A 45,879-nucleotide genomic window follows, 5' to 3' on the forward strand; every position below is an offset into this window, starting at 1 on the left:
TCAATCAGTGCCTTAGAGGCCAGCATCAAGCTGTTTAATCGTTTTAGGTGAAGTTCTGGGCAGTATTGGTGTAAAGAATGTTGTAGGATATTGGCTTCGCGCATCTTGTTGTCCAAGTGTAGTTTTTGGCGAAACCATTTGATCATGCAACAAGATGCGCTTCCACCCTAATTTGATGATTTATTTGTAAATCATCAGGGGATTCTTCAGGCTTTTGCTTCAGCACTTCGTTTTCTGCTTTGAGTCTTGAATTAAACCACATAAAAACCTCTAAACTTTTATTGATATTGTTATGGCCACTGAATTAATAACGTCTAAGGTGCAATCCCTGCGGTATTAGGGTAAGTAGGAAAGTGTGGTAAGAAAATATTAACGTATATCAATGCCATAATCTTACTTTTTTATTGAATAACAATGAATTTATGAACTTGAGCAAATAAATTGCCCAAGTCGATTTTGGATAACAAGTGAATATCTCGTACTGTATTTCTACAAATTGCGATTCAACCTTAATTGAGCTTGCTAGTTTGAGTGTTAACACTTTTCATCAGCATCGCAGCAAAAGCGTTGTAACTCTTTTAAGCCACAGGTAAATCTAAAATCATTGTAGCAATACTAAAGTAAACGAGCACACCAATGATATCGGCGATTGAGGTGATAAGTGGTGCGCTGGCTGAAGCCGGATCCATTTTTAACTTGCTGAGTAAAAAGGGCAGTGACATGCCAATCAGGCTGCCAATGATCACTACGATCTGCATGGTTAATGCAACGACCAAGGCGATTTCTGGACCACCGCGCCAAAACCCAAGTAGCGATACTGCCAAGGCCATGCTGGCACCGAGTAATCCTGCTACCCCTAATTCACGCCCCAGCAATGAGAGCCAATCCTTGAGTATCACTTCGCCAGTGGCTAAGGCTCGCACCATTAAGGTGGCTGATTGCGAACCCGCATTACCGCCGCTATCGATGAGCAGTGGAAGAAAGAACACCAAAGAAACATAACTGGCAATGGTATCTTCAAAAAAGGCGATGCCAGCGCCTGAGAAAATATTACCAAACACCAAAATGACCAACCAAACGACTCGTTTACGATAGAGCAAGCCTATGCTGGCGGTTTTTAAATTGTGATCAATATTGCCGATGGCCGCAGTTTTAGTAAATTCAACATCAACCTGTGAACTGGCAATGTCCATCGCATCGTCATAGGTGACAATACCGACTAACTGTCCCTTGCCATTGATGATGGGGAGAGCCAATAAATCGTAATGGGCGATCATCTGCACCGCTTCTTGGCATTGAGCGTTGGCATCTAAGGCGATGGGGTTGTGTTTCATAAAGTCGACCACTCGCTCTTCTGGCTGCGCTAAAAGTAATTGTCTAAGTGATACCGTTCCAATTAAACGGCCTAACATATCGACCACATAGGCTTGATAAATCGTCTCTTTATCGGCGGTTTCCGTGCGCAGCATTTCAATCGCCTGGGCGGCGGTATGACGGCTATTGAGCAGAGTGTAATCCGATGTCATCGCCGCACCGACCTTGGTTTTATCGTAGGCGGCTAAAGTGCGCATATCCTCTCGTTTTGCCTGTGCTAACACGGGCAATAGTCGTTTTTGTTGTTCAGGTTCGAGCAGGTTATAAAGATCGGCGCGCTCGTCCGCTGCCATAGTGAGCAACAGCGATGACAGCGTGGTTTTATCTAACTGCTGCACTAATTCTGTTTGTAATTCATCACGTAAATAACGAAATAAATCCGCCGCAATTTTGGCGGGCGCAAGTTGCAAAAACCGTAATTGCTGTGGCTGAGTAAAGCTACCAACTACAGCGGCAATATCTGCGGGGTGACGCTCTTTCGCTAAAGCCGTAATGCCTGCTGTATCGCGCTGCTCTAAAATATTTTGGATAGCTACGACGATTTGCTTAGTATTTTTTTGGTTGTTGTTCATGTTCATAGTTCATTCTCCCAACGATCTATTAATTAAAGAAAAAGGTAAAGTCAGCGCCCAGCTGTTGTGTGTTTCCTTTTAGGCTGTTGCCTAGGCTTAGTTGAAGTTGTAACTGTCTTTTAAGTAAATATTGATATGCGAGTTTGTAGGCTCGTTCATGGGACTCATGGCGATAAAATTCGGCTATCCATTGCTGCTCAGTGTCGTATTCGAAGGCGATAGCAACTCCTGCAATAAGCTGGGGCGATTGAGCGCCATACTGATCTATACCTAGGTTGCTATAGAGGCGTAAATTCTGAGCTGCCAAGTCATATCCCAAAATCCCCACAATTTGCGTTGTTAGAGGGTGGCTGCCTTGATGATTTTTTTGCAAATTAACAGCCAGCGCACTTTGCCAAGGGGCATAGTCTGCATTTAATGGCAATCTGAATCCCAGCTCGGTTTGCTGCTCATTGATAGCATTATTACTTTGTTGTTCAATGCCTAAGTGCCATTCCCACTGGCCTGAGTTGCAGGTGCCACTGCCATTTATCTGTTTTGCGCTATGATCGGATCTCGGCTGTTGCCAACCTAGCTGTAACTCGCAGTGTTCGGCGATGCTGGGATCATCCACATCGAGTTGAGAGGCATGTGTTGCGACGCTAATGCATAGTCCCAAAAATGCCCAAGACTGAAAAGCAAAGGTGAATGGCTTGTTTGTGTACGCCATGGTTTAACTCCCTGAGTGTGGGGAGCCAACTGGGGCAAAATAGGCGTGAAGATGTATTCAATAGGCAGCACTTATCCTCCGGCTCAATGCCGGAAAAACCAATAGGCGAGCGCTAACGCTAGCATGACTGGCTAATATTAAGGTCTGAAATTGAATGTACGGGTGTGGGGTGAGATGTGTCACGCTACTACCCTGCTTAGCAGGTAGCAGCAAAATATTGCGGGCTAGTGCTAGGCGTTAAATCCTGTCTTTTGGACAGGGCATCTACTGTCGCTTATGTGTGTGCCCACAGTGGGTCTCCTAATGGTAAAATCGGCTAGATTCTAAACCGCTGACAATGAAAGTCAACCCAATAGGCAATTACCTATGTTTATGTTTCAATTTTGCTTTTATTCTTGAGTTGATTTTTGTTTTAGGTTTTTGCTGTGTTGCATTTTGGTGTGCAGTAGGTTGCCTTGGGGGCTGGCTGTATTTTTATAAGGTTTGATATTTATTAATTGCTGTTGTTCTGCGCCAGTTAATGGATGTATTTAATGATAAAATCGATTTATCGCAATCAGTTAAGAACCGAGTTTAATTAGCACAACGGTTTGGCTAAAGAGGAATCACCTGTGACATTTGCTTCCCAACAGCAGTCCATTTCGGCTGAAAACTGCCATTCGAATATTCGTATTGCGACTATCAATCTATTTAATTTTATTGAACCACCTTTAGCCTTTTACGATTTTGAAAATATCTATAGCCATGGCCAGTGGCAAAAGAAGTGTCAGTGGTTTGGCGAGCTTTTAAACCAATATCATCCGGATATTGTCGGGTTTCAGGAGGTGTTTAGCCCTGAGCCATTAAAACAACTTGCGGCGCAGCAAGGGTTAACACATTTTGCCATAGTTGATAGCGCCACTTTGGTCAGTGATTACATTTATCAAAGCCCTGTGGTTGCGCTAGCGTCGCGCTTTCCAATCCTTGAGGTGCATGCGATTGAACCCGATGCACATTTAGTGGCAGCGATGGGGTTATCGAGCCAATTTACCTTTAGTCGTAAAGTACTGCGGGCGACGGTGGATATACCGCAAATTGGCGCTTGTGATTGCTATGTGGTGCATTTTAAATCTAAGCGCCCGGGACTTGCGTTAGAGCCACATCCCTTAGGCTTAACCTTAAGTGCGCCACCTACGCTTGCGTTGCACTCTGAGACTAAGTTATTAACTGAGCAAGCCCTAGGTCGCTGGGCATCGACCATGCAGCGGGGCGCAGAGGCGGCATTGTTGTTCCATACTATTCTCGCGCGGCGGCAAAGCATAAGATATCCGGTGATCCTGATGGGTGATTTTAACGATAGTTTGTCCATGGGGGCGTTGGATGCATTAACGCTCCAAGGCGAGCATCTCCACAGCAACGATATCAAGGCCGCGGGACTTGGGCATTTGTCTGATACTGCACGTTCGGCTGTGTTTGCCCAATATCGACTGCAAGATGCTTACGAGTTATTTATTGCGGCGAATATGCCCGATAACCTAGTCCATTCTCGGGAGCATCGAGCTGCAACCCATTACTACGGTCCTAAAGGTTCGGTACTCGATTATATTTTGCTTTCCAATGAGTTTGATGCCAGTGATAGTCGCAGTTTGGCTCAGGTGGTGGATTATCAAACCTGCGATAGACACTTAGTCAGGCCCGAATATGAGCGCGATGCTTACAGTACCGACCATGCACCGGTATGGGTGGAATTGGCGCTGCGGCGTTAGCAAGTAAAATAACTGTCGAGGATGCCATCAAGAACAACATCTCATCTTGAATCGTTAACACGCCCTCGGCCCAGGGTTTTACCCGCGAAACTGGAGTATGATCGCAGACCATGGGAATGGAGAGCTGATGTTTTGGACAGATGGCTCGCACTTGAACCCTATTAGGTATATTATCCGCTTCCATTTTTAGAGGGCGGCGCCTAGTGTTCGAGCGGTACTATTGATTACGGTGGTACAACACACAGGCGGTACAATTATCAAAGGCGGTACTATGGCTATCAGAATCAAACTTAAACCCGGTCGCGAAAAGTCCCTTGAGCGTCGTCATCCTTGGGTCTTTTCCAACGGGATCCACAACGTTAAAGGTAAGCCTGAACCGGGGCAGACCGTCGATGTGGTTGCCCACGATGGTCATTGGTTGGGCCGTGGTGCTTGGTCTCCTGAGTCTCAAATCCAAGTACGAATTTGGACTTTTGATCGCGAAGAAGAAATTGACCGTGAGTTTTTTAAGCGTCGTATTCTGCGTGCACAAGCGGGACGCGATGATTTGATCCGTGAACAAGGCTTAACGGGTTACCGTTTAATTGCCGCTGAGTCCGACGGCTTACCCGGTATCACTATTGATAAATATGCCAATGTATTGGTGTGCCAATTACTGAGCATGGGCGCCGATGTATGGCGTGACACTATTGTCGATGTGCTCGCCGAGCTGTACCCCGATTGCGCGATTTATGAGCGCTCAGACGTCGATTCCCGTAAGAAAGAAGGCTTAGCCTCTACCATGGGTTTACTCCATGGCACGCTGCCTGAAATGCCCGTCATTATTGAAGAAAACGGTATCAAAATCGCCGTTGATGTGACTAAGGGTCATAAAACCGGTTTCTACCTCGACCAGCGCGATAACCGCGCCATCGCCGCCCGTTTTGTGAAAGGCAAATCGGTACTGAACTGTTTTTGCTACACCGGCACCTTTGGCCTCTATGCTGCTAAGGCGGGCGCGGCCAGCATTGAGAACGTCGATGTCTCATCACTTGCCCTCGATACTGCGCGTTTGAATATGCGAGTCAATGGGTTAAATGATGACAATGTGCATTACAACGAAGCCGACGTGTTTAAGCTGTTACGTCAGTATCGCGATGAGGGTAAAACCTTCGATGTAATCGTACTCGACCCGCCAAAGTTTGCCGACAATAAGTCGCAGCTCAACGGTGCCTGTCGTGGCTATAAAGATATCAATATGATTGCGCTGCAATTATTAAATCCGGGCGGGGTGCTGTTGACCTTCTCTTGCTCGGGATTAATGCCTGCGGATCTGTTCCAAAAAATCGTTGCCGATGCGGCACTGGATGCTAAACGTGAGATCCAATTTATCGAGCGTTTAAGCCAGGCGAGCGATCACCCGATTGGCAGCGCCTTCCCCGAAGGATTTTACCTCAAGGGCTTAGTGGCTCGAGTGTGGTAATCGTTTGATTGTGTAAACGTTATAAAAAAATGCCGGTGCAGTTGCAGCGGCATTTTTATTTCTCGCATGGGAGTCTTGGTCTTTCGACTCAATCAGCCCTTAAGCGGTAAAGGTTTTCACGCCTTCAGGGGTGCCAACCAGTAACACATCGGCGCCGCGTTTTGCGAATAGACCGTTGGTCACTACGCCGACGATAGCGTTGATCTTATCTTCTAATTCCTTAGGATTGATGATCTTAAGGTTGTAAACGTCGAGGATCACGTTGCCGTTATCCGTGACAACGCCTTCACGGTACACTGGGTCGCCGCCGAGTTTGACGAGTTCACGGGCCACGTAAGAGCGCGCCATTGGGATCACTTCAACGGGCAGCGGGAATTCACCCAAAATATCCACTTGTTTAGTGTTATCCACGATACAGATAAACTTTTCAGCCACAGCCGCAACGATTTTCTCGCGGGTTAATGCCGCGCCGCCGCCTTTGATCATGTCCATATGGCCGTTAATTTCATCGGCACCATCAACATACACGGATAATTTATCGACGCTGTTTAAGTCATAAACTGGGATGCCAAGGGCTTTCATCTTTTGGGTAGAGGCTTCTGAGCTTGATACCGCACCTTCAATATCGGCCTTCATGGTCGCCAAAGCATCGATAAAGTGGTTAACGGTTGAGCCTGTGCCCACACCTACAATGCTGTCCTTCTCAACGTATTTGAGTGCAGCCCAGCCTGCGGCTTTTTTCATTTCATCTTGAGTCATGTTGACATCCTGTAATGGCAAATGAGTAAAAAATTCTGGGCTTAGTATACTCTTTTCCGCCAAATAGTGTGGTGCTATTGCACTATGGCTGTGATCTTGCTTACAGCCCGCACTGATTTAATCTGTGTATAAAGGGAAGTGCTTTAAGATAAAGTACATCTGGATAGAGACAATGCTCTATGCGGGCTTAATCTAACTAAGTTACTATTGCCAAAGCAGAATCGGCAAAATAAAACATTGGTTTAAGGGAGTGTGTATGGCAGGGGCAAGTTTATTAACCTTACTCGACGATATTGCATCCATTTTGGATGATGTGGCAGTGATGAGTAAGGTCGCGGCCAAGAAAACCGCTGGGGTGTTAGGGGACGATTTGGCCTTAAACGCCCAGCAAGTCACGGGCGTGAGTGCCGACCGCGAATTACCTGTGGTCTGGGCGGTCGCCTTAGGCTCGTTTCGCAATAAATTGATTTTAGTGCCCGCAGCCATGTTGATCAGCGCCTTTATTCCTTGGGCGGTGACCCCCTTATTGATGTTCGGCGGCTTGTTTTTATGTTTTGAAGGCTTTGAGAAATTACACCACAGCTATAGCCATCGAAAAGACAAACACGCGGAGCAGACCGAATCTGACATACCGGAGATAAGCGATCTTGCGGCCTATGAAAAGGAAAAAGTGAAGGGTGCTATCCGCACCGACTTTGTGTTGTCGGCAGAAATTATCGCCATCACTTTAGGCATAGTCGCGGATAAGTCGCTCTCAACGCAATTTTTTACCCTCGCCATTATTGGTATCGTGATGACCATAGGCGTTTATGGTTTGGTGGCAGCGATTGTCAAAATGGACGATGCGGGTCTGTATCTGAGCCAGCGTCAGGGCGAGTCGGGCTTCACTCGCTTTAATCGTAAGTTGGGGTTTGGCTTACTGAGCGCGGCGCCCGTGTTGATGAAGAGCTTAACCATTATTGGTACTGCCGCCATGTTTATGGTGGGCGGCGGCATTCTAACCCATGGATTACATTGGGTCGGCGAGCAAATCCACCATGCCGAGCAATTCGTGGAAACCTTTGCCCTAGTCGGCCCAGTGCTTGGGTTACTGACGCCAAGCATTCTTAACGCGCTCTTTGGCATCGCGGCGGGCGCGGTGGCGGTATTGGTGATGACTGGATTTCAAAAGCTGCGTAGCTGATCCGTTGTCATCCTTTCATAGCTGGCGATTATAGCGTCAGCTAATCCGAGCTGTGCGAGTGCGAAGGTGCTCGCCGCGATTATTTCAGCGCTCAAGGACGAATTATGCAATTAATGCGTTATTGCCTTTCCCCCAATAAGTTGGCTTGGCTGCGTGAGGAATTAGGCGAACATGCCGACAAACTGCTGGCGGCGATGGATGCGGCGGGCAGCAACTATCTGGCGGAGTTAACCGAGCTCCAAGCGGGGGATTTATCGGCAGGCGATTCGCAACTCAAGTTTGCATGGTTTCAACAAAAGCTTGCCTTAACCACGCGCTTAACGGATGCCGAGCTGGCTAATCTTTCGCCACTGTCGCTGGTGGATATGCGGGACGACATGCGGGTGGAAATGCGAGTAGAATTAGTCATGCTCGATAAGCTTACCGCCGCCTTACAACAACTTAGCAGTGAATCCGTGCTGGGGTTTGATACCGAAACGCGGGCAAGCTTTGAGCCGGGTGTTCAACATCCCTTGAGCTTAGTGCAATTGGCGACCTCCGATACCTGTTATTTATTTCAACAGGCGGTATTGGGTGAGAGGCTCGCTGAGCTTAAACCTTTGCTCGAAAATGAGCAGATCCTCAAAGTGGGGATTGGATTAAGGGGCGATGGCCAAGCACTGAAACGAGATTGGGATATTCATGTCTCCCCTCGACTCGATTTGAATTGGGCGATGGCGCAGCTCGGGGCTGGGAAGGAGATGGGCACGCGGCAATTGGTGGCGGCATTACTGCATAAACGCATCGATAAACCTAAAAAAATTACCCTCTCGAATTGGCAACAGGTGCCTTTATCCCAAGCGCAAATTCAGTACGCCGCCCTCGATGCATTGGCGGCAAACCTCTGTTTTTGGCAGTTAATCGACAAGCTGCAAGGTTTTTATGGCAAAACGACTGTCGGTAATAAACCCTTATTGCCGCCGAGTTTAGCCACACGACTCGCGAGCTATTTTCATCCAGCTTAAGACTTGAGATAAGGTCGCGAAGATAAGGATTAGGGGGGCAAGAGATGTTGGATGCGATTTGTGTACTCACAACCGAGGCTGCGGCAGAGCAGGCTTCGTCACCATTACGACTCAATCCTCATGCTCAGGCCGGTGTCACCTACAGTGTGTTCAAGTTTCAGCAGTTACCCGAGGCTGAGATTGAGCGTTTGCGCCAGCATTTATATTGCCCCGCCTGCTACGGCAAAGCCTATTTTCGTAAAGCATCTAAGGATGGTAGGGCCGCCTGTTTTGGCTCCCGTTACCATGAGCTCGATTGCATCGAATTTAATCCGTCGGCGCAAAAGTCCCGTGAAGAACAAGATGCCCTCGAAGTGCAGCAACAACTGCTCGACGCAGATGCCTTGGTTATCGATTTCTCACTTAATCCCAGTAATAAGAGACCATCTAACTCAGCGCACAAAATCAAGGCTCCCCAAGAGCAAGAGGTTGGAGCCAAAAGTGACATTGAAAATGATACTGAGCAATTAGCGTCAGTACAGGAGCCCAAAGCTGACTATCAGGTAGCGGCCGATAAGCCAGAAATAGCCATCACGGCAAAGCGTACACCGAGCCAAGGGCTAGAAAAGTTACTCCATAGCCTGCTGCGAGGCTCCGATCTGGCGACTTCGGATCTTTGGGTTTATACCGATGATGAGCGTAAGTACCGCTGGCGGGCGAAGAATTTGTTTGTGAATTTTGCCGATGCGGATCCGACGGATAATAAACCCCATATGTACTGGGGCACTATCTCCCATAGCGACCCGACGTTATCTTGGCTCAATCCTGCCGACAGTAAAGACATAGGCATTCCTATTGAGGCCGTCAAAATCAAACTGTTTAAGCGCTTTAATATCGAAGATAAGCGGGATTTAGAGGGCGCAGGGCTTATCCTGTTTGGTAAGTGTTTTTGGAATAAGGATAAGACCCGCAAGATTATCCAGCTTTGGGACAATGATTTGCGGCGAATTTTTATCTCAACCCTTGATGATTAACTTTCAGCGATGGGATTAATTAGTGAGTGCTTGGTACGCACAGCGCTTAAATTTATCCTTTAAGGCGTTTTCACGACTCTTTTGTGAGTTTCTGGGGCATAGACAGAGCATCAGGTTTCACCGTTTACGCTGTTGCCAGCGGGTTTTGAACATTCTGCAATGAGCTTACATGACGACTTTTTCAGCTTTATGCCAATTAAATCAACAGTAGATGCAAAACTTGTTTGAAAATTCCTCAGTTAATTAAGTTTGTCATAAAAAGTCCTTTACCTTTGAGAGTGCTTTTAGCATAATGCCCCACGTCAACAGGGGTGTAGTTCCAATTGGTAGAACAGCGGTCTCCAAAACCGATGGTTGCGGGTTCGAGTCCTGCCACCCCTGCCAAATAAAACAACGGCTTGCATAGAAATATGCGAGCCGTTTTATTTTAGCCGTCATAAAATTTCGTAGTGCATTTGCTTACATTTGTTAAGTAAAGGTATTTGCAACTTTCGTAGTGTCTAACATACAATCGCAATCCATTTGGTTTGAGGATGTATGGTTTGAGCTCTGTGATGCAAACAAGGCGCAGATTAGCACTATGGCTTGCAGCCATCTTAGTGTTGCTGTCTGTTGCGTTTGCGGTGCACAGTGTTTCCCACCTCAATGATGATACCAAAGCCCATTGCGCGCTGTGTTTGCATCAGCACCAATTGCAGCATGCCCTCTCATACTCTCCTTTAGATTTTCAAGTTGCTCAACAGGGTGTTATCTCGGTTGAGTTTGATGTTATTTCCTTTAAGACGCCATTTAGGCGCAACTTCCTTAGCCGCGCGCCGCCGCTAGCAGCCTAACTCCTGCTTTTTATCTATTTCTCTTATTTTTCGAGCGCCTTGGCTTAACCAAGGCGCCCGATGCTGTTTATTTTTGGAGTAAAAAATGGCTACTTATGTCATTCAAAAGCGCTCGGTATTACTGCTGGGCGTGACGTTGTTGGCGTTGGATACGAGTGTTCCCCTATTGGCCGCCGAGGCGCTGCAAACTGATAACACTGGACTTAATAATGATATCGAGCGTTTAAGCATTCATTATCGACAGGCCTACCGCGGCAATGTGCCTGCGACTGAGTTACCTCAGGCCATCACAGTGCTGGATGAGCAACTGATTAAAGATACTGGGCTGACGCGTTTTCAAGACTTATTGGATTATTCTGCCAGTGTCGCGCGGCAAAACAACGGTGGTGGGCTATGGGATAGTTTTTCGTTACGGGGCTTTCCTGGGAATGAAAACATGCCATCGGGCTATTTAATTAATGGTTTTAATGGTGGCCGAGGTTTTAGTGGTCACCGAGATCTATCGAACGTAGCCTATGTGGAAATCCTTAAAGGCCCGGGCTCGGCGCTTTATGGACGCTCGGAGCCCGGCGGTACTGTGAATATTGTGACTAAAAAACCGCAGTACGAGGCGCAGGGCTATTTAAAAGCCTCCGCGGGGAGTTTTGAGCAATATCGGTTAGAAGGGGATTTTACTTCGGGGCTGACCGATACCTTGGCCTTTCGGATCAATGGCGCTTGGCAGGAGCATGACAGTTTTCGCGATCATGTATTTAGCGATAAAAAGATCGTCACGCCATCGCTACGCTGGCAACTGTCCGATAAGTCATCGCTCCTGTATGAGGTTGAATATCTTAAGCAAGAACAGTTATTTGACCGTGGCGTAGTAGTGCTCAATAACGACTTTAATACCGTGCCCCGTTCGCGTTACTTAGGCGAGCCCAACGATGGGCCAACTAAAGTGGATGCGACTGGGCATCAGCTTACCTATGAGTATGAATTAAATGAGGATTGGTCGCTTACCGCGGGTTATAACTACCGCGATTCGAGTCTGAATGGCTACTCATCGGATGCCGAATTAGCAAAGGGACGTCAATCATTATATGACGATGGCCGTACTCTGACGCGGCAGCATCGCTATCGAGATTACGCTTCTGAAGACCATTCTGTTCGGGCCGAACTCAGCGGCCAGTTTGATACTGGCAACATAAGGCACAATCTGCTGCTCGGGACGGATGCCTATCATTATCGACTAAAAACGGGACTCTACCGTTATCGAGGCAAGAAGGGCGCCTATGCTATCGATATTTTTACGCCCCAATATGGCGCGGCTCAGCCTGAGGTCAGTTTGCTCTATGAAAACCGAGAGACTCAAGATGCCTGGGGCGCCTATTTACAGGATCAATTGGAGTTAACCGAGCACTGGAAACTGCATTTGGGTTTAAGGTTTGACCGTTATTCCCAAGAAATTGCAGAGCAGGTCAACGCGAGTCTGTCGGATCAACGCGATCACAGGGTCAGTCCGAAAGTCGGATTAGTGTATCAATGGTCTGAGGCGTTAAGTGTTTACGGCTCCTATTCGGAAGGTTTTTTACCGCTTTCAGGCACTGATTTTGCAGGTAATCCCTTCGAGCCAGAGGAGAGTAAATCCGTCGAGTTAGGGGTTAAGTTCAACAACACTTGGTTTGAGTTACCCGTTAATGGCAGCTTGGCTTGGTTTGATGCGCAAAAGAGCAATATCTTGACCTCAGATCCCGTCAATGTCGGCTTTTCTGCGACCCTTGGTGAAGCCAAGAGCACGGGGATTGAATTGGATGTCGCGGCCGAGTTAACTGAAAGCTTACAAGCAACCTTGTCCTATGCCTACCTTAATACCCGCACGGCGAACGACAGCCTGAATCTGGATTGGGGCGTGTTAATTCCGGCGGGGAGTCCGCTGGTCAATGTGCCAAAACACACGGGCAGTGTCATCCTCAAGCAGGACTTAAATGAGCTTTCTATCGACGGTCATTTAGGGCTGAGTTGGCGTTATGTGGACTCACGCTTGGGCGATTCGGCCGAACCGAGTTTTCAATTACCGAATTATCAGTTACTTGGAATGTTCTTCACGACTCGGCTTGCTGACAACTTAAGTCTCGCCCTCAATGTCGATAACCTACTGGATGAGCACTATATCGCCAGCAGTTACTCGGCGCTGTGGGCTGTACCGGGTGAGCCACGTAACGTTAAAGTGAGTGTTAGCTATGAATTCTAATGTCACAGTGACACCCATGGCTTCGACTGTTGCGCCTAAACTGCAAGGGCGTCAGCGGATCAATAGCATCGACATGATGCGCGGCTTAGTGATGCTGATTATGTTGCTCGACCATGTGCGGGAGCGGTTTTTCCTGCATATGCAGGTGAGCGATCCTATGGATTTGAGCACAACAAACTGGGCGCTGTTTGTCAGCCGTTTTGCGGCGCACTTTTGTGCGCCTGTGTTCGTTTTTTTAACTGGGGTCTCGGCTTGGCTTTACGCCAATCGCGGTTATGGTGAACCACGCTCTGCGCGCGAGTTTTTAATTAAGCGCGGACTATTCTTAATCGCCCTCGAGGTGCTGGTGATAAATTTCTCATGGATGGGCAATTATAACACCCTGTGGTTGCAGGTGATTTGGGTGATAGGGCTGAGCATGTTGGCCCTTGCGGCATTAATCAACCTCCCGAGGTTGTGGATGGCATTACTCGGACTATTGATTATCTTTGGCCATAACCTATTGTCGCCTATTCATTTTACGCCAGACGAGTGGGGCTATAGTCTGTGGACGATACTGCATGACCGAGGTTATTTGATTGCCGAGGGCGAGCTTAAGCTGAAGATAAGTTACCCAGCGCTACCTTGGATTGGCGTGATTTTATTGGGCTATGTGGCTGGCCCCTTATTTGGCAGAGGGAGTGATGCGGGGCTGCGTCAGCAAAAATTAATACTGTTAGGACTTGGCTGCGCTCTGCTGTTTGGCTTGCTGCGTGGGTTTAATCTCTACGGCGAGACGCTGCCTTGGCAGTTTGGCGATACCTTAGGCCAAACCTTAATGTCAGTATTTAATCTAACTAAGTATCCGCCATCACTGAGTTTTTTGTTGGTGACCTTGGGCGGGATGTTCTATTGCTTAGTGGTGTTTGAGCGCTATTTTGCGGCAGGCAGAGTATTAGGTTGGATGGGGCAGAGGTTAGCAGTGTTTGGCTCTGTACCTATGTTCTTCTATATCTTGCACTTATATGTGCTGCTGTTGCTGTATTCGCTGGCTAAAGGGATATTTGGCGCCAACCATGGTGAGCTGTTTGGCGTAGCGCATATGGGGTGGGTATGGCTGATAAGCGTAGTCTTAATTCCTTTGCTCTATTATCCCGTGCGCTGGTTTAGCCGTTACAAAGGACAGAGTCAGCAGGCTTGGCTTAAGTATCTCTAAATTGGCTTTAGCATCGATAAATGCCCAATAAAATGGCCGAGCGCGTGACTGCTCGGCCATTTGGCTTGGGGATGATGAAAAGGTTATTCGCTTAATAAGCTACGTAGCATCCACGCATTTTTCTCATGGAGTTGAATGCGCTGGGTGAGTAAATCTGCCGTGGCCTCGTCGTTGGCTTGGCTAACCAAGGGATAGAGCGCACGGGCATTTCTAATCACTACTTCTTGGTCGCTTAACAGTTCACGGATCATGGTTTCAGCTTTAGTGACACCTTGGTCTTCACGGATTTCGGTCAACTTGGCATAGGCCGAATAGGAGCCTAATGCCCTTGCGCCCAATGCACGAACTCGCTCGGCGATTAAATCGACCGCTAAGGCAAGCTCGGTATATTGCTGTTCAAACAATAAGTGCAAGCTAGTGAACATGGGGCCTGTGACGTTCCAGTGGAAGCTGTGGGTTTTAAGGTAAAGGCTATAGCTGTCGGCCAATAACTGATTTAACCCAGCGGCGATTTCTTCTCTATGAGCTTGGTTGATGCCGATGTTAATCATGGAAATTCCTCCTATTGTCCTACTCAATGGAGATAGCTTATCAAATAAGCTAAACATATAAAGCGGTTAAAATAGATTCATAAAATCGATTTTATAGATTAAAGCGTAAGCAAACGTTTGGCTTGAGTCATGAACCGTATCTTGGCAATAACATTCGGCCCATTTAGCTGGTATCCTTATGCGGTGTCAGTGCCTAATGAAACCCCAATAACCCTATGAATAAATCTGCCTATTTAGCCGCGATGGAGATAACTCCTTGGCAGCTTCGCGATACTAAAGTGCGAACTTATCAAGTGGTTTTGGATGTTGATGATATGTCGTCTGCCGCTGAGCCACTGATTGATACGGTCCTTGGCTTAATTGGGATCAGTAAGGATGACTGCGAGTTCAACACTGAGCCACATAAGGGCAAAACCATAGTTTGGGATTTACGCCGCCACAGGGTTAGACCGAGAGTGGCTTGGTTAGTGTCGGATCCCCTTGCGGACTTGCTGTCACACAGTGAGGCAAAGCGTGCCTTGTGGGGGCAGATTTGCCAGTGGCGTGAGCAGCAATTAACGGCCTAGTCGTGTCCAGTACACATTATCGTGAGTTACCTTTTAATTTGGATTTTCCCGTGAGTCATCAAGTCCTTAATACCCTTAACGAATCATTGCAAATCGTACTTCTGACGCCAACGGATGTGAGTCAAATGGCGCGCATTGAAGCGAGTGCTCATTCCCATCCTATGAGTGAGAATAACCTTGCCGATTGTTTTGGCCACTTGTACCGCGTTATTGGATTAATGCAAAGCAATGGCAAGTTGCTCGGCTTCGCGATTGTGCAGCAGATTGTCGATGAGGCAACGCTGCTGGATATTTGTTTGCCGCCAGAACAACAAGGGCGAGGATATGGGCATCTGCTACTCACGGCGGTTATCGACGTCGCTAAGGCTGCCAAGGCCGTGGTGCTGATGCTGGAGGTTCGCGAATCAAACCTTGCCGCGCGCGCACTCTATCAGAAGCGGGGCTTTGTCGAAACCGGTCGGCGCAAAGGCTATTACCCTTTGGAAGAGGGCAAAGAAGATGCGATTTTGATGGATTTAGCCTTAAGCGAAACGGTTTAAGTTTTTAAAAGTAGATATAAAAAAAACAGCGCATTAGCGCTGTTTTTTTATGGAGTTAATAAAGCGAAGGTTACTTCACTTCTTTACCTTGAGCTTGCAAGTCTGCATGGTAGCTTGAACGCACTAATGGACCACAAGCAGCATGGGTAAAGCCTAGCTCATCGGCAAGGGCTTTAAGCTCATCAAACTCGGCTGGTGACACGTAACGCTCAACCGGCAGGTGGAACTTAGACGGTTGCAGATATTGACCTAAGGTCAACATTTCAACCTTGTGCTCACGTAAATCACGCAGCACTTGAGCGATTTCTTCGTTGGTTTCACCTAGACCCATCATCAGCCCCGATTTTGTCGGCACGTTGGGGTGACGCTCTTTAAAGCGCTTCAGTAGGTCGAGTGACCATTGATAGTTCGCACCCGGACGCGCTTTGCGGTAATGCATAGGCGCAGTTTCAAGGTTGTGGTTGAACACATCAGGCGGCTCAGTCGACAGAATATCGAGAGCGGCATCGATACGACCACGGAAATCGGGCACTAAGATCTCAATCTTAATCTCGGGATTGAGCTTACGGATCTCACGGATACAGTCGGCAAAGTGCTGGGCACCGCCATCACGCAGGTCATCGCGGTCAACCGAGGTGATTACCACGTATTTTAGCTTCATATCACGGATGGTTTGAGCCAATTTAACAGGCTCTTCCGCATCGGGCTTGAGTGGACGACCATGGGCCACGTCGCAGAATGGGCAGCGGCGAGTACAAATTGCGCCCAAAATCATAAAGGTCGCAGTGCCGTGGTTAAAACATTCTGCCAAGTTAGGACAAGAAGCTTCTTCACAGACCGAGTGCAGGCCGTTAGCGCGTAACGCTTGCTTAATATCGAGAATGCGTTGGTTAGACGCGGGCAGTTTAACCCTTAACCAATCGGGTTTGCGTAACATGGTTTCGCGCTCAGAGGGCACGATTTTAACCGGAATGCGCGAGACTTTATCGGCATCTCTTAATTTGACTCCGGGTTGTAAACGTTCAGGCCTATTCATGACGCTGCTAATCCTTGATGATGAACTAGATGTTGGTAGCCCAGTAGTTGGCTAAAGGTAATAATGAGTTGCTCGCCTGCTTCAATCACGGTTTGTGGGCCGCCAAGTTCTTTACATTGCACCATCTCAAGCCCTGCATAACCGCAGGGATTAATGCGTCGAAATGGGGCCAAATCCATATCCACATTCAGTGCTAAGCCATGGAATGAACAGCCTTTACGGATCCTTAGACCCAAAGAGGCAATTTTGCGCTCATCCACATACACCCCCGGTGCATCGGCCTTGGCGTAGGCAGTGATAGCGTATTTGGCAAGCATATCGATAATGCTTTGCTCGATATGGGTCACAAGTTGGCGGACACCCACTTTACTGCGTTTAATATCGAGGAGAGGGTAGACAACTAATTGCCCTGGTCCGTGGTAAGTGACTTGACCACCACGATCCACTTGGATCACGGGAATATCGCCCGGATTCAAAATATGTTCGCTTTTACCTGCTTGGCCTTGGGTAAATACGGGTGGATGTTCAACGATCCACAGTTCGTCTGGACTGTCGCTGTTACGAGTGTCGGTGTAATGCTGCATTGCATGCCACACAGACTCATAATCCTGCTGTCCCAGATGCCGAATATGCAAAGTGGTGTCTTGCAAGGGCAACCTCTCCCCTATAATTGAGTGGCGCTATTATACGCCTCTTGGCCATAAATGTAAGATAGATCACATTTTATAGCCTTGAGGAATACTTATAGTACGCGGCGAACGCCTTCGATACCGGCAAGCTCAGTGTACAGTATTTCGATATGATCTTTGCTGGTCACAGTGACACGGATAGTGACTGAATAGTAGCTCCCTTTGCTCGAGGCTTTAACTGTTGGTGAATAATCACCTGGAGCGTGTTTTTGCACTACCGCAACCACTCTATCCGTTAAGGTTTCGTGGGCATCGCCAACCACTTTGAATGGGAAGGCGCAGGGAAACTCCATGAGTTCATCAAATTTTGTGTTTAACATAGTCGTGCTCAATAACCATTTTAATAGGAACTATATGGTGGCGATTATACCCGATTCAAGGGTGATACTCCCCCAAAAACAACAAAGCCACCCGAAGGTGGCTGAGTTTTGTGAGCCGGATTAGCTAAACCAACCAGAAAACAGTTGCTTAAAGTAATCAACTAATTTGCTGAACCAGCTGCCTTCGTTGACTTCTTGTAAGGTAACTAGCGGGAATTGCGCAATATCTTTGCCATCTAACTGGAAGTATAAGCGTCCCACTGTTTCACCTTTTTTCAGTGGTGCGTCCAGTGGCTTAGTCAGTTCGAAGTTGGCTTTTAAGTCTTTTGCACGGCCACGGCTGACGGTAACTGGTGCATCTGTAGCGACACCTAAATCGACGGTACTCTTATCACCGTACCAAATTTTTTGCGTCACGAAGCTGTCGCCGGCCTTGTAAGGGGTCACTGTTTCGAAGAAGCGGAAACCATAGGTCAGCAGTTTTTTACTTTCGGCTTTACGAGCTGCTTCACTTTGAGTGCCTAATACCACTGAAATCAAACGCATACCGTCCTTAGTTGCAGAAGCGACTAAGTTATAACCTGCTCCAGAAGTGTGGCCGGTTTTGATACCATCCACATTCATGCTGTTATCCCACAGCAGACCATTACGGTTATATTGTTTGATACCGTTGAAGGTATAGTATTTTTCGCTGTAGACACGGTATTCTTCTGGCACGTCACGAATGAGTGCTGCACCTAAAAGTGCCATATCATAGGCCGTCGTTTTATGGTTCTCTGAATCTAGGCCATGGGAGTTTTCAAAGTAGCTATCACGCATACCAAGCTGCTTTGCCCACGAGTTCATCATGTCAACAAAGGCGCCTTCAGTACCCGCAATATGTTCGGCCATCGCGACACAAGCATCGTTACCGGATTGAATGATGATGCCGCGGTTTAAGTCAGAAACTTTTACGGTTTTACCCACTTCGATAAACATTTTCGATGAGTCAGAGAAGTTCTTCGACCAAGCATTTTTACTGATGGTGACATCATCATCGGGAGATACGTTACCGGCTTTAATTTCCTGACCAATCACATAGCTGGTCATCATCTTCGTTAAGCTGGCGGGGTTTAAACTCTCGTATGCATTTTCTTCGGCAATGATTTGGCCTGAATTATAATCCATCAAGATGTAAGCCTTGGCGGCCACGGTTGGTGCATCAGGGGTAACAATCGGCTGCGCAGCATAAACAGGAAGAGAAACACTCGAAATTAGCAGCAATGTCTTAATGGGACTTTTTACAAAATTCATCATTAACTTAGCACGTCTTTTTGGTTGTATTGAAAGAAAAGGCAAAATAGTTTCGCGAGTATACCACCCTTCGACAAAGGTTTTCAGTGAAGGTTCCTTCATCTGCGGTATTTTTAAGCTAAATTGACTCCATAATGTGAGTGTTCACTATTCCAAAACCATATAGCCTTCGGGATAGCCATCTTGTTTCACTTTAATGAGTAATCGGTCGGCAAGCTCCGTTTGACCAATCGGACCGAGCTGTAGTCTAAACATATTGTTTGCCGGTTGTACACGAGTCTTGACCTGATATTTCTTCTCCAGATCCTTCGCTATTTTATGGAGTCGCTGTTTATCCTTCGAAGCCACTAACTGTATATAGTGGTTTCCTGAGGATTGAATATTGGCTATTGCCGATTGGGTTGCGGTTTTATTGCCAATATAGATGACATCCAGTTTTATGCGTGCCGTACCTGTGCCTAGCATACCAAGCTTATAGGCGGCGGCATAGGATAAGTCTAAAATCCGGTCAGAGTGGAACGGACCGCGATCATTAATACGAATAATCACCTGCTTATTGTTATCTAAGTTAGTGACGCGAGCGTAGCTTGGTAGGGGGAGGGTCTTATGGGCTCCAGACATGCCGAACATATCGTAGGGTTCACCATTGGATGTCTCATAACCGTGGAATTTTTCGCCGTACCATGAGGCGCGACCCATTTCGGAAAAGCCTTCCCCCGAGTCTAATACCGTATAGGACTCACCATAAACCGTATAGGGTTTGTTACCGCGGCGGCTATAGGGTTCATATTTGGGGGTCGCATTCGGTACATGATCTACATTGGGTGGATTAAGGGGCATCTTATCGTTTTTAAGCGCGTAGCGGCCCTTATTGGGATCCATATTCTTATTCTTCACGCTGGCTGAGCCAGAGTTAGAACTGGAGCAGGCCGCGAGCGCAAAACAGCAGCCGAGCATCAAAAGCGATAAAAGATTATTTTTTAGCGTCATGTTGTTGCTTCAGTTGTTGGCTAAATTGATAAACAGCCATGGAATACAAGGGGCTACGATTATAACGGGTGATTACATAAAAGTTATTGAGCCCTAACCAGTAATCTTTACTTCCCACTTGTTCTAGCTCGATAAGCATGGCTTTTTGCGAGGCATCTAAATCGCGGGCGTTGACTAGCGATAAGCTCGGGGAGAGAATATCAGAGACCTTGTATTGTAACTTCTCGCCTGCCCACACTTTGGCTTTAGGTGCATTGGCACTGCTATTCACTAAGGGTAAAGCAACGGGGGCATGCAATTGCCAGCCATGTTCATGGAAGTAATTGGCAACACTGCCAATGGCGTCCTCTGGACTCTGGAGTAAATCACGGTTGCCGCTGCCATCAAAATCCACAGCATAGTGGCGGTAACTTGAAGGAATAAACTGACCAAAGCCCATGGCGCCAGCGTAGGAGCCTTTGAGGTTATTGATATCTAAGTGTTCTTCTTTTACCAGCCTCATTAATTCACCAAATTCCTTGCGGAAGAAGGTGGCTCTTGGCTCGTAATAAAATCCTAAGGTATAGAGTGCGTCGATAACCGGATAATTACCCGTGTACTGGCCATAGAAAGTTTCGATACCAATAATAGCCACAATAATTTGTGGTTCGACTTGGTACTTAGTGGCGGCTTTGGCAATCGTCGCCTCGTGTTTTTTCCAGAAGGCCAGACCTGCGTTGAGGCGTTTTTCGGTTAAGAAAATCGGATAATACTGATGCCAAGGTTTCGCTTCCCAAGGACGCGAAATCGCATCGATAACGGCTTGGTTGTAGTTGGCTTTGGCCAAGAAATTTTCGACTTCGGCTTGGGTAAAGCCTTGTGCCATTTGGGTTTTGATAAACTCAGCCTTTAAGGCCTCAGGTAATACTGGTGCCTCGGTTAATACCGGTGTGGGAGCCTGTGTGGTCACGGCGGCACTTGGCTGTGTTGTCGCGGACTCGTTAGCGGTTGAACAACCAATAAGGTATGAACTGAGGCAAAGCATTGCCAGTGGAGCCAAACAAGCTCGAAGAATCGGCATTAAGAAGTCCCTAAAAATTATCTATCTACAAAACGTCTATGGGTATGAATGCTCATAAGAATGCCAAACCCTGTCATCAATGTCAGCATTGATGTGCCACCATAACTGACAAGGGGTAAAGGTACACCCACCACAGGCAGGATACCTGAAACCATACCAATATTCACAAAAACATAAACGAAGAAAGTCAATGTGATACTGCCGGCAAGGAGTCTGGCAAAGCTGGTTTGCGCCCGAGAGGCAATGACTAAGCCGCGTCCGATGATGTAGAGATACATCAGGAGCAGGATAATGCTACCTATCAGACCAAATTCTTCACCGATCACCGCAAAGATAAAGTCGGTGTGACGTTCGGGGATAAATTCTAATTGGGATTGAGTGCCATCGAGCCAACCTTTACCCCAGAGGCCACCTGAGCCAATAGCAATTTTCGATTGGATAATGTGGTAACCCGCACCGAGGGGATCTTGTTCTGGATCGAGTAGGGTCAAGACGCGGGTTCTTTGGTAATCGTGCATTAGGAAGTACCAGAGAATAGGCAAAAATGCCAACACGGCGGCAATAAAACCGCCCACAATCACCCAGCTCATACCCGATAAAAACAGTACGAAAATACCTGATGCCGCAACTAAAATAGAAGTGCCGAGATCGGGTTGTTTAGCAATTAATAATGTGGGTATCAGTAGAATGACACCTGCGCCCGCTAGATAGCGTTTTTTGGGCGGTAGTGGGAATTTACTGATATACCAAGCCATAGTAATGGGGAAGGCGAGCTTAATCAGTTCAGATGGTTGAAACTCCATAAAGCCTAAGTTCAACCAGCGTTGTGCCCCTTTGTTAATCTCCCCAAAAAAATGCACCCCAAGCAGTAACACAATGCCTGCAAGGTAAATGGGTAATGCCCAGCGTTTTAGCGCCTCAGGATTAATTTGCGCCATGGTAAACATGATGCCCAGGGATAAAAACATCCTAAACAGTTGGCGTTCCATCATGCCAAGATCTTCACCACTGGCGGAATAGATAACAAATAGGCCAAAGCCCATTACAGCCAATAGGCCGAGCAACAGGGGCAGGTCGATATGTAATCGTTGCCAGATATTTTGACGTTGATGGGCACTCATGGCGTTGGTTTCCAAGTGTCTCTGAGCATATATTCATCGAGCATAGCGCGAGCGACGGGGCCAGCGTTTGCGCCACCCCAGCCGGCGTTTTCCATTACCACAGCCAGCACGATTTTCGGATCTTCAAAGGGCGCGTAGGCCACGACGAGGGCATTATCGCGGAAATGCTCGGCAATCTTATTAGCATCGTATTTCGTGTTTTCGGCCACGCCAATCACCTGCGCCGTACCGGTTTTCATCGCCGCGGTATAGCTTGCGTCGGTGAAGCGAGACTTATGGGCGGTTTGGCGCATGGCTTCGTTAATGATATTCCAGTTGCGCGGATTTTTAAGCTCAATCGGTGGTAACTCGTTAATCGGCGAGTCAATTTTGGCCGTATTATCTTTAATCGATCTTAATAAGTGCGGCGGAAAACGGCGACCCTTATTGGCGAGAATAGCGGTAGCATTGGCCAGTTGTAACGGAGTTGCGGTCCAGTAACCTTGACCGATACCGACTGAAATGGTGTCTCCTATGTACCAAGCTTGATTGTATTTTAAGCGCTTCCATTCTTTCGACGGCATATTGCCCGCTGATTCTTCGAAAATATCGACACCAGTATTTTGGCCAAAGCCGAATTGCTCCATAAAACGGGCTATGGGATCAACACCGATTTTATAAGCTAATTCATAGAAGTAGGTATCGCAGGATTCCACGATAGCACTATAGACGTTAACCCAGCCATGGCCCCAGCGTTTCCAGTCGCGATATTTACGCTCAACCCCTGGGATTTGCCAAAAACCAGGGTCCCAAATACGGGTGTGTTCGGTCACGGCTTTTTCATCAAGTCCCAGTAGGGCAATAATAGGTTTAATCGTTGATGCGGGCGCATATTGGCCTTGGGTAGCGCGGTTAATCAGCGGACGTGATTTGTCATTCAATAAATCACTGTAATCCTTGCTGTTAATCCCTTGCACGAACTGGTTGGGATCGTAACTTGGGCTCGACACTAAAGCTAAAATCCCGCCATCTCTTGGATCGATAGCGACGATTGAGCCTTTATGGCCTTGGAGTAGTTCCACGGCTTTTTGCTGTAATTGTAAATCGAGAGTTAAGTAAATATCTTGCCCAGGCTCCGGCGGCACGATTTTAAGCGTGCGGATAGTCCGGCCGCGGTTGTTCACTTCTTCTTCGAGGTGACCAGGCGTGCCGTGCAGCAGAGATTCATAAAATTTTTCAATGCCTTGCTTACCAATATCCTTGGTGGCAGCATAGTTCTTCCATTGATCGTTACGCTCCAATTGGGCGCGATCACGGGTGTTGATTTTGCCCACATAGCCCAGCACATGGGTGAGCTGGCTCGCATAGGGGTAGTTACGCTTTAAACCCGCCTCGACGGAAATCCCAGGAAAGCGATGCTGGTTCACGCTAAAAATCGCAACTTGCTCTTCAGTCAGCTGATTTTTAAGGGTAAGCGGCTTAAAGCGGCGGTGAAACTTTAAAGCGTCGGTAAAGGTTTCGCGCTCATCTGGGGTGATCTCGATTAACTTGCCTAGCTCGTCCAAAGTCTCGGACATATTGGCAATTTTCTCTGGAACCAGATCGAGGGAGTAAAAGGGTTGGTTTTCGGCGAGGAGTACGCCGTTTCTGTCGTAAATCAGGCCACGGCTTGGGGCGATGGGCACGACGCGAATACGGTTGTCATTAGAACGTGTCGCGTAATCTTTATAGGATTCAACCTGAAGGTGATAAAGATTAGTCACCAACACGCTCAAGAGGGCGACAACACAAAAAAAAGTGAACAGCGCACGGCGCTTAAACAGTGACGCCTCGGCGGCGTGGTCGTGCATGGTTATCCGCTTTTTTGGCGACACTTAGGCTATCTCCAGCTGATCCCATCCGGGTGGTTGACACTCGTTAACATCAAGATCCCGCTATTCTCTGTGATAAGGGTGATTGGTGTTCACGCTCCACGCGCGGTATAAGCTTTCGGCAACCACAATCCGCACCAAAGGATGGGGCAGGGTTAATGCCGACAGGCACCAACTCTGATGGGCGGCTTCCTTACAGGCGGGCGCTAAGCCTTCGGGGCCGCCAACCAGTAAGCTCACATCACGGCCATCGAGTTGCCATTTGTTCATGGCGGTCGCCAATTCTGGCGTAGTCCAGTTTTTGCCGGGAAGATCTAAGGTGACAATATGATTGCCCTTAGGGATAGCCGCTAACATTTGCTCGCCTTCCTTTTGCAGGATACGAACGATATCAGCGTTTTTTCCGCGCTTGCCGGCAGGGATTTCAATCAGTTCCAGCGCCATATCTCGGGGGAAGCGGCGTTGGTACTCTTCAAAGCCGCGGGTGACCCAATCGGGCATCCGTGTCCCTACTGCGATAAGTTGCAACTTCATTAGGCTTGCTTTTCTGACCAGAGCTTTTCAAGCTGGTAGAAATCGCGGGTTTGGTCTTGCATAACATGCAGGATCACGTTGCCCATATCCACCAATACCCATTCGCTGCTGTCGCGGCCTTCGATACCGATTGGTGGAATGCCAGCGGCTTTTGCCTCGAGCACGAGGTTTTCGGCGATCGCTTTCACGTGAGTTTTAGATGTACCTGAACAAATCACCATATAGTCGGTGATGTTAGATTGGTTGCTGACATCGATAACCACGACGTCACGGGCTTTTAAATCGTCGATTTTGTCGACAACAAACTGCTTTAATTCGGCGCTCTGCACGCTGATGTACCTCATTTATTTTAAATAGCGCGCTAGTATATCAGTCTTAAGCGGTGGAATACATTATCTTAGCGGCCGAGTTTGTATTATTGGCGCGGGATTTTGGGCCTAGGAAAAATAAAGCCGTTGTTTTTGAATGTAATTTAAAGTGACGGGCAGCAGGGCATCCTGTGGAATTTCCCCCATCGCCAGTTGTGAGCGAATTTGGGTGGACGAAATATCCTGTGGGCTGATATCGACGGTAAAGATGCGTCCATGTTGCGGCGCGCTTGAGTGACTTAACGCATCAAGCGTTGCGTGACGTACGTTTAACTCATGCAGCATCGGGTGCCCTTCGGCTAAATGCCAGCCCGGGCGCTGACATACTACGATATTGGCTAATTCAAACAATTGCTGCCATTGGTGCCAGCTTTGCAGATGAATAAACGAATCCATCCCCATGATAAAAAACAGTTCGTCATCGGGATAAAGCCGAGTTAACTGCTTAAGGGTGACAACCGTATAGGATGGACTGTCGCGTTTAGCTTCGATATCACAGAGCTCGAAGCCGGGTAAACTCGCACATACCTGCGCGACCATTTCGAGCCGCTGCGCTGTGGTCGAGTGAGTGGTGTTCTTATGCGGCGGAATATGGTTGGGCATCAGCAGGATTTTATCCAGCTTGAGACTGGCTTTGACTTCCATCGCGGGGCGAATATGGCCGTAATGTATGGGGTCGAAGGTGCCGCCTAAAATACCGATACGCATCAACACTCCGCCTTAATCTAAGCTGATATGGGCCAGATGACTGTGGGCTTTAGGATCGAATAATAAGCACAGGTGGCTGAGCCCTGTCCAATCTTCATGGCCTAATTGCTTTAGGTTCAGCTCCAGCTTAGACGCGAAGGCAAGCATATGTTCGATTTGGGTGAGGCTTAAACGCTGCAACGTGGTTTGGTACAGCGGTTTACGCTTATCCCAAATTCGATGTTTGCCAAAGAGACTATTTAAGGGCGCGCCTTGGGCCTGTTCACTCTTGAGGCTAAGCAGTAGCTGCAGCTCTTTAAACAAGGCCCAGAGTAAAATCGGCATGGCCGTGCCTTCACCGTTGAGTTGGGCCAGCATATGTTGAGCACTGTCTTGGCGATTATTCAGCAGCGCATCGGTGAGTTGAAACACGGTAAAGCGGGACTGATCTTCAAAGTAGTGGCTTAACTCGTCAGCACCGATAGGCTTGCTTGGACTTAACAGTTGTAGCAACTGCATGGCCTGATCGGCGGCGAGTAAATTCCCTTCGTAGAGGGAGTACAACATTGCGCGCGCATCGGGCTGTAAATTCAGCTTAAAGTACGCAATGCGTGAGTCGAGCCAACGTCTAAATTGGTCGCCCTCTGGCGTAGTGCAAGGCAAATAAATCCCTAAACTATCCAAGGTTTTGAACCATTTACTGTTGGTTTGCTCGCTGGCGAGTTTTGGGCCTTCAAGGATCAGCAACACATCAGGATTTGGCGTTTGCAGCAACGCTTGTAGTGCCGCCGAACCATCTGCACCGGGTTTTGCGTTGGGCAGAGTTAGCTCAATGATGCGTCGACTAGAAAACAGGCTCATGGATTGCCATTCTTGGGTCAAGTCACCCCAGTTAAAACCTGTTTCTTGAATTAACTGAACGCGCTCTTCAAACCCTTGGCGTTTGGCTGCTTGGCGGATCTGATCCTTGGAGGTTTCGAGCAACCAAGGATCATCACCAAAAATCAGGTAGCAAGCGTGAAGCGGATTGAGATGGCGGGAGAGTTGATCAGGATAAACACGCATTTAAACCACTCTCCACATTTTATTGCAGTGCCACATTAATTTGGACCCTGCATTAATTCACCTCTGTGCTGGCCATGGATTGCAGGATCCGGTCGGCCGCCTGGATACGCATTTCTTTGACTAACAGTTCCATTTCACGGCTTTTCGCCAGTGCGGTGCGAGGGTCGTCTAAGTAATCGCGGCGAATTTCAATCTTGAAAGGCTGCGCCTCTTTGCCCGGCAAGGCCACGGCAAATTCGACGAAATAGATAAGCTCATACTCGGCCACATTGCCCGTAGGGTAAAGCGACAGGGTCGAACGCTCTAAGGAGTCGGTGATGAGCCTTAACACAGGCACATCATTGGCGGCATCGACAATCTTGACGTTGTTCAAACGTAACCGCTCACGCACCAAACGGGTGAGTTCGCTGTATTCGTCCGAGCTACTCAAACTGAGTTGATTGAGCTGCTCGGGGATTTGATAGCTACGTTGAAGCTTAAAACCGCAACCTGCGCTGGTCATAAGAACCAGCGCCATGATTGCGAAAGCTAAGCGTTTAATTAGCATAAGTTTTCGCGGTTTCCTGTTTGTCTTGTGGACAGCATCCGTTTATCACAGCAACGATGTTAGTTGGCAACGATGCTGAGCAGTTTACCGGGTACATAGATAACTTTACGAACCGTAACACCATCTAAGTACTTGATGACTTGCTCGTCCGCCATACCCAGCGCTTCAACTGATGCTTGGTCAGCATCGGCTGCGACTGTGATCTTAGCGCGCACTTTACCGTTCACTTGTACCACGATGAGCTTGCTGTCTTCTACCAGAGCAGATTCATCCACAACTGGCCATTGGCTGTCTTCGATACTGTTGGTGTTTCCCAGCTCATTCCACAGGGTGAAGCTCACGTGCGGGATGATGGGGTACAGTAAACGCACTACCGCAGTTAAGGCTTCGCCGATAATAGCTCGGTCTTGACCTGTGGTTTGTGGCGCTTTTTGCAGATGGTTCATCAGTTCCATTACGGCGGCAACCGCAGTATTGAACATCTGACGACGGCCGATATCATCGGTCACCTTCGCGATAGTCTTGTGCACTTCACGGCGCAGTGCTTTTTGCTCGCTTGTTAATTTGCTGACGTCTAGTGCTTCGCTGTTATCCTGCGCCACATATTCGCTGGCCAGTTTCCACAGACGTTTGATAAAGCGGTGCGCGCCTTCAACGCCAGACTCTTGCCATTCCAGCGTTAATTCTGGTGGTGAGGCGAACATCATAAACAGACGCACAGTGTCGGCACCGTATTTTTCGACCATTACCTGTGGGTCGATACCGTTGTTTTTCGACTTAGACATTTTGCACATACCGGTGTAAACCAGTTCGTTGCCGTCTTTATCGATAGCTTTAGTCACTCGGCCCTTGTCGTCTTTTTCGGTAGTGACTACATCCAGCGGAGACACCCATACACGGGCACCTTTATCGTTGGTGTAGTAGTAGGCATCGGCCAGAACCATGCCTTGGGTCAGCAGTTGTTTTGCTGGCTCGTTAGTGTTTACTAGGCCCGCGTCACGCAGCAACTTGTGGAAGAAGCGGAAATATAACAAGTGCATACAGGCGTGTTCGATACCACCAATGTACTGATCCACTGGCAACCAGTAGTTAGCCTTGGTTGGATCTAACATTTGATCAGCCTTTGGGCTGCAATAACGGGCGTAATACCATGAAGATTCCATAAAGGTATCAAAGGTATCAGTCTCGCGCAGCGCGTCTTGGCCGTTAACTTGGGTTTTCGCCCATTCTTTATCGGCCTTGATTGGGCTTTGGATCCCGTCCATCACCACATCTTCTGGCAGGATCACCGGCAGTTGATCTTCAGGTGTTGGGATAACAGTGCCGTCGGCTAAGGTCACCATAGGAATTGGTGCGCCCCAGTAACGTTGACGTGATACACCCCAGTCACGCAGACGGTAGTTTACTTGGCGTTTGCCTTTACCTTCAGCCACTAATTTGTCGGCGATGGCATTGAAGGCGCCGTCAAAGTCTAAACCGTCGAACTCGCCAGAGTTAAACAGCACGCCTTTTTCGGTGTAAGCCGCTTCGCTGATGTCTAACTCCCCGTCAACAGGTTTGATAACCGCTTCGATTGGCAGATTGTACTTTTTCGCAAATTCGTAATCGCGTTGGTCGTGGCCTGGAACTGACATCACAGCGCCGGTGCCATAGTTCATTAGTACGAAGTTAGCCGCCCAAATGGGTACTTGCTTGCCAGTGATGGGGTGAATCGCGTATAGACCTGTCGCGACGCCACGTTTTTCCATGGTGGCTAAATCGGCTTCTGACGTGGTGCTGTTTTTGCACTCATCGATAAAGGCAGCCAGCTCAGGGTTAGTTTGCGCCGCTAATTCTGCTAATGGGTGACCCGCAGCAATCGCTACATAGGTGACACCCATCAGGGTATCGGGGCGGGTTGTGTAGATGTCGAATGACTTGTCACTACCCGCTACACCAAAGGTCATTTCCACGCCTTCGCTGCGACCAATCCAGTTGCGCTGCATGGTCTTAACTTGCTCAGGCCAACCGTCTAAGGTGTCGATATCGTTTAATAGTTCTTCGGCGTAGGCGGTGATCTTAATGAACCACTGTGGAATTTCTTTTTGTTCTACAGGGGTATCACAACGCCAGCAGCAACCGTCTTGTACCTGCTCGTTTGCCAGTACGGTTTCATCATTAGGGCACCAGTTAACAGAAGCTGTTTTCTTGTAAACTAAGCCTTTTTCGTACAGTTTAGTGAAGAACCATTGTTCCCAGCGGTAATATTCTGGGGTACAAGTGGCGATTTCACGGCTCCAGTCATAGCCAAAACCCAGCAATTTTAGCTGGTTTTTCATGTACTCAATATTTTGATAAGTCCATGGTGCTGGTGCCGTTTTGTTGTTGATTGCGGCGTTTTCTGCAGGCAAACCGAAAGAGTCCCAACCGATAGGTTGTAGCACGTTTTTGCCTTGAAGACGCTGGAAGCGGGCAACCACATCGCCTATGGTATAGTTGCGAACGTGTCCCATGTGGAGTCGACCTGAAGGGTACGGAAACATCGAAAGGCAATAAAACTTTTCTTTGTTTGCATCTTCAGTAACTTCAAAGGTTTTGTTGTCGTGCCAGTGCTTTTGCACTAAGGCTTCAATTTCTGAGGGATTATATTGCTCTTGCATCACGCTATTTCCGGCAGTGCCGCCTATTTATTTGATCTAACGCCATATCGACGCGAATAAGATCTGCATAGAATAAACTAGAAGCGATGCATTAAAAAGGTTCTATGAAGGAGTATTGGTTATGAATGATAGAAGTAGTGCGCTACTAGGACTGTATCAAGCCTTAATTAACGAAGTGAAAGCGCAATTTGCGGAAGATAACTCGCTGACTGCAAAGAATTTATTTAAGTCTGTCACTCAAGGGAAGGAGTTTTTACGCCTCAAAGAACAAGCGGGGGAAGATGAGCTCGCCTTAGTGGAGCAATTCTTAAAGCGTGATATTGCCAGCTTTTTGCGTGAGCAAAATGCCGACAGCTTAAGCCACAGCCCAACGGTGATCACCCTAGAAAACACCCTTTGGCATTGGTTAAGTGAAATCACCGACCGCAGCCAAGTGGAATGGCATGAACTGGCTCAAGACTTTAAACACCACGGCTATTACCAGAGTGGCGATATTGTTAGCCAAGGGGTGATGGTGTGCACTAACTGTGGCCATGAAATGAGTATTGAGTTTCCGGGCGTGATCCCCGATTGCCCCGAGTGTGACCATGAAGAGTTTACCCGTGAGGCGTTAACGCCTTAGCCTTGTGGATGCGCCAGAAATAAAAAACGACGCTTAGCGTCGTTTTTTATTAGCCATCAACAGCCTTGGACATTGATATCGTAAAGCGGTGGTGTGTTGGCATCGGCTGCTTGGGTATAGCGGAAATAACATTGGTCATCGTTGACTAAGGTATTAGCATCCAAGTCGTAGCCATATATGTAATATCAATACCTTGATATTGAATGACGAGTTTATCATCTTTCTCTATCCATTTTTCGATATCGGTATTGTCCAGATAACCCCACTTGAGGCGGGTTTCTGCCACACCATCACCATTGAGGTCGATGTCAATAATATCATCACGGCCTGCGACGGCTTGACTCTGTAAGCTGGGCATTTGGGTCTTGGAATAGGCTAAGGTATTTGCGGCTTTTACACTGGCATGGAGTTGCAGCAGACTTTTTTCCCGCGCCTCTTTGCTCAGGCCGATAAATTTCGGCGCGGCGATAACCGCTAAAATCCCGAGCACTATGATAACGACCACGAGTTCGATTAAGGTAAAACCTTGAGTGCGTTTCTGATTAATCATTTCAAATTCTGTTGCTGCTTTTGACGACGGATAAAACCGAGTAACAGCAGAGCTCCACATAAGGCTAACAGTGGTGTTTGGCCGATTTTAGCAAACCAAGTTTGGCCTGTAACCAGTGGAATGGTGGCTCGCAATACACCCGTTTCAAATTGCGGCAGAGAAGCTGTGATATTGCCATGCTCATCGACAACGGCGGTTACACCATTATTGGTGGCGCGAACCAGAGGACGCCCTAACTCAATGGCGCGCATTTGAGCAATTTCCATATGTTGTAATGGACCATTTGAGGTGCCAAACCAGGCATCGTTGGAGACGGTTAACAGCAGATCCGTCCCGAGATTAACGCTGTCACGCAATTGTTCAGGGAAGGCTATTTCATAACAAATTGCCGGCGCAATTTTATGGCCTACCGCGCTCAAGTTCGGTTGTTGATAATCGCCACGCGCAAAAGAGGACATGGGCAGATTAAAGAAAGGCGCAATCGGCCGCAGTAAGGCTTGAAAGGGCACAAACTCACCAATCGGCAACAGATGGTGCTTTTTAAACTGGTTGCTGCCATCGCTCTCATAATCTGGGCTATCTTGCTGTTTCAGATTATGGTTACCTAATACAATCAGTGAATTATAAAAATCGTCATGTTGACGACTGATAATGCCAGTAATGATGGAGGTGTGGTTAAGGTTGGCCACTTTATTGGCATTATCCAAAAAGTCTTGCACCATAGATTCTGGCGCTGGGATCGCTGCTTCTGGCCAGACGATAATGTCAGCATCAAAGTGTTCACGGGACAAATCCATGTATTTCAACAGGGTTGGCCAGAGTGCATCGGGTTCCCATTTCATACTTTGCGGAATATTGCCTTGCACAAGCGCGACCTTGACCGACTCGCCTGTCGGCTTAATTTGTGAAAGCTTAGGCGCGACCCAAGTAGCGGCTGCGATGATGGGCAGTAAAATCAACAGACTTTTGTAGCGCTTGCTAAAACACAAGGCCAATGCGCCCGCAACCATGGCGATAATGAAACTTAATCCTAAGGCGCCAATAATACTCGCGAGTTCCTTTAATGGGCCTTCAGTTTGGGAATAGCCGGCCCAGATCCAGGGAAACCCTGTCATCACCCAGCCTCTGGCCCATTCGGTTAAGACCCAAAGCGCGGGGAAGAAGAGCAGGTTACGCCATAGCGAGGGAGTATTAGTGCGAGTCAACCACGCTAAACCCAGACCCGTTAAGGCTGGATAGAGGGCTAAATAGAGTGCTAACAGCGCCATTAGCCCTACTGAAGCGGCTAAGGGGAGGCCACCGAAGGTGTCCATACTGACATGCACCCAACTGATCCCAACGGCAAAACAGCCAAAACCAAAGCTTAACCAATGGAAAAAGCTTGCTTTAGGGCTTAAGGATTCACTCTGCCAAAGGGCTAACGCCATGGCGATAGGATAGATGATCCAGAAGGAATACGGGGCAAAGGAAAGCGCTGTACTGGCGCCTAAAATAAACGCCAGTACGAGGCGTAACGCACTCAATCGAGACTTTTGTTGGGCAAAAGCCCGAATGTTAGTTAGCACGGATCATTCTTCTTACAAGGAGAGTTATTCTTACGCAGAGGGTTATTCTACGTCTTCACCGATATTGGGATCGGGGAGTTTTACTCTGAGTTGGATTAAACGTCGGGTATCGGCGTTGATAACTTTAAATTCAATACCTTCGATCATGATGCTCTCATTGCGCTCCGGCAAGTGGCCAAAGGCATGGGACACCAAGCCACCAACGGTATCAAACTCTTCATCGCTGAAATGGGTGTTGAATTCTTCGTTAAAATCTTCGATAGGCGTAAGCGCCTTCACCATATAGACAGTATTGCCGACTTTGCGGATTTCGGTGTCTTCAGGGCTATCGTGATCGAATTCATCTTCAATCTCACCGACGATTTCTTCGAGAATATCTTCAATAGTTACCAGACCGGATACGCCACCGTATTCATCGACGACAATCGCCATATGGTAACGCTGGGAGCGGAATTCTTTGAGTAACACATCGACGCGTTTACTCTCTGGCACAACAACCGCTGGGCGGATCACGCGCTCAAGGGAAAAGGGTTCTTCACTGTTTGAGAAACCATAAGGGATCAAATCTTTAGCCAGTAAAATGCCTTCGATATGGTCTTTGTCTTCGTTAACCACTGGGAAGCGAGAATGGCCTGAACCGATAACAGTTGCGAGCAACTCTTCAACGGTATTGTCGATTTGAATCGCGACAATTTGAGCTCGTGGGATCATAATGTCCCGAACACGCATATCGGAAACTTCCAATACACCTTTAATCATTTCGCGGGTGTCTTCTGATATCAGTTCGCGCTGTTCTGCGCCATCAATTACATCAACTAAGTCTTCGCGATTTTGAGGTTCGCCCTGAAATAACTGACTTACTCTGTCAAACCAGCTTTTCTTTTGGGCGTTCGTACTCGGGGGGATATCGTCACTCATAGTTTTCTCATTAACCTTGATAGAGAGTATCTCAGTTAATTATTGTTCCTTATATGGGTCAGTAAAACCTAAGCTTTCAATGAGTTGAGTCTCTAAAGACTCCATCTCTTCGGCTTCTTCGTCTTCAATGTGATCATAACCTAGCAGATGCAGGCAACCATGTACAACCATGTGTGCCCAATGGGCTTCTAGAGTTTTATCTTGTTCACGCGCTTCATTTTCAACGACTGCGGCACAAATGACAAGATCTCCAAGCAGCGGAAGTTCAATTTCTGGCGGTGCTTCAAAGGGAAACGACAACACATTAGTGGGCTTGTCTTTCCCTCTGTAAGTGCTGTTTAGCATTTGGCTTTCACGGGCATCGACGATACGGATCGTCAGCTCCGCCTGTTCCATGCTATTACCAATGGCGGTTTTTACCCAGAGGGCAAATTGTTCTTCACTAGGAAGATAGTCACTCGCCGTGGCGTATTGCACATCTAAGGCTAAATCAAGACTCATGCTTTATAACTTCCTGTTGCGTTTGTGGGTGCGCTTGTTGATTGTCGCGGCGCTCTTTTTCGGCCTTTAATGCCTGCTCTTTACGATCAAAAGCCTCATAGGCTTCGACAATGCGAGCAACCACAGGATGACGCACAACGTCTTGAGACACGAAGAAGTTGAAGCTGATCTCTTCCACTTGGCTTAATACTTCAATGGCGTGGCGCAGACCTGACTTAACATGTTTGGGTAAGTCGGTTTGGGTGATGTCACCCGTGATCACCGCGCGTGAGTTAAAGCCAATACGGGTTAAGAACATTTTCATCTGCTCAACCGTGGTGTTTTGGCTCTCATCGAGAATAATAAAGGCATCGTTTAAGGTGCGGCCGCGCATGTAGGCCAAAGGCGCTACTTCGATAACGTTTTTCTCGATTAAGCGCTCGACCTTTTCAAAGCCGAGCATTTCAAACAAGGCATCATAGAGCGGGCGCAGATAGGGGTCGACCTTCTGGCTTAAATCGCCCGGTAAGAAGCCGAGTTTTTCCCCCGCTTCAACCGCGGGGCGGGTGAGCAGAATACGGCGCACTTCTTGACGCTCTAGTGCATCAACCGCGGCGGCCACCGCTAAGTAGGTTTTACCCGTTCCCGCAGGCCCAATACCAAAGGTAATATCATGGCGCACAATGTTGGCCACATAGGTGCTTTGGTTGGGGTTGCGCGGTTTTATCACGCCACGGCGGGTTTTGATAAATAAGGCTTTATCGTCACCGCTGTCGTCCTGCTCTAGGGCAATGGCTTCTTGAATTGCCAAATGCACTTGTTCAGGGTCGAGATCCGGCGTGCTGCCCTTGACCGTTTGAGTTTCAATATAGAGCTGCTTAAGTAAGTTATTGGCACTTAAACAGTGACGTGGTAATCCGGTAATTTGGAAATGGTTGTTCTTACGGACTATCTCAACGCCAACGCGACGCTCAATCTGTTTGATATTGTCATCGAAGGGACCGCACAGTGAAGCCAAACGGCGGGTTTCTGCTGGTTCGAGATACAAATTCATTGTGGTTAATTTACTGGACAAACAGTGCTCCTATTGTCAAATAACAAGCAAATTATCAAATACCAAGCAAAGTGCTGAGTGAAAGTCAAGTGCGATGTCAGTTTGCTATCGCTGCCTCTTATCAGAAGATAATTTCAGTTTACGAGCCATCTATCATAATTGCTAACGGAAAATCATCAATTACAGCAGTTGTTAAGGCCATAAAATAAGAGGGCGACATTGTCGCCCTCTTTATATAGGTACACTCACCCAAGATTTAAACCCTTAAGGTTTAAATTGAGTGACACCGAGATCATCATCTTGCTTATGCTTCGCCAGAATATCCGATGGGCGCAGGTTACGGCGCAGATCCATTTCATCTTCACCGCGGATAAATTTACCGCGTAGCGAGTTAGTGTAAACGTCGACAATCTCGACATCCACAAAGGTACCAATGTGTTTTGGTAAGCCTTCAAAGTTCACCACACGGTTGTTTTCGGTGCGACCGCGCAGTTCCATCGGGTTTTTCACCGAGGGGCCTTCAACCAGAATGCGTTGCACTGTACCCATCATATGGCGGCTGTAACGCATGGCCTGTTGAGTGATACGGTCTTGTAGAATCGCCAGACGTTGCTTTTTCTCTTCCATATCAACGTCATCGGGTAAATCTGCCGCTGGCGTGCCTGGGCGCGCACTGTAGATAAAGCTAAAGCTGTGGTCAAAACCTACATCTTCAATCAGCTTCATGGTATCGGCGAAGTCTTCTTTCGTTTCACCAGGGAAACCAATAATAAAGTCGGAGCTGATTTGGATATCAGGGCGGGCTTTACGCAGACGGCGGATGATAGATTTGTACTCAATCGCCATATGGCCACGTTTCATTGCGGTGAGAATGCGGTCAGAACCTGACTGCACGGGTAAGTGCAAGAAACTCACTAATTCAGGCGTATCTTCGTAAACGTCGATGATATCCTGGGTAAATTCAATCGGGTGACTGGTGGTGAAGCGAATACGGTCGATGCCGTCGATAGCGGCAACATAGCGTAATAGCTCGGCAAAGGTACAGATCCCGCCATCGTGGGTTGCGCCACGGTAGGCATTGACGTTTTGACCGAGCAGGTTAACTTCGCGCACACCTTGTTCTGCCAGTTGGGCAATTTCAAGAATGATGTCGTCCGATGGGCGGCTGACTTCTTCACCACGGGTATAAGGTACCACGCAGAATGAACAGTATTTGCTACAACCTTCCATAATTGACACAAACGCCGTTGGGCCTTCGGCGCGTGGTTCGGGAAGACGGTCAAATTTTTCGATCTCAGGAAAACTCACATCGATCACTGCTTTATCGCCGCGGCGTACTTGTTCGATCATCTCCGGTAGACGGTGAAGCGTCTGTGGGCCAAAGATGATGTCAACACAATGAGCTCGGTCTTTAATCGCTTTACCTTCTTGAGATGCAACACAGCCACCCACACCAATAATCAGGTCAGGATTTTTATCTTTGAGTGTTTTCCAACGACCTAACTGATGGAACACTTTTTCCTGTGCTTTTTCACGGATAGAACAAGTGTTCAGCAGCAGAATATCTGCTTCTTCTGCTTCTTCAGTTAAGGTGTAACCTTGGTATTCGCCTAAAAGATCCGCCATCTTAGATGAGTCGTACTCATTCATTTGACAGCCCCAAGTTTTAATATGGAGTTTTTTGCTCATCAGTTGTGTTGCCCTACGCTGCCCTGTAAAAAGAGTCCCGAGCCGTCGTTGCCTTGTAAAAAGACCAACAGACCGCCCAGTCAAAATAGCGCGACATTTTACCCGCAGTTGTGGCTGCTGACCAGCGTTGTCCACATTTTTACTCGCTAATCCTATCGGATTATGATACCCACAAAGAAGCTAGGTTTATCGCTATTGATGGGTTTTAGGTGATTTATTCTTGGTGACTTAGTGCAGCATTTGCCATTGGCAACAAGCTATTGCTGGAGCAAATGCCAATGTCTTCACGGATTTAGAGTCGAAATACGTTCAACATTTCCGTGGTGTAGTGATATAGGGCATAATCGAGCCTGTTGCGGTAACTGACGGTAACGTTTACATGGTTGGTGTGGCAGCCAATGCATTATTTATAGCGCAGCTGTTGCGAATGGCGATGGTGTGACAAGGTGCATTTGACAAGTCTAAACAACAATATGAGTGGTAATTAAGATGAGCCGAACAATGAGCCAAACACAGCAATCTGCACCGATAACATCAGAGACTCAATCCTTTGATGTGGTTTTAGTCGGTAGCGGCATGGTGGGCGCGGCAACGGCGATTGGTCTTGCACAGCAAGGACTTAACGTTGCTGTAGTTGAGTCCTTTACGCCCGAGGCTTATTCTCCAGAGCAGGCATTAGATGTGAGGGTTTCGGCAATAAGCGTTGCCTCTGAACATTTACTTGAGCAGTTAGGCGCATTAGACAGCTTACTTAAGATGCGTAATGTGCCTTATCTTGGCTTAGAGACTTGGGAGCTTGATGGCTGTATTACCCAATTCCATAGCTCACAAATCGGCGCTAGCCATTTAGGCCATATCGTTGAAAACCGTTTAGTGCAGCTCGCCCTGTGGGAGCAAATGCAGCAATGGGAAAATATTCAACTCTTTTGCCCTGAGCGCGTTGCCCACTTTGCGCGTGGCGTTGATACGGTAAGCGTGCACTTACAATCCGGTTATTCACTTGAGGCTAAGCTGTTGGTTGGCGCTGACGGTGCGAATTCTCAAGTACGCCAATGGGCGGGCATTGGGATTTCGGGTTGGGACTATGCTCAATCGGCCATGCTGATTAATATCCAAACCGCCCAAGGTCAACAAGATGTGACTTGGCAGCAATTTACACCTAGCGGCCCACGTTCCTTGTTACCTTTACCCGGTAATCATGCCTCGTTAGTTTGGTATGATGATGCCAATCGCATCAAACAGTTAATGCAACTGAATAATAAACAGTTGGCCGACCAAATTCGCCAGCATTTTCCATCTCGTTTAGACAGTGATTTTACGGTTGAGGCCAAGGGCAGCTTTGCGCTCACGCGCCGGCATGCTCAGGCTTATTTTAAGCCAAATGTGGTGATTTTAGGGGATGCAGCGCACACCATTAATCCGCTTGCTGGTCAAGGGGTTAACCTTGGATTTAAAGATGTTGGAGCTTTATTGACAGCCATCAAGACGGCATTAACTGAGGATAAACCATGGTGGTCAACCGAGGTATTAAGCCAATATCAAGCAAAACGTTACCTTGATAATCAGCTGATGATGACCACTATGGATGTGTTTTACGCTAGCTTTAGTAATGATATTTTGCCGCTTAAATTACTTCGCAATGGCGCATTAAAATTGGCCAATATCAATTCTCCCATCAAACAAACTGTACTTAAGTATGCGATGGGGCTCAATTAGTTCCTCGTTGTGAGCACTTGCTTACTCGGTATTTGTTGACTTACGCATTGAGTGCTAAAATGCCGCGTTTTTAACGAGTATAAGCGGCATTATTAGCTCAATATGGTCGACCTGTGTGCTTTGCCATCGACCAATTAACGCAGTATTGAGTGCCATTAGTGAGTGTCATGAGCGAAATTAAATTAATCGTAGGGCTTGCCAATCCGGGTACTGAATATGCCCAGACTCGCCATAATGCGGGTGCTTGGTATGTGGAAGAATTAGCCCGTATTTGTGGTGTGAGCTTAGTCGCCGATAGCAAGTATTTTGGCCTGACAGCCAGAGCCGTATTACACGGTAAAGATGTGCGTTTACTCATACCGACTACCTATATGAACTTAAGTGGTAAAGCCGTAGGTGCTTTAGCTAATTTCTTTCGTATTACACCTGAAGAAATTCTGGTGGCCCACGATGAGCTGGATATGCCACCGGGCGTGGCTAAATTTAAACTCGGTGGCGGCCATGGTGGTCATAACGGTTTAAAAGACATTATTGCCAAATTAGCCAATGATAAAAACTTCTATCGTTTACGGATTGGGATTGGTCATCCCGGCGATAAAAATAAAGTCAGTGGTTACGTACTGGGTAAGGCTCCCGCGAAAGAGCAAGAGCTGATCAATGCTGCCGTAGACGAAGCCGTTCGCTCAACTGAAATTTTATTTAAAGAGGACATGGTGAAAGCCATGACTCGATTACACTCCTTTAAAGCGGAGTAATATTTGGGTAGGCGCTTTGTTATAGGTCGCTATTCAAACGTCAAGACGATTTATCAATGTGCTGCCAAGGGGCAGTGCGACTAAAACTTGCTGGTGAGTGTGACTTGCCAGCCAATCATCGAGAGAAAGGTAAGAATATGGGTTTTAAATGCGGCATTGTTGGTCTTCCTAACGTAGGTAAATCAACGCTTTTTAATGCGTTAACTAAGGCTGGCATCGAAGCGGCAAACTTCCCGTTTTGTACCATTGAGCCAAACACTGGTGTAGTGCCTGTGCCGGATCCTCGTTTAGATGCGCTGGCGGCAATTGTTAATCCTCAACGTATACTGCCAACCACTATGGAGTTCGTGGATATCGCTGGCCTAGTTGCAGGCGCTTCTAAAGGTGAAGGTTTAGGGAACAAGTTCCTTGCTAACATCCGTGAAACCGATGCTATTGGTCATGTGGTACGTTGTTTTGACGATGACAACATCGTTCACGTTGCAAATAAAGTGGATCCTGCTCGCGACATCGAAGTGATCAATACCGAGTTGGCGCTTGCCGACTTAGATAGCTTAGAGCGCGCCGTTATTCGTCAGCAAAAACGTGCTAAGGGTGGCGATAAAGACGCTAAGTTTGAGGTTGAGGTTCTTGAGAAAATGCGTCCAGTGCTCGATGAAGCCAAAATGCTGCGCTCGATGGATCTTTCTAAGGAAGAATTAGAAGCTGTTGCTTACTTAAATTTCTTAACCTTAAAGCCAACCATGTACATTGCCAACGTGGCTGAAGATGGGTTTGACAATAACCCACACTTAGATGCAGTGCGTGCCATTGCTGAAAAAGAAAACGCCATTGTGGTTTCAGTGTGCGCTGCAATTGAATCAGAATTGGCTGAAATGGATGTTGAAGAACGCGATGAGTTTATGGCAGACCTTGGGTTAGAAGAGCCTGGGTTGGATCGCGTAATCCGTGCGGGTTACCAGTTATTGAACCTGCAAACTTACTTCACTGCGGGCGTAAAAGAAGTGCGTGCTTGGACCGTTTCTGTAGGCGCGACTGCACCACAGGCGGCGGGCGTTATTCATACCGACTTCGAACGTGGGTTTATCCGTGCACAAGTGGTGGCATTTGACGACTTTATTGCCTATAAAGGTGAAGCTGGCGCCAAAGAAGCGGGTAAATTACGTGTAGAAGGCAAGACTTATATCGTTCAAGATGGCGATGTGATGCACTTCCTGTTTAACGTATAAGTTAGTCATTATTGGGCTAAGCTGTAGAAAGTTAGGCAAAATACGGGCAACAGAGGCTGATTTAGTGCATCTGTTGCTCAGTTTGGTGAAGTAATAGCCGAACGGTTTGTATCAAGGAAAATAGCGAAAAAAAGCTGTTGACCTCGATACCTCGAATAAGCATAATACGCCCCGTTCCTCGCTACGAGGGGCGCGCAATAACGAAGTGGCAATGTAGCTCAGCTGGTTAGAGCACAGCACTCATAATGCTGGGGTCGCAGGTTCAAGTCCCGCCATTGCTACCATTTCGTTATACTAGCTTTTGCTAGCATCGCTTCAGGATGTAAAATTGAAACTGTGCGGGAATGGTGAAATTGGTAGACACGCCAGATTTAGGTTCTGGTGCCGCAAGGTGTGAGAGTTCAAGTCTCTCTTCCCGTACCATTATTTTAAACATCTGCGTTAGCGGGTGATGAAACAAGTTTTAGTTGGGGTATCGCCAAGCGGTAAGGCACCGGGTTTTGATCCCGGCATACCTAGGTTCGAATCCTAGTACCCCAGCCATCATTTCATGTTTCTCAGTTTTTGGGGTATCGCCAAGCGGTAAGGCACCGGGTTTTGATCCCGGCATACCTAGGTTCGAATCCTAGTACCCCAGCCATGGCAATGTAGCTCAGCTGGTTAGAGCACAGCACTCATAATGCTGGGGTCGCAGGTTCAAGTCCCGCCATTGCTACCATATTTAAATCCACGTAAATCAATTGGTTTATCTGGTAAAAATCCAGAGATGCTTGTATGAGTGAATCTGGTACATTTTGATGCGGGAATGGTGAAATTGGTAGACACGCCAGATTTAGGTTCTGGTGCCGCGAGGTGTGAGAGTTCAAGTCTCTCTTCCCGTACCATCAAAATGCAACCTTTACGGTTAAAACAAGTTAATTGGGGTATCGCCAAGCGGTAAGGCACCGGGTTTTGATCCCGGCATACCTAGGTTCGAATCCTAGTACCCCAGCCATAATTAAAAAGCCCGTCCTTTGACGGGCTTTTTGCTTTCTGTCGTTTGTATATGCTTGTCGATTCATCCTCTGGTTACTTCGCTATTTTTCAATCTTCTTCTCCATTGTTAGTGTGTTATGGCATTGCTGAGTGTTTTGGCGATATGAGAATGACTAATGGCTAAGATGCACTTAATTGGCTTAGACAGGTGTTTATAGAGATAAAAAGCCACAGTGTTCAATAAACACTGTGGCTAACACCGATAAAAGTGAAATGCGACTAAAAAGCTCGCCGAGCGTTGAGTCGTGGTTATTGTACGGGTTTTACTTCTTTAACTGCTGTGGGAGCTGCGACTTCGTTCACCGCTTTTTCAAGCACCGTTTCCTGTGTAGCTTTTACATCGCCTGTGGCAACCGCTTTTAGGGGCGCAGCTGCTGGGATTTGTTCTTGCAGTTTTTCCGTGCCAGCTTCTATGGCCTTTTGCTGCAGTTTTTGCGGATCCGTATAGTCAGCCAGTTCTTTTGGCCAGCTTGGAACGAGTTTCTCTGCTTGATTGGTAAACTGCTCAGAGATAATTTTTGGCGAGCCACCCGTTAATAACATCACTGCCATTTGGTTGGTTTCTGAATTCCATACAAATCCGGCTTTTTCGGCCATTTCAGGCACGGGAGTATAAGTCGACACCATATAAAATAAGGGGCCTTCCTGTTGAATTTTGTCGGCAGTTTTTAACAGAGATACTGTGGTCTCATAGTTATCACCGAGTAGCGACTTCATACGATCTTTAATGAGAGGCTGTTCGAATAGCCCGACATCATTAGGATTTAATCCTACGAGGGGTTTTAGCAGTGCCCACATCAGTTGGCCTTGAGGCGACATTAACAGCAGTGGAGCAACACAGGCGTTTAGCATTAATGCGAGCCAAATAATGTTAAGGCAACGCATTTTTTTGAGCAGAGTTGTACCCAAGATGATATTTCCTTTGGAAGTACCAGCAAGTCGCCGGCGGCGGATTGTAGCCGATTGTGATTCTGTAAACGAGAGGGGGAAGAGGGTAAATTTTAAGTGTGATTTTAAGTCCAAATGTTGCTTTTTATCTATATGAATTAATTGTAATTCTCCAAATGTTGCAAAGTATCTTTATTCGAGAGTTTGTCTCCCTTCAAGTTATACCAGTGCTGCTTTTATCTAACGCTACCGTATTGAGTATGTAAAGATTGTAAACTTGGTGCTTTTTGATAATAAATATCATTTACTATCAGCCCATTAATTTTATTTCATACAGGCACTAAGTTCTGCTGTGTTTTGGCGATTTTAGGCAGCAATCCCTGAAATACCTTTTTTGAGAGTCAGTCGTTGAAATTTAAAGTCAGTAAATCATCTCTTTCCTACGCACGCATTATCCATGTCTACGTCTCAATGGCGTTGCTTTTGTTAATGCTATTTTTCGCGATTACGGGGATCACCTTAAATCACCCCAATTGGTTTTCGTCTGCGGATCAAGAGCCACTGCGCGAGCAGTTTGATATTCCCAGTTATTTAATTCCCGCTGCGTCGCAGGAGCCCGAGTGGCGTTTAGCTGCGGGGCATTGGCTTAAAAGTCAATGGGATATGGATATTACCACTGCCGATATCGATGAGGATGAAATCAGCCTAGTGAGTAAGGGGCCTGGTACCTATCGCACAGTCACCCTCGATCTGCTCGACGGCAAAGCCTATATCGAGACCTTAGATTATGGCGTTGTCGCAGTGCTAAATGATCTGCACAAGGGCCGTAATACTGGAAGTGTCTGGGCTTGGGTACTCGATCTTTGTGCGCTGTTGATTATTTTGTTCTCACTCACGGGTGCTTATTTACTGTTACCTCAAACCAAAAGACTAAAAAAATCGTTGTTTTATATGGTGATCGTCAGCTCTGGCTGCGCACTTGTTTATGTTTATTTTGTTCCATAGGGAGAGCCGATTGATGATGCGTCATCTTATTCGCACCACTGCTATCGGTGCGTTGTTTGTGAGTTCTGCGGTATTGGCCGCACCGAAAATGACCGTGGATTTAACCTTGCCAGAAATTACCGAGGGCCAGTATCACAGACCCTATGTGGCTGTATGGGTTGAGGATGCCAAGGGCCAAACCGTTAAAACCATAAGCCTATGGGTATGGGATGAAGGCCATAAATGGCTCAAGGATATTCGTCGTTGGTGGCGTAAAGCCGGACGTGAGGATATGAGCTTTGTCGATGGTATCGCCTCAGCAACACGTCCTGCTGGCCACTACAAAATTGATTGGGACTTAAAAGATGATGCAGGTAAACCTCTTGTTCCTGCCTCCTACACGGTGTTTATCGAAGTGGTGCGTGAGCATGGTGGCCGTGATTTGGTCAGACAAAACTTTGATTTATCGGCGGGGGATTTTACCGCCCAATTACCCGCCACCACTGAAACTGGCGTTATTGATATTCGCTTAAGCGGCATGACTCGCTAAGCCTAGTATTTAACGAAAAGGATATGAAGATGAAATTACGTTTTGTTGCCTTAGTTAGCGCACTGTGCATCAGCCCATTTGCCAGCAGCCATGACCGCTGGATTCTACCTAGCCACTACAATGTGTCGGCAGAAAGTAATGAGGCAGTTTGGATTACTTCTGATGTTTCCGCTAGTAACCAAGTGTTTATGGTTGATAAGCCTGTTACGGCTAGCGATGTGAAAGTGTATTTACCCGATGGCAAGGCGAGTTCACCAAGTTCGAGCTACACTGGCGGCCGTAAATCGGTTTTCGATGTGCAGCTATTACAAGACGGCACCTATAAGTTCGAGAAAGAAGTTACGCCTCGGTATTTTTCGGTTTACAAAGTCAAAGGAAAAGAAGAGGTAGTGCGTAGTCGTCTTGATAAAAAAGCGACCGCAGCTGTCATGCCAAAGGATGCCTATGATCTTAAAGGCTCATTAACCGTTGCTAGGGTTGAAACCTATGTGACTCGCAATAAACCAACCGATAAGGTACTGGCACCTAAAGGTGAATACTTAGAATTAGTACCTATCACGCATCCTGCTGATATTGTTGAGAATGAACCTGCAACACTGCAATTTGTCTATGATGGAAAGCCCGTTGAAGGCGTCAGCGTAGCCATTATGAAGGACGGTAGCCTATACCGTAACAAGCCAGAGGAAATTAGCTTAACCTCTGATAAAGAAGGTAAAGTGGCGATGACGTTACCTGCCGCTGGCCGTTATTTATTACATGCCTCTATCGAGCGCCCAAGTCCTGATAAATCACTTGCCGATAAGACGGTAAGCGAAATCTTTTTGACCTTCGAAGCAGGGCTTGAATAAGCTAAGACTTTATTACTAAAGTGATTAATGCCCACAAACTTAGTTTGTGGGCATTTTTGTTTTTGGCTCTTGCCGTAATTAAGATCGCACTATCATTCTTTACTACTAGCATCTGGGCGCTAGCTTCAGTAAGCTGCAAGGGTGCACAGTTCTTGATGCATCCCACGCGCATAACGATTAGAATAGCGCAATTCCACCCTGATTTTACTGTGTTGACCTTAGCGTCGGCACGGGTTGCTTTTGTTTAAAGGAGACGAAAGAAGTTATGACTAAGGTTCCTATGACAGTTGTCGGTGCAGAACAGCTGCGTAAAGAGTTAGATATGCTCAAGTTTGAACGTCGCCCTAAAATCACTGAAGCGATTGCCTCAGCGAGAGAATTAGGCGATCTGAAGGAAAACGCTGAATACCACGCAGCCCGTGAAGAGCAAGGTATTTGTGAAGCGCGTATCCGTGATATTGAAGGCAAACTTTCTAACGCGCAGATCATCGATGTGACTAAGATGGTGAACAACGGTCGTATTATTTTTGGCGCGACTGTGACTATCTTAAATCTCGATACCGATGCTGAAGTTACCTACCGAATCGTAGGTGACGATGAAGCCAACATCAAAGAAAACCTGATTTCAGTCAACTCTCCGATCGCCCGAGGATTAGTGGGTAAAAACGAAGGGGATGAAGTGTCTATCACGACCCCCGGTGGTTTGACCGACTACGAAATTATTTCGGTGCAATATATCTAAGCCTTTATATCATCAGATTATTTACCATTGAAAGCCGCTTTTAGCGGCTTTTTATTTTTAGCCCAAAACCACCTACTTCAGTAGGTGGTTATCATCATTTGAGGCTTTGCCTGTATACCTACCCATGTTAAATGCATCTTTGATTTTTAGCGAAGTCAAAAGAGGCAAATAACATGAGTAGATACGAGCAAGCATCGCATGTGTTCTGGCGATGTCAATATCATATAGTCTGGACACCAAAGTACCGCTTTCGGATATTGAAAGGTAATGTCGGAAAAGAGGTTTATCGATGCATTCAGGTTTATTGCCATCAAATG

General features: G+C 47.3%; 43 protein-coding genes, 8 tRNA genes and 1 pseudogene. 27 read left to right on the forward strand and 25 right to left on the reverse strand.

Features of this window, described 5'->3' with window-relative positions; all coding sequences use genetic code 11:
* Window positions 1-578: 578 nt before the first annotated feature.
* Window positions 579-1,952, reverse strand: a complete 1,374-nt coding sequence (mgtE, locus tag AEA42_RS14170; RefSeq protein ID WP_037415108.1) for a magnesium transporter — start codon at window positions 1,950-1,952, stop codon at window positions 579-581.
* A 22-nt stretch (window positions 1,953-1,974) separates the two neighbouring features.
* A complete protein-coding gene (locus AEA42_RS14175) occupies window positions 1,975-2,655 on the reverse strand; it encodes a hypothetical protein (protein ID WP_055648075.1) in 681 nt (226 codons plus the stop codon).
* Window positions 2,656-3,266: 611 nt separating this feature from the next.
* Here AEA42_RS14175 and AEA42_RS14180 point away from each other — a divergent pair.
* Together AEA42_RS14180 and AEA42_RS14185 are read left to right on the forward strand one after the other, a co-directional pair.
* Window positions 3,267-4,400 carry an endonuclease/exonuclease/phosphatase family protein gene (locus AEA42_RS14180; protein ID WP_055648076.1) on the forward strand — a complete coding sequence of 378 codons (1,134 nt, stop codon included), beginning with the start codon at window positions 3,267-3,269 and terminating at the stop codon, window positions 4,398-4,400.
* Window positions 4,401-4,671: 271 nt separating this feature from the next.
* Window positions 4,672-5,862 (forward strand): class I SAM-dependent methyltransferase, encoded by a 1,191-nt coding sequence (locus AEA42_RS14185; RefSeq protein WP_047536960.1) that lies wholly within the window; start codon window positions 4,672-4,674, stop codon window positions 5,860-5,862.
* Window positions 5,863-5,961: 99 nt separating this feature from the next.
* On the opposite strand, the gene rpiA is transcribed toward AEA42_RS14185, so the two are convergent.
* Window positions 5,962-6,621 carry a ribose-5-phosphate isomerase RpiA gene (rpiA, locus tag AEA42_RS14190; RefSeq protein WP_037415120.1) on the reverse strand — a complete coding sequence of 220 codons (660 nt, stop codon included), beginning with the start codon at window positions 6,619-6,621 and terminating at the stop codon, window positions 5,962-5,964.
* A gap of 256 nt (window positions 6,622-6,877) precedes the next feature.
* On the opposite strand from rpiA, the gene AEA42_RS14195 reads away from it, so the two are divergent.
* The 7 genes from AEA42_RS14195 to AEA42_RS14225 all read left to right on the forward strand — a co-directional run bounded on the left by AEA42_RS14195 (window position 6,878) and on the right by AEA42_RS14225 (window position 14,082).
* Window positions 6,878-7,804 (forward strand): DUF808 domain-containing protein, encoded by a 927-nt coding sequence (locus AEA42_RS14195; protein ID WP_055648077.1) that lies wholly within the window; start codon window positions 6,878-6,880, stop codon window positions 7,802-7,804.
* 104 nt (window positions 7,805-7,908) lie between these two features.
* Window positions 7,909-8,808 carry a 3'-5' exonuclease gene (locus tag AEA42_RS14200; RefSeq protein WP_037430567.1) on the forward strand — a complete coding sequence of 300 codons (900 nt, stop codon included), beginning with the start codon at window positions 7,909-7,911 and terminating at the stop codon, window positions 8,806-8,808.
* Between the two features lie 44 nt (window positions 8,809-8,852).
* Window positions 8,853-9,821 carry a hypothetical protein gene (locus tag AEA42_RS14205; RefSeq protein WP_037430564.1) on the forward strand — a complete coding sequence of 323 codons (969 nt, stop codon included), beginning with the start codon at window positions 8,853-8,855 and terminating at the stop codon, window positions 9,819-9,821.
* Window positions 9,822-10,128: 307 nt separating this feature from the next.
* Window positions 10,129-10,205: transfer RNA gene (locus AEA42_RS14210), tRNA-Trp, on the forward strand.
* A gap of 158 nt (window positions 10,206-10,363) precedes the next feature.
* Window positions 10,364-10,654 (forward strand): hypothetical protein, encoded by a 291-nt coding sequence (locus tag AEA42_RS14215; RefSeq protein ID WP_037430576.1) that lies wholly within the window; start codon window positions 10,364-10,366, stop codon window positions 10,652-10,654.
* A gap of 85 nt (window positions 10,655-10,739) precedes the next feature.
* Window positions 10,740-12,887 (forward strand): TonB-dependent siderophore receptor, encoded by a 2,148-nt coding sequence (locus tag AEA42_RS14220; RefSeq protein WP_055648078.1) that lies wholly within the window; start codon window positions 10,740-10,742, stop codon window positions 12,885-12,887.
* Complete coding sequence (locus AEA42_RS14225) at window positions 12,877-14,082, forward strand: heparan-alpha-glucosaminide N-acetyltransferase domain-containing protein (protein ID WP_055648079.1); 1,206 nt, start codon at window positions 12,877-12,879, stop codon at window positions 14,080-14,082. Before AEA42_RS14220 ends, AEA42_RS14225 begins: the two co-directional genes overlap by 11 nt.
* Before the next feature lie 83 nt (window positions 14,083-14,165).
* Here the strand turns inward: AEA42_RS14225 and dpsA are convergent, their stop codons facing one another.
* Window positions 14,166-14,633 carry a DNA starvation/stationary phase protection protein DpsA gene (gene dpsA / locus AEA42_RS14230; RefSeq protein WP_055648080.1) on the reverse strand — a complete coding sequence of 156 codons (468 nt, stop codon included), beginning with the start codon at window positions 14,631-14,633 and terminating at the stop codon, window positions 14,166-14,168.
* A gap of 215 nt (window positions 14,634-14,848) precedes the next feature.
* Between dpsA and AEA42_RS14235 the strand changes: the two genes are divergently transcribed.
* Window positions 14,849-15,199, forward strand: a complete 351-nt coding sequence (locus AEA42_RS14235; RefSeq protein ID WP_055648081.1) for a DNA polymerase III subunit psi — start codon at window positions 14,849-14,851, stop codon at window positions 15,197-15,199.
* 125 nt (window positions 15,200-15,324) lie between these two features.
* Window positions 15,325-15,738 (forward strand): ribosomal protein S18-alanine N-acetyltransferase, encoded by a 414-nt coding sequence (gene rimI / locus AEA42_RS14240; RefSeq protein WP_226770112.1) that lies wholly within the window; start codon window positions 15,325-15,327, stop codon window positions 15,736-15,738.
* Between the two features lie 70 nt (window positions 15,739-15,808).
* Here the strand turns inward: rimI and lipA are convergent, their stop codons facing one another.
* The 14 genes from lipA to leuS all read right to left on the reverse strand — a co-directional run bounded on the left by lipA (window position 15,809) and on the right by leuS (window position 29,937).
* Window positions 15,809-16,774 carry a lipoyl synthase gene (gene lipA / locus AEA42_RS14245; protein ID WP_023268311.1) on the reverse strand — a complete coding sequence of 322 codons (966 nt, stop codon included), beginning with the start codon at window positions 16,772-16,774 and terminating at the stop codon, window positions 15,809-15,811.
* Window positions 16,771-17,424: a lipoyl(octanoyl) transferase LipB gene (gene lipB, locus AEA42_RS14250; protein WP_037430802.1), complete on the reverse strand. Its 654-nt coding sequence runs from the start codon at window positions 17,422-17,424 to the stop codon at window positions 16,771-16,773. The genes lipA and lipB overlap by 4 nt, the downstream gene beginning before the upstream one ends.
* Before the next feature lie 92 nt (window positions 17,425-17,516).
* Window positions 17,517-17,783, reverse strand: coding sequence for a DUF493 family protein YbeD (ybeD, locus tag AEA42_RS14255; protein ID WP_037415150.1), 267 nt, complete (start codon window positions 17,781-17,783; stop codon window positions 17,517-17,519).
* Window positions 17,784-17,903: 120 nt separating this feature from the next.
* Window positions 17,904-19,079 carry a serine hydrolase gene (locus AEA42_RS14260; RefSeq protein ID WP_037430803.1) on the reverse strand — a complete coding sequence of 392 codons (1,176 nt, stop codon included), beginning with the start codon at window positions 19,077-19,079 and terminating at the stop codon, window positions 17,904-17,906.
* 144 nt (window positions 19,080-19,223) lie between these two features.
* Window positions 19,224-20,066 carry a septal ring lytic transglycosylase RlpA family protein gene (locus tag AEA42_RS14265; RefSeq protein WP_037415153.1) on the reverse strand — a complete coding sequence of 281 codons (843 nt, stop codon included), beginning with the start codon at window positions 20,064-20,066 and terminating at the stop codon, window positions 19,224-19,226.
* Entirely contained in the window at window positions 20,050-21,126 is a 1,077-nt protein-coding gene (mltB, locus tag AEA42_RS14270) for a lytic murein transglycosylase B (RefSeq protein WP_055648082.1), read from the reverse strand. Before mltB ends, AEA42_RS14265 begins: the two co-directional genes overlap by 17 nt.
* 17 nt (window positions 21,127-21,143) lie before the next feature.
* Window positions 21,144-22,247, reverse strand: coding sequence for a rod shape-determining protein RodA (gene rodA, locus AEA42_RS14275; RefSeq protein WP_037415160.1), 1,104 nt, complete (start codon window positions 22,245-22,247; stop codon window positions 21,144-21,146).
* Window positions 22,244-24,100, reverse strand: a complete 1,857-nt coding sequence (gene mrdA / locus AEA42_RS14280) for a penicillin-binding protein 2 (protein ID WP_055648083.1) — start codon at window positions 24,098-24,100, stop codon at window positions 22,244-22,246. Before mrdA ends, rodA begins: the two co-directional genes overlap by 4 nt.
* Before the next feature lie 60 nt (window positions 24,101-24,160).
* Entirely contained in the window at window positions 24,161-24,631 is a 471-nt protein-coding gene (gene rlmH, locus AEA42_RS14285; RefSeq protein WP_011621784.1) for a 23S rRNA (pseudouridine(1915)-N(3))-methyltransferase RlmH, read from the reverse strand.
* The gene (rsfS, locus tag AEA42_RS14290) at window positions 24,631-24,960 is read right to left on the reverse strand and encodes a ribosome silencing factor (RefSeq protein WP_037430791.1); all 330 of its coding nucleotides are present in this window, start codon (window positions 24,958-24,960) and stop codon (window positions 24,631-24,633) included. The genes rlmH and rsfS overlap by 1 nt, the downstream gene beginning before the upstream one ends.
* Before the next feature lie 108 nt (window positions 24,961-25,068).
* Window positions 25,069-25,707 (reverse strand): nicotinate-nucleotide adenylyltransferase, encoded by a 639-nt coding sequence (gene nadD / locus AEA42_RS14295; RefSeq protein WP_055648084.1) that lies wholly within the window; start codon window positions 25,705-25,707, stop codon window positions 25,069-25,071.
* A gap of 12 nt (window positions 25,708-25,719) precedes the next feature.
* A complete protein-coding gene (gene holA, locus AEA42_RS14300; protein ID WP_055648085.1) occupies window positions 25,720-26,751 on the reverse strand; it encodes a DNA polymerase III subunit delta in 1,032 nt (343 codons plus the stop codon).
* A gap of 52 nt (window positions 26,752-26,803) precedes the next feature.
* Window positions 26,804-27,298, reverse strand: a complete 495-nt coding sequence (gene lptE / locus AEA42_RS14305; RefSeq protein ID WP_055648086.1) for an LPS assembly lipoprotein LptE — start codon at window positions 27,296-27,298, stop codon at window positions 26,804-26,806.
* A 59-nt stretch (window positions 27,299-27,357) separates the two neighbouring features.
* Window positions 27,358-29,937 carry a leucine--tRNA ligase gene (leuS, locus tag AEA42_RS14310; protein ID WP_047536928.1) on the reverse strand — a complete coding sequence of 860 codons (2,580 nt, stop codon included), beginning with the start codon at window positions 29,935-29,937 and terminating at the stop codon, window positions 27,358-27,360.
* 121 nt (window positions 29,938-30,058) lie between these two features.
* On the opposite strand from leuS, the gene AEA42_RS14315 reads away from it, so the two are divergent.
* Window positions 30,059-30,559 (forward strand): zinc ribbon-containing protein, encoded by a 501-nt coding sequence (locus tag AEA42_RS14315; RefSeq protein ID WP_023268299.1) that lies wholly within the window; start codon window positions 30,059-30,061, stop codon window positions 30,557-30,559.
* A 56-nt stretch (window positions 30,560-30,615) separates the two neighbouring features.
* On the opposite strand, the pseudogene AEA42_RS23060 reads toward AEA42_RS14315, so the two are convergent.
* From AEA42_RS23060 to miaB, 6 genes and pseudogenes are all read right to left on the reverse strand, one after another.
* Window positions 30,616-31,109, reverse strand: a pseudogene (locus tag AEA42_RS23060) (prepilin-type N-terminal cleavage/methylation domain-containing protein).
* Complete coding sequence (gene lnt, locus AEA42_RS14325; protein ID WP_055648087.1) at window positions 31,106-32,674, reverse strand: apolipoprotein N-acyltransferase; 1,569 nt, start codon at window positions 32,672-32,674, stop codon at window positions 31,106-31,108. Before lnt ends, AEA42_RS23060 begins: the two are co-directional and overlap by 4 nt.
* Before the next feature lie 42 nt (window positions 32,675-32,716).
* Window positions 32,717-33,592, reverse strand: coding sequence for a CNNM family magnesium/cobalt transport protein CorC (gene corC, locus AEA42_RS14330; protein WP_055648088.1), 876 nt, complete (start codon window positions 33,590-33,592; stop codon window positions 32,717-32,719).
* 39 nt (window positions 33,593-33,631) lie between these two features.
* A complete protein-coding gene (ybeY, locus tag AEA42_RS14335) occupies window positions 33,632-34,093 on the reverse strand; it encodes an rRNA maturation RNase YbeY (RefSeq protein WP_023268295.1) in 462 nt (153 codons plus the stop codon).
* Entirely contained in the window at window positions 34,083-35,147 is a 1,065-nt protein-coding gene (locus AEA42_RS14340) for a PhoH family protein (protein WP_055648089.1), read from the reverse strand. The genes ybeY and AEA42_RS14340 overlap by 11 nt, the downstream gene beginning before the upstream one ends.
* Before the next feature lie 243 nt (window positions 35,148-35,390).
* Window positions 35,391-36,815: a tRNA (N6-isopentenyl adenosine(37)-C2)-methylthiotransferase MiaB gene (gene miaB / locus AEA42_RS14345; RefSeq protein ID WP_055648090.1), complete on the reverse strand. Its 1,425-nt coding sequence runs from the start codon at window positions 36,813-36,815 to the stop codon at window positions 35,391-35,393.
* Between the two features lie 501 nt (window positions 36,816-37,316).
* On the opposite strand from miaB, the gene AEA42_RS14350 reads away from it, so the two are divergent.
* The 10 genes from AEA42_RS14350 (at window position 37,317) to AEA42_RS14395 (ending at window position 41,509) form a co-directional block, all read left to right on the forward strand.
* Window positions 37,317-38,531, forward strand: a complete 1,215-nt coding sequence (locus tag AEA42_RS14350) for an FAD-dependent monooxygenase (protein WP_055648091.1) — start codon at window positions 37,317-37,319, stop codon at window positions 38,529-38,531.
* Between the two features lie 167 nt (window positions 38,532-38,698).
* Window positions 38,699-39,286, forward strand: coding sequence for an aminoacyl-tRNA hydrolase (gene pth / locus AEA42_RS14355; RefSeq protein WP_037431406.1), 588 nt, complete (start codon window positions 38,699-38,701; stop codon window positions 39,284-39,286).
* A gap of 137 nt (window positions 39,287-39,423) precedes the next feature.
* Window positions 39,424-40,515 carry a redox-regulated ATPase YchF gene (ychF, locus tag AEA42_RS14360; RefSeq protein ID WP_037431408.1) on the forward strand — a complete coding sequence of 364 codons (1,092 nt, stop codon included), beginning with the start codon at window positions 39,424-39,426 and terminating at the stop codon, window positions 40,513-40,515.
* Window positions 40,516-40,722: 207 nt separating this feature from the next.
* A tRNA-Met gene (locus AEA42_RS14365) sits at window positions 40,723-40,799 on the forward strand.
* Between the two features lie 54 nt (window positions 40,800-40,853).
* Window positions 40,854-40,938: transfer RNA gene (locus tag AEA42_RS14370), tRNA-Leu, on the forward strand.
* Window positions 40,939-40,983: 45 nt separating this feature from the next.
* Window positions 40,984-41,058 (forward strand) — tRNA-Gln (locus tag AEA42_RS14375).
* A gap of 22 nt (window positions 41,059-41,080) precedes the next feature.
* Window positions 41,081-41,155: transfer RNA gene (locus AEA42_RS14380), tRNA-Gln, on the forward strand.
* Between the two features lies 1 nt (window position 41,156).
* Window positions 41,157-41,233, forward strand: a tRNA-Met gene (locus tag AEA42_RS14385).
* An 81-nt stretch (window positions 41,234-41,314) separates the two neighbouring features.
* Window positions 41,315-41,399, forward strand: a tRNA-Leu gene (locus AEA42_RS14390).
* A gap of 35 nt (window positions 41,400-41,434) precedes the next feature.
* Window positions 41,435-41,509: transfer RNA gene (locus tag AEA42_RS14395), tRNA-Gln, on the forward strand.
* A 290-nt stretch (window positions 41,510-41,799) separates the two neighbouring features.
* On the opposite strand, the gene AEA42_RS14400 is transcribed toward AEA42_RS14395, so the two are convergent.
* Window positions 41,800-42,435 carry a hypothetical protein gene (locus AEA42_RS14400; protein ID WP_047540206.1) on the reverse strand — a complete coding sequence of 212 codons (636 nt, stop codon included), beginning with the start codon at window positions 42,433-42,435 and terminating at the stop codon, window positions 41,800-41,802.
* Between the two features lie 411 nt (window positions 42,436-42,846).
* On the opposite strand from AEA42_RS14400, the gene AEA42_RS14405 reads away from it, so the two are divergent.
* The 5 genes from AEA42_RS14405 to AEA42_RS21895 form a co-directional block, all read left to right on the forward strand.
* Window positions 42,847-43,443: a PepSY-associated TM helix domain-containing protein gene (locus AEA42_RS14405; protein WP_047535327.1), complete on the forward strand. Its 597-nt coding sequence runs from the start codon at window positions 42,847-42,849 to the stop codon at window positions 43,441-43,443.
* 16 nt (window positions 43,444-43,459) lie between these two features.
* A complete protein-coding gene (locus AEA42_RS14410) occupies window positions 43,460-43,972 on the forward strand; it encodes a DUF2271 domain-containing protein (RefSeq protein WP_037415282.1) in 513 nt (170 codons plus the stop codon).
* 29 nt (window positions 43,973-44,001) lie between these two features.
* Window positions 44,002-44,820, forward strand: coding sequence for a DUF4198 domain-containing protein (locus AEA42_RS14415; RefSeq protein WP_055648092.1), 819 nt, complete (start codon window positions 44,002-44,004; stop codon window positions 44,818-44,820).
* Window positions 44,821-45,085: 265 nt separating this feature from the next.
* A complete protein-coding gene (gene greA / locus AEA42_RS14420) occupies window positions 45,086-45,562 on the forward strand; it encodes a transcription elongation factor GreA (protein ID WP_011071421.1) in 477 nt (158 codons plus the stop codon).
* Between the two features lie 173 nt (window positions 45,563-45,735).
* The coding region (locus AEA42_RS21895) for a transposase (protein WP_197278444.1) at window positions 45,736-45,879 on the forward strand (144 nt) is incomplete at its 3' end.

It is taken from the genome of Shewanella sp. Sh95 (genome assembly GCF_001308045.1).
GTDB lineage: Bacteria > Pseudomonadota > Gammaproteobacteria > Enterobacterales > Shewanellaceae > Shewanella > Shewanella xiamenensis.

What these genes read in the sequence shown, in the direction of transcription:
- rodA (WP_037415160.1), bottom strand. Translation starts at nt 22,247, where the DNA reads ATGAGTGCCCATCAACGTCAAAATATCTGGCAACGATTACATATCGAC.
- ybeD (WP_037415150.1), bottom strand. Translation starts at nt 17,783, where the DNA reads ATGTTAAACACAAAATTTGATGAACTCATGGAGTTTCCCTGCGCCTTC.
- AEA42_RS14200 (WP_037430567.1), top strand. Translation starts at nt 7,909, where the DNA reads ATGCAATTAATGCGTTATTGCCTTTCCCCCAATAAGTTGGCTTGGCTG.
- AEA42_RS14175 (WP_055648075.1), bottom strand. Translation starts at nt 2,655, where the DNA reads ATGGCGTACACAAACAAGCCATTCACCTTTGCTTTTCAGTCTTGGGCA.
- miaB (WP_055648090.1), bottom strand. Translation starts at nt 36,815, where the DNA reads ATGAGCAAAAAACTCCATATTAAAACTTGGGGCTGTCAAATGAATGAG.
- ychF (WP_037431408.1), top strand. Translation starts at nt 39,424, where the DNA reads ATGGGTTTTAAATGCGGCATTGTTGGTCTTCCTAACGTAGGTAAATCA.
- AEA42_RS14195 (WP_055648077.1), top strand. Translation starts at nt 6,878, where the DNA reads ATGGCAGGGGCAAGTTTATTAACCTTACTCGACGATATTGCATCCATT.
- pth (WP_037431406.1), top strand. Translation starts at nt 38,699, where the DNA reads ATGAGCGAAATTAAATTAATCGTAGGGCTTGCCAATCCGGGTACTGAA.
- AEA42_RS14415 (WP_055648092.1), top strand. Translation starts at nt 44,002, where the DNA reads ATGAAATTACGTTTTGTTGCCTTAGTTAGCGCACTGTGCATCAGCCCA.
- rpiA (WP_037415120.1), bottom strand. Translation starts at nt 6,621, where the DNA reads ATGACTCAAGATGAAATGAAAAAAGCCGCAGGCTGGGCTGCACTCAAA.
- rlmH (WP_011621784.1), bottom strand. Translation starts at nt 24,631, where the DNA reads ATGAAGTTGCAACTTATCGCAGTAGGGACACGGATGCCCGATTGGGTC.
- holA (WP_055648085.1), bottom strand. Translation starts at nt 26,751, where the DNA reads ATGCGTGTTTATCCTGATCAACTCTCCCGCCATCTCAATCCGCTTCAC.
- nadD (WP_055648084.1), bottom strand. Translation starts at nt 25,707, where the DNA reads ATGCGTATCGGTATTTTAGGCGGCACCTTCGACCCCATACATTACGGC.
- AEA42_RS14225 (WP_055648079.1), top strand. Translation starts at nt 12,877, where the DNA reads ATGAATTCTAATGTCACAGTGACACCCATGGCTTCGACTGTTGCGCCT.
- mgtE (WP_037415108.1), bottom strand. Translation starts at nt 1,952, where the DNA reads ATGAACATGAACAACAACCAAAAAAATACTAAGCAAATCGTCGTAGCT.
- lipA (WP_023268311.1), bottom strand. Translation starts at nt 16,774, where the DNA reads ATGAATAGGCCTGAACGTTTACAACCCGGAGTCAAATTAAGAGATGCC.
- ybeY (WP_023268295.1), bottom strand. Translation starts at nt 34,093, where the DNA reads ATGAGTCTTGATTTAGCCTTAGATGTGCAATACGCCACGGCGAGTGAC.
- AEA42_RS14410 (WP_037415282.1), top strand. Translation starts at nt 43,460, where the DNA reads ATGCGTCATCTTATTCGCACCACTGCTATCGGTGCGTTGTTTGTGAGT.
- lptE (WP_055648086.1), bottom strand. Translation starts at nt 27,298, where the DNA reads ATGCTAATTAAACGCTTAGCTTTCGCAATCATGGCGCTGGTTCTTATG.
- AEA42_RS14315 (WP_023268299.1), top strand. Translation starts at nt 30,059, where the DNA reads ATGAATGATAGAAGTAGTGCGCTACTAGGACTGTATCAAGCCTTAATT.
- leuS (WP_047536928.1), bottom strand. Translation starts at nt 29,937, where the DNA reads ATGCAAGAGCAATATAATCCCTCAGAAATTGAAGCCTTAGTGCAAAAG.
- AEA42_RS14185 (WP_047536960.1), top strand. Translation starts at nt 4,672, where the DNA reads ATGGCTATCAGAATCAAACTTAAACCCGGTCGCGAAAAGTCCCTTGAG.
- AEA42_RS14350 (WP_055648091.1), top strand. Translation starts at nt 37,317, where the DNA reads ATGAGCCAAACACAGCAATCTGCACCGATAACATCAGAGACTCAATCC.
- greA (WP_011071421.1), top strand. Translation starts at nt 45,086, where the DNA reads ATGACTAAGGTTCCTATGACAGTTGTCGGTGCAGAACAGCTGCGTAAA.
- dpsA (WP_055648080.1), bottom strand. Translation starts at nt 14,633, where the DNA reads ATGATTAACATCGGCATCAACCAAGCTCATAGAGAAGAAATCGCCGCT.
- corC (WP_055648088.1), bottom strand. Translation starts at nt 33,592, where the DNA reads ATGAGTGACGATATCCCCCCGAGTACGAACGCCCAAAAGAAAAGCTGG.
- AEA42_RS14220 (WP_055648078.1), top strand. Translation starts at nt 10,740, where the DNA reads ATGGCTACTTATGTCATTCAAAAGCGCTCGGTATTACTGCTGGGCGTG.
- AEA42_RS14205 (WP_037430564.1), top strand. Translation starts at nt 8,853, where the DNA reads ATGTTGGATGCGATTTGTGTACTCACAACCGAGGCTGCGGCAGAGCAG.
- rimI (WP_226770112.1), top strand. Translation starts at nt 15,325, where the DNA reads ATGGCGCGCATTGAAGCGAGTGCTCATTCCCATCCTATGAGTGAGAAT.
- AEA42_RS14265 (WP_037415153.1), bottom strand. Translation starts at nt 20,066, where the DNA reads ATGACGCTAAAAAATAATCTTTTATCGCTTTTGATGCTCGGCTGCTGT.
- AEA42_RS14400 (WP_047540206.1), bottom strand. Translation starts at nt 42,435, where the DNA reads ATGCGTTGCCTTAACATTATTTGGCTCGCATTAATGCTAAACGCCTGT.
- AEA42_RS14260 (WP_037430803.1), bottom strand. Translation starts at nt 19,079, where the DNA reads ATGATGAATTTTGTAAAAAGTCCCATTAAGACATTGCTGCTAATTTCG.
- mltB (WP_055648082.1), bottom strand. Translation starts at nt 21,126, where the DNA reads ATGCCGATTCTTCGAGCTTGTTTGGCTCCACTGGCAATGCTTTGCCTC.
- AEA42_RS14235 (WP_055648081.1), top strand. Translation starts at nt 14,849, where the DNA reads ATGAATAAATCTGCCTATTTAGCCGCGATGGAGATAACTCCTTGGCAG.